Annotated in this window: 48 protein-coding genes (1 of these 48 running past the window's edge); 16 read left to right on the top strand and 32 right to left on the bottom strand. The window is 60.2% G+C overall.

Annotation, left to right across the window (positions count from 1 at the left end; genetic code table 11):
* The 5 genes from ACMVPR_RS12750 to ACMVPR_RS12730 all read left to right on the top strand — a co-directional run.
* Positions 1-515, top strand: the 3' portion of a protein-coding gene (locus tag ACMVPR_RS12750; RefSeq protein WP_416883194.1) for an FAD-binding oxidoreductase. The gene continues 1,198 nt to the left of window position 1, outside the view; 515 of the gene's 1,713 nt are visible here — the last part of the coding sequence; its start codon lies beyond the left edge, outside the window; it ends in the stop codon at positions 513-515.
* A 113-nt stretch (positions 516-628) separates the two neighbouring features.
* Positions 629-2,335, top strand: a complete 1,707-nt coding sequence (locus ACMVPR_RS12745) for a hypothetical protein (RefSeq protein WP_416883193.1) — start codon at positions 629-631, stop codon at positions 2,333-2,335.
* Positions 2,332-4,260, top strand: coding sequence for a ferritin-like domain-containing protein (locus ACMVPR_RS12740; protein WP_416883192.1), 1,929 nt, complete (start codon positions 2,332-2,334; stop codon positions 4,258-4,260). The genes ACMVPR_RS12745 and ACMVPR_RS12740 overlap by 4 nt, the downstream gene beginning before the upstream one ends.
* Positions 4,257-5,576 (top strand): radical SAM protein, encoded by a 1,320-nt coding sequence (locus tag ACMVPR_RS12735; RefSeq protein WP_416883191.1) that lies wholly within the window; start codon positions 4,257-4,259, stop codon positions 5,574-5,576. The genes ACMVPR_RS12740 and ACMVPR_RS12735 overlap by 4 nt, the downstream gene beginning before the upstream one ends.
* Complete coding sequence (locus ACMVPR_RS12730; protein WP_416883190.1) at positions 5,563-6,972, top strand: NAD(P)/FAD-dependent oxidoreductase; 1,410 nt, start codon at positions 5,563-5,565, stop codon at positions 6,970-6,972. Before ACMVPR_RS12735 ends, ACMVPR_RS12730 begins: the two co-directional genes overlap by 14 nt.
* Here the strand turns inward: ACMVPR_RS12730 and ACMVPR_RS12725 are convergent.
* The 4 genes from ACMVPR_RS12725 to ACMVPR_RS12710 form a co-directional block, all read right to left on the bottom strand.
* Positions 6,882-10,160, bottom strand: a complete 3,279-nt coding sequence (locus ACMVPR_RS12725; protein WP_416883189.1) for an AAA family ATPase — start codon at positions 10,158-10,160, stop codon at positions 6,882-6,884. The genes ACMVPR_RS12730 and ACMVPR_RS12725 overlap by 91 nt on opposite strands.
* Before the next feature lie 398 nt (positions 10,161-10,558).
* Complete coding sequence (locus tag ACMVPR_RS12720) at positions 10,559-12,676, bottom strand: SulP family inorganic anion transporter (RefSeq protein ID WP_416884655.1); 2,118 nt, start codon at positions 12,674-12,676, stop codon at positions 10,559-10,561.
* A 176-nt stretch (positions 12,677-12,852) separates the two neighbouring features.
* The gene (locus ACMVPR_RS12715) at positions 12,853-13,560 is read right to left on the bottom strand and encodes a Crp/Fnr family transcriptional regulator (protein ID WP_416883188.1); all 708 of its coding nucleotides are present in this window, start codon (positions 13,558-13,560) and stop codon (positions 12,853-12,855) included.
* Positions 13,561-13,954: 394 nt separating this feature from the next.
* Positions 13,955-15,136, bottom strand: coding sequence for an alpha/beta fold hydrolase (locus ACMVPR_RS12710; protein WP_416883187.1), 1,182 nt, complete (start codon positions 15,134-15,136; stop codon positions 13,955-13,957).
* Between the two features lie 154 nt (positions 15,137-15,290).
* Between ACMVPR_RS12710 and ACMVPR_RS12705 the strand changes: the two genes are divergently transcribed.
* On the top strand, positions 15,291-15,485 hold the full coding sequence (locus ACMVPR_RS12705; protein ID WP_416883186.1) for a hypothetical protein: 195 nt from the start codon (positions 15,291-15,293) through the stop codon (positions 15,483-15,485).
* A 362-nt stretch (positions 15,486-15,847) separates the two neighbouring features.
* Here ACMVPR_RS12705 and ACMVPR_RS12700 read toward each other — a convergent pair whose 3' ends face one another.
* Entirely contained in the window at positions 15,848-16,339 is a 492-nt protein-coding gene (locus ACMVPR_RS12700) for a VOC family protein (RefSeq protein WP_416883185.1), read from the bottom strand.
* Between the two features lie 222 nt (positions 16,340-16,561).
* Here ACMVPR_RS12700 and ACMVPR_RS12695 point away from each other — a divergent pair, with 222 nt between their 5' ends.
* Positions 16,562-17,947, top strand: coding sequence for an IS1182 family transposase (locus ACMVPR_RS12695; protein WP_416882398.1), 1,386 nt, complete (start codon positions 16,562-16,564; stop codon positions 17,945-17,947).
* 193 nt (positions 17,948-18,140) lie between these two features.
* Here the strand turns inward: ACMVPR_RS12695 and ACMVPR_RS12690 are convergent, their stop codons facing one another.
* From ACMVPR_RS12690 to ACMVPR_RS12640, 11 genes are all read right to left on the bottom strand, one after another.
* Positions 18,141-19,244: a BMP family ABC transporter substrate-binding protein gene (locus tag ACMVPR_RS12690; RefSeq protein ID WP_416883184.1), complete on the bottom strand. Its 1,104-nt coding sequence runs from the start codon at positions 19,242-19,244 to the stop codon at positions 18,141-18,143.
* Positions 19,245-19,305: 61 nt separating this feature from the next.
* Positions 19,306-20,238, bottom strand: coding sequence for an ABC transporter permease (locus ACMVPR_RS12685; protein ID WP_416883183.1), 933 nt, complete (start codon positions 20,236-20,238; stop codon positions 19,306-19,308).
* On the bottom strand, positions 20,229-20,534 hold the full coding sequence (locus ACMVPR_RS12680; protein ID WP_416883182.1) for a hypothetical protein: 306 nt from the start codon (positions 20,532-20,534) through the stop codon (positions 20,229-20,231). Before ACMVPR_RS12680 ends, ACMVPR_RS12685 begins: the two co-directional genes overlap by 10 nt.
* Positions 20,534-21,619: an ABC transporter permease gene (locus tag ACMVPR_RS12675; protein WP_416883181.1), complete on the bottom strand. Its 1,086-nt coding sequence runs from the start codon at positions 21,617-21,619 to the stop codon at positions 20,534-20,536. The genes ACMVPR_RS12680 and ACMVPR_RS12675 overlap by 1 nt, the downstream gene beginning before the upstream one ends.
* Positions 21,620-21,766: 147 nt before the next feature.
* A complete protein-coding gene (locus tag ACMVPR_RS12670; RefSeq protein WP_416883180.1) occupies positions 21,767-23,290 on the bottom strand; it encodes an ABC transporter ATP-binding protein in 1,524 nt (507 codons plus the stop codon).
* Positions 23,257-24,198, bottom strand: coding sequence for a xanthine dehydrogenase accessory protein XdhC (gene xdhC / locus ACMVPR_RS12665; RefSeq protein WP_416883179.1), 942 nt, complete (start codon positions 24,196-24,198; stop codon positions 23,257-23,259). The genes ACMVPR_RS12670 and xdhC overlap by 34 nt, the downstream gene beginning before the upstream one ends.
* On the bottom strand, positions 24,188-26,599 hold the full coding sequence (xdhB, locus tag ACMVPR_RS12660; RefSeq protein ID WP_416883178.1) for a xanthine dehydrogenase molybdopterin binding subunit: 2,412 nt from the start codon (positions 26,597-26,599) through the stop codon (positions 24,188-24,190). The genes xdhC and xdhB overlap by 11 nt, the downstream gene beginning before the upstream one ends.
* Positions 26,596-27,996, bottom strand: coding sequence for a xanthine dehydrogenase small subunit (xdhA, locus tag ACMVPR_RS12655; RefSeq protein WP_416883177.1), 1,401 nt, complete (start codon positions 27,994-27,996; stop codon positions 26,596-26,598). Before xdhA ends, xdhB begins: the two co-directional genes overlap by 4 nt.
* A 322-nt stretch (positions 27,997-28,318) precedes the next feature.
* Positions 28,319-28,780, bottom strand: a complete 462-nt coding sequence (locus tag ACMVPR_RS12650) for an SRPBCC domain-containing protein (protein ID WP_416883176.1) — start codon at positions 28,778-28,780, stop codon at positions 28,319-28,321.
* Positions 28,777-29,106 carry an ArsR/SmtB family transcription factor gene (locus tag ACMVPR_RS12645; RefSeq protein WP_416883175.1) on the bottom strand — a complete coding sequence of 110 codons (330 nt, stop codon included), beginning with the start codon at positions 29,104-29,106 and terminating at the stop codon, positions 28,777-28,779. The genes ACMVPR_RS12650 and ACMVPR_RS12645 overlap by 4 nt, the downstream gene beginning before the upstream one ends.
* Before the next feature lie 73 nt (positions 29,107-29,179).
* Positions 29,180-29,482, bottom strand: a complete 303-nt coding sequence (locus ACMVPR_RS12640; RefSeq protein WP_300585891.1) for a hypothetical protein — start codon at positions 29,480-29,482, stop codon at positions 29,180-29,182.
* 142 nt (positions 29,483-29,624) lie between these two features.
* Between ACMVPR_RS12640 and dnaE the strand changes: the two genes are divergently transcribed.
* Positions 29,625-33,125: a DNA polymerase III subunit alpha gene (gene dnaE, locus ACMVPR_RS12635; RefSeq protein WP_416883174.1), complete on the top strand. Its 3,501-nt coding sequence runs from the start codon at positions 29,625-29,627 to the stop codon at positions 33,123-33,125.
* Between the two features lie 87 nt (positions 33,126-33,212).
* The gene (locus ACMVPR_RS12630) at positions 33,213-34,211 is read left to right on the top strand and encodes a hypothetical protein (protein WP_416883173.1); all 999 of its coding nucleotides are present in this window, start codon (positions 33,213-33,215) and stop codon (positions 34,209-34,211) included.
* 6 nt (positions 34,212-34,217) lie between these two features.
* Here the strand turns inward: ACMVPR_RS12630 and ACMVPR_RS12625 are convergent, their stop codons facing one another.
* Positions 34,218-34,412, bottom strand: a complete 195-nt coding sequence (locus ACMVPR_RS12625) for a SlyX family protein (protein ID WP_292266015.1) — start codon at positions 34,410-34,412, stop codon at positions 34,218-34,220.
* A gap of 180 nt (positions 34,413-34,592) precedes the next feature.
* Here ACMVPR_RS12625 and hisS point away from each other — a divergent pair, with 180 nt between their 5' ends.
* The 3 genes from hisS to hisG are packed head-to-tail and all read left to right on the top strand — an operon-like array spanning position 34,593 to position 37,863.
* Positions 34,593-36,077 (top strand): histidine--tRNA ligase, encoded by a 1,485-nt coding sequence (gene hisS / locus ACMVPR_RS12620; protein WP_416883172.1) that lies wholly within the window; start codon positions 34,593-34,595, stop codon positions 36,075-36,077.
* The gene (locus ACMVPR_RS12615; RefSeq protein WP_416883171.1) at positions 36,077-37,174 is read left to right on the top strand and encodes an ATP phosphoribosyltransferase regulatory subunit; all 1,098 of its coding nucleotides are present in this window, start codon (positions 36,077-36,079) and stop codon (positions 37,172-37,174) included. The genes hisS and ACMVPR_RS12615 overlap by 1 nt, the downstream gene beginning before the upstream one ends.
* Positions 37,171-37,863 (top strand): ATP phosphoribosyltransferase, encoded by a 693-nt coding sequence (gene hisG, locus ACMVPR_RS12610; RefSeq protein WP_416883170.1) that lies wholly within the window; start codon positions 37,171-37,173, stop codon positions 37,861-37,863. The genes ACMVPR_RS12615 and hisG overlap by 4 nt, the downstream gene beginning before the upstream one ends.
* Before the next feature lie 53 nt (positions 37,864-37,916).
* Here the strand turns inward: hisG and ACMVPR_RS12605 are convergent, their stop codons facing one another.
* From ACMVPR_RS12605 to ACMVPR_RS12585, 5 genes are all read right to left on the bottom strand, one after another.
* Positions 37,917-39,236 carry an ABC1 kinase family protein gene (locus tag ACMVPR_RS12605; RefSeq protein WP_416883169.1) on the bottom strand — a complete coding sequence of 440 codons (1,320 nt, stop codon included), beginning with the start codon at positions 39,234-39,236 and terminating at the stop codon, positions 37,917-37,919.
* An 81-nt stretch (positions 39,237-39,317) separates the two neighbouring features.
* Positions 39,318-40,184: a glutathione-dependent disulfide-bond oxidoreductase gene (gene yghU / locus ACMVPR_RS12600; RefSeq protein ID WP_416883168.1), complete on the bottom strand. Its 867-nt coding sequence runs from the start codon at positions 40,182-40,184 to the stop codon at positions 39,318-39,320.
* 94 nt (positions 40,185-40,278) lie between these two features.
* Positions 40,279-40,710, bottom strand: coding sequence for a DUF1489 family protein (locus ACMVPR_RS12595; protein WP_300585910.1), 432 nt, complete (start codon positions 40,708-40,710; stop codon positions 40,279-40,281).
* Positions 40,711-40,779: 69 nt separating this feature from the next.
* The gene (locus ACMVPR_RS12590) at positions 40,780-40,998 is read right to left on the bottom strand and encodes a hypothetical protein (RefSeq protein ID WP_300585912.1); all 219 of its coding nucleotides are present in this window, start codon (positions 40,996-40,998) and stop codon (positions 40,780-40,782) included.
* A 104-nt stretch (positions 40,999-41,102) separates the two neighbouring features.
* Entirely contained in the window at positions 41,103-41,309 is a 207-nt protein-coding gene (locus ACMVPR_RS12585; protein WP_292265974.1) for a cold-shock protein, read from the bottom strand.
* 334 nt (positions 41,310-41,643) lie between these two features.
* Here ACMVPR_RS12585 and ACMVPR_RS12580 point away from each other — a divergent pair, with 334 nt between their 5' ends.
* Positions 41,644-43,935 (top strand): adenosylcobalamin-dependent ribonucleoside-diphosphate reductase, encoded by a 2,292-nt coding sequence (locus ACMVPR_RS12580; protein WP_416883167.1) that lies wholly within the window; start codon positions 41,644-41,646, stop codon positions 43,933-43,935.
* Between the two features lie 152 nt (positions 43,936-44,087).
* On the opposite strand, the gene ACMVPR_RS12575 is transcribed toward ACMVPR_RS12580, so the two are convergent.
* Positions 44,088-45,923, bottom strand: a complete 1,836-nt coding sequence (locus tag ACMVPR_RS12575; protein WP_416883166.1) for a TniQ family protein — start codon at positions 45,921-45,923, stop codon at positions 44,088-44,090.
* 201 nt (positions 45,924-46,124) lie between these two features.
* Here ACMVPR_RS12575 and ACMVPR_RS12570 point away from each other — a divergent pair, with 201 nt between their 5' ends.
* Positions 46,125-47,510 (top strand): IS1182 family transposase, encoded by a 1,386-nt coding sequence (locus ACMVPR_RS12570; RefSeq protein ID WP_416881569.1) that lies wholly within the window; start codon positions 46,125-46,127, stop codon positions 47,508-47,510.
* Positions 47,511-47,775: 265 nt separating this feature from the next.
* Here the strand turns inward: ACMVPR_RS12570 and ACMVPR_RS12565 are convergent, their stop codons facing one another.
* The 7 genes from ACMVPR_RS12565 to ACMVPR_RS12535 form a co-directional block, all read right to left on the bottom strand.
* Complete coding sequence (locus ACMVPR_RS12565) at positions 47,776-48,690, bottom strand: aminotransferase class IV (RefSeq protein WP_416883165.1); 915 nt, start codon at positions 48,688-48,690, stop codon at positions 47,776-47,778.
* Between the two features lie 14 nt (positions 48,691-48,704).
* On the bottom strand, positions 48,705-49,481 hold the full coding sequence (locus tag ACMVPR_RS12560) for an amino acid ABC transporter ATP-binding protein (protein ID WP_416883164.1): 777 nt from the start codon (positions 49,479-49,481) through the stop codon (positions 48,705-48,707).
* Positions 49,482-49,484: 3 nt separating this feature from the next.
* Positions 49,485-50,150 (bottom strand): amino acid ABC transporter permease, encoded by a 666-nt coding sequence (locus ACMVPR_RS12555; protein WP_416883163.1) that lies wholly within the window; start codon positions 50,148-50,150, stop codon positions 49,485-49,487.
* A gap of 1 nt (position 50,151) precedes the next feature.
* A complete protein-coding gene (locus ACMVPR_RS12550) occupies positions 50,152-50,829 on the bottom strand; it encodes an amino acid ABC transporter permease (protein WP_416883162.1) in 678 nt (225 codons plus the stop codon).
* 24 nt (positions 50,830-50,853) lie between these two features.
* Complete coding sequence (locus ACMVPR_RS12545; protein ID WP_416883161.1) at positions 50,854-51,678, bottom strand: transporter substrate-binding domain-containing protein; 825 nt, start codon at positions 51,676-51,678, stop codon at positions 50,854-50,856.
* Between the two features lie 24 nt (positions 51,679-51,702).
* Complete coding sequence (locus ACMVPR_RS12540) at positions 51,703-52,356, bottom strand: GntR family transcriptional regulator (protein WP_416883160.1); 654 nt, start codon at positions 52,354-52,356, stop codon at positions 51,703-51,705.
* A gap of 389 nt (positions 52,357-52,745) precedes the next feature.
* The gene (locus ACMVPR_RS12535) at positions 52,746-53,378 is read right to left on the bottom strand and encodes a tyrosine-type recombinase/integrase (RefSeq protein ID WP_416883159.1); all 633 of its coding nucleotides are present in this window, start codon (positions 53,376-53,378) and stop codon (positions 52,746-52,748) included.
* Between the two features lie 179 nt (positions 53,379-53,557).
* Between ACMVPR_RS12535 and ACMVPR_RS12530 the strand changes: the two genes are divergently transcribed.
* Positions 53,558-54,112: a hypothetical protein gene (locus tag ACMVPR_RS12530; RefSeq protein ID WP_416883158.1), complete on the top strand. Its 555-nt coding sequence runs from the start codon at positions 53,558-53,560 to the stop codon at positions 54,110-54,112.
* Between the two features lie 221 nt (positions 54,113-54,333).
* On the opposite strand, the gene ACMVPR_RS12525 is transcribed toward ACMVPR_RS12530, so the two are convergent.
* Positions 54,334-55,731: a pyridoxal phosphate-dependent decarboxylase family protein gene (locus ACMVPR_RS12525; RefSeq protein WP_416883157.1), complete on the bottom strand. Its 1,398-nt coding sequence runs from the start codon at positions 55,729-55,731 to the stop codon at positions 54,334-54,336.
* 677 nt (positions 55,732-56,408) lie between these two features.
* On the bottom strand, positions 56,409-56,597 hold the full coding sequence (locus ACMVPR_RS12520) for a hypothetical protein (RefSeq protein WP_416883156.1): 189 nt from the start codon (positions 56,595-56,597) through the stop codon (positions 56,409-56,411).
* Between the two features lie 276 nt (positions 56,598-56,873).
* On the opposite strand from ACMVPR_RS12520, the gene ACMVPR_RS12515 reads away from it, so the two are divergent.
* Positions 56,874-57,341: a transposase gene (locus ACMVPR_RS12515; RefSeq protein WP_416883155.1), complete on the top strand. Its 468-nt coding sequence runs from the start codon at positions 56,874-56,876 to the stop codon at positions 57,339-57,341.
* Positions 57,342-57,671: the final 330 nt, after the last annotated feature.

Genomic DNA, 57,671 nt, shown 5'->3' with positions numbered 1-57,671 from the left:
TGCCGACCGTGTCGATGAACACCAAGCCGCTGGTTGAAGGTTGGCTTATCAACGAACACCATACGGCTGACCGTTGGCGCGAGGTTGTGGAGCATTTCCTAAACGCACCGGACAAGACCTGTTTCATCGCGCTCGAATTCTACGGCGGAGCGATTGCTGATCGTGATCCCACGGAGATGGCTTTTGTTCATCGTGACCCGTCGGTCGACATGTTCAGTTGGGCGTTCTGGACCTTCGACAGCCACAAGGATGCGACCGTGAAATGGCTGGATGATCTTGGAACCATCGCCAAGGCCATGGGCAGCGGACGACGGTATCAGAATTATCCGCGGCGTGGGACCGAGGATTTCCTGACCGCCTATTTCGATGTGAACCTGACACGCCTGCAAGAGATCAAGGCCGCGTATGATCCGCATAACATGTTCTGGTTCGAGCAAAGCATCGGCCCGAAACCGGCCCCACCTGAAAAACACCCGCGCAAGCAAAGCGACATCAAAAATGGGGAGCCCTCCTGATGGACAAAGACACCCCCAACACATGCTCTCACTCCGATCATGGCAACTGTGGCCCCTGGTGCGGACGCGATCCGAAGAAAGGACGTCTGCTTGGGATCTACTTTGATCCTCCCATGGCGATCGCGCGTGTCGGAGGATCGAGGGAACCGATGCCTGCCTACCGCTGGAAGCTGGACGAGAACCCGTCGCGCGGTGTGCAGACGATGATCGAACCGGCGCCAAGCCTTATCGAGACCTCGGTCAAGGGCAATGGGCACCATCCCTATACCCTCAAGGTCGAAACCCCGAACAAGGTGGTCTTCAAGGATCGTCACGGCAGGATCAAGCCTGTTGCGCCGTTCTTCGAGCTTTGGGCGCGGGTGCAGGATTCCGATGGCAGTGTGGTCAAGGTTCCGGTCACAGCGGCCTTCCTCGAGGCACGGGGAACTTCGCTCAAACACCTGCGATTCACTGTCGTCGCCGCCAATCGCAAGGCCGAGGCGCGCACGAAACTCGCCTCTTGCGCCGCCATCGCGCGAAAGGTCTTTTCCGCCGACAATTACAAAACGCACCACCTCGACGCGATAAGCCCCCATACCGAAGGGCAGGTCCCCTTGGTGCGCGAAGATGCGCCGCTGCCTTTGGGGAAGATCCGGACCTACAAGCCCAACGGGGACAATCCCAGTTGCCAGACGCGGCTTGACCAGATCCGCCTTCGGTTCATTCCCGGCAAAGGCGACGCCTACGGCCCACCCGAAGCCTCGAAGGCACCGGCATCGCCCTTGCCACCCGGCGCTTTTGCACCCGCGGTGACGGAGTACGGGCGCATCCACAAAATGACCCGCAAGGAGAACCGCATCCTGAGTTCGGACACACCTTGGTTGGGCTACAATTTCCGCACCGACAACGCGCCGAAATGGCCGACGCCGATGGACAGCTACGACGGCGCACGGGTTGGATCGGGTAACAGCTGGGGGCTGATCGACGACACCTGCGATCTGGTCATCACGGCGGAAATGGCCGTCGATGGCGTGGCGTATAGCGCGCAAGCGCGGTCGATGGCCGGTCCGCCCGATTTCGCACCCGACAAGCGACCGATGTATTCGATCCGAGACGAGTTGGAGGATCGGGATCTGCCCCCGGCAGAACTTGACCCGGAGACCACACCGGTCGAGGTGCTCGACCTTTTCCGCCGCATCTTCGAGACCGCCAGCCTGATCAATCTGGATCAGCGCCGGTCTTGGGCGCTGGACGGAAATGCACAGCTTCTGGCGGAACCCGATGGCAATGATCCCGATTGGGACGAGGGTCTCACGCCCCGCCTTGGTCCGAAATCCATGCGTGCGGATGATGCGCCCTATGCCAGTCTCGTGCCGGAATACACACCGGGGCAGGGCGACACGATCGAGCCGCGTTCGGGCGCGCATGATCGGTTGCCCTACACTCAGGTCGTGCAGCAGGTTCACGCCCGCATGTGTGACAGCCCCATCCTGCGGGCGTTTCTGGTCCGCGATCCTGACCGCGTGCGGCGGATCATCCGGCCACCCTTTGCGCATGTCGCCGAATTGCCGAAAATTCCGGGCGTACAACCGGACCCGCAAGTGGACTTCGGCGACCGGGAAGATCTGAAAGACATCACGTTCCGCGACCCGCGCGCGACCCGGGCGCAAACCTACGATATGCGGATGCCGCCCTACATGCGTCATTCGATGGGCGTGCCGCTGTCGGTCACGCGCCGGCAATACGACCTGCTGATGAAGTATCTCGACAAGCTGGAAGGCGAATGGCGCCACACCGTTCAACCCAATCTCATAGATGATGTGACGGAGGTGTCGTCATGAAGGACGAAAAAGACGTAAGCCCGTTGCAGATGAACCTGGCGCTGACGCCCGAGAAAGTGGGCAATCCAGTCTATACCGAACCGGTGCTGGGCAATCCGGTGTCGACCCTGATGGATTCGGGGGTCGGGAATTGCTTTCCGGGACTGGAGTTCGACCTGCGCCAGCTCGACGTGCGGTTCTTCCCGGGACTGGTGTTCGAATTTCTTGGCGTCACACCTGCAGGACCTGATGGCACGCAGGGTGCACGACTGGTCTATTCTGATCCGGCGGGCGACCCGATTATCGCGGATCACTTTACCCCGGACGGCCCCGCTTGGGTCACCGACCTGAAAAAGCAATTCGCCGGACCTGCCGGGTCGGCGCTGGGCGGCGGCACGTGGTATCTGCATTTCGTCGAACAGGACGGCAAGCGGATCATGATGTACGACTACGCGCTCTATCAAAACGCGGCTGGCCTGACGCCCTACGAAGGCGAAACCGTCTGGTGGATCATTCGTCTGATCGAACCCGACAAACCCCTGACCATTGGTCTGACGCAACGCGCGGAAGACGGATCGCCTGCGGGGGTGCCGGTTGTCCTGACCGGGCAGCGGCGTCGCTTTTTGAACGACGAAGGCATGATTGACCCGGTGTATCATCCCGGCGAACTGACCTCGTCGATGTGTAGTCCGTGGACGCATGATTTCCGCGATTGCGCCTGCCACTACTGGGCCTCGAACCACCCTGACGTGGTGTTGGGAGAGGTCGATGACCCGCAGCAGATGCTGCCCAACCGCACCGACAAGGACGATGCTGCGCAGGCCGTGACGTTCATCGACTGGCTGCGTCGTCGCCATGATCCGTTGAAGGATGTCTCTGCTCAGACCACTCTGCCCAAGGCGCGGCCGGATCGGTATGACCCTTACGAGATCAACCTGCACTGGGAGCAATTGGACTTCGTTCTGCAAGGTCAGGAGGTCAAGGAGACCCCAAGTGCCGCAGAACTGTTGCGGCTCAATCAGTACGAATCCGTCGAGAAAATGGTCGAGGACCTGAGCAAGCAATTGGCTGGCATGGAGCTGACATTGGCGATGGAGTATCTTTACGCCTATTTCAGCCTGCGAACGCCGGACGAGGTGACCGCCGAACAGGAAACGGCCTGGCCCGGTCTGCGCGAGGATTTGCGGGCGGCCCGACAGTTGATCCTGTCTGTCGCGCTCAGCGAAATGACCCATTTGCGGTGGGTCAATCAGACGCTCTGGCTTGTGCATAAAGCCTTCAAAGACAAAGATCTGGGCGACTACAAGCCTTGTCTCGACGCAGCCAAAACCGTGACCTTGCCCGGAGGCAAAATTACGGAAAAGCGCTGCAAAGACAAATACAATTCTGTGGAATCGAACCTTGATGAGGCCGTCAAGGAAGCCGAAGCGAAGAGGGACGATCCCACCGAAGTGGTACGACCCCGTTCCTTGCGGCGCGCCACACAATGCGTGTTGGCCGAATTCGTGGATGTTGAACGACCGGAGGGGCATCTCGACACGGAATACAACAACCTTGTTGGTCTTCTGCGCATGTCAAAGGATCCCTACCCCGAAGGCTTGTTCCAGCTTGCCGTGCGGATCGACAGCGACGGGATGCAACACTACCAGAAGTTCCGGGATGTAAAGCGGTTCCTGGCACCCTATGCGGAACAAGAAGAGCTTTATCTGCGCCCGATCAAGGCGGGTGATCCGGAAAACCCGGAGGTGAAACCAGCGGTTGACCAGATCAAAGCGGCCTTGGCGGCCCTGCACGATGCATATCTGATCGAAGCGGAACTGGGCGACATGCCCAAGGCAAACGCCAAGATCAAAGAGGCGCGGCTGGCCATGCATAAACTGAACGACATCGCTCTTGATCTTGCGAAGAAGAACATCGGTGTGCCGTTCTTCGCGGCGTTCCCGTGACCTTGGACTTCGCTGAAACCGAAGTGCGCCCAAGCGCGCTGGCCCATGTCGCGGGTGACGTGTTGCTGATGGCAGAGACCGCCGCGATCTTCGGGCTCTCGCAGGACGACGCGCACCGCATGCAGCGGGCTTTGCTGGCTGGAGATGCGTCCACCCAAGAGGAGCTTTCGCGTCTTGGTCTTGATGCGCCGATGCAGGTTGGTCCACCAAAGGTCAATGTGCATCCGGTGCGGGCACTGGCTTTGACGGTGTCGCAAACCTGTAATCTGGCTTGCGGCTATTGCTATGCGGCGGGCGGAAGTTTCGGCGGTGCGGACACGCGTATGGGGTGGGACGTGGCAAAGCGGGCCATAGATCAGCTGATCGCGGGAACGGTTCCCGGGGGCGGGGTCAAGATCGCCTTCATGGGCGGCGAACCGATGGTGGCGCGGGATTTGATCCGCCACTCTGTGGCCTATGCTAACGAACGGGGGGCCACGCGTGCGGTCCAGGTGGGCTATTCGCTGACCACCAACGGAACGCTCATCGCGCCAGAGGATGCCGAGTTCTTCGCGCGGCACCGTTTTGCTGTCACGGTCAGCCTTGATGGCGGGCGCGAGGTCAATGACCGGCTGCGCCCCGACAAGGTGGGCAAGGGCAGCTTTGACCGGGTCGCGCAGCGGATTGCGCCCTTGCTGGAACGACGCGATCGGATCCAACTCGGCGCACGCGTCACGGTTACGCCGCTCAACCTCGATGTGCCAAAGGTGGTCGATGATATCGGCGCACTTGGGTTTGCATCGGTTGGCGTGTCTCCGATGATTTCATCCCCGACGGGCAAAGGCAGTTTGGCGGGGCAGGATTTTGCGCGGTTGCTCGATGCGATGACCTCGTGTGGCGATGCCTGGTTTGATGACGTAAGCGCAGGGCGGGATCACCCATTTGCCAATCTTGCGACGGTGCTCGGCGAATTGCATCGCGGCCAACCGCGCAGCCACGGATGTGGCGCGGCACGCGACTATCTCGCGGTTGATGCCGAGGGCGCGTATTCCGCCTGTCATCGTTTCGTCAAAGACCCGCTTGGCGCCATGGGAACCCTCGAGTCCGGAGCGGATGATGCCGCGCGTGCTGCGTTTCTGGACGAACGGACGGTGGAACGACAGACGCCCTGCCAAAGCTGTTGGGCGCGCCGCCTCTGTGGCGGTGGGTGCCACCAGGAGGTTCTGCATGCCGGACGGCCGGCCTGCGATTTCGTGAGAGGGTGGCTCGACTATGGGCTGCGGTCGTACAAGAAGATGATGGTGGCCCGACCAGATTGGTTCGATGACAAGGCATAAGGCGGACGTCGTCATACTTGGCGCAGGGCCGGCCGGTAGTATCACGGCACGGCAACTTGGCCTTGCGGGTCTGGACGTGATCCTGATCGACGCAGGGGCGGACACCAAAAGCCACCAGATCGAGAGCTTTCCCGCGTCAGGTGCGCCCTTGTTGGACGATATCGGTCTGCTGTCGTTGGTTTGCGAAGTCAGCGACGGCCCTGCTGCTGCGATGCGGCTGAACTGGCGGGATGTTCCCGAGCTGCGTGTCTTCGAAGGGGATGGCCCGCTTCTGCTGCGGCGTGAGGATTTGCACAACGCGCTGCGCGCTGAAGCAGGGCGGCACGTGCGCGTTCTGCCGACCCGGTCGCGCAAAGTTTCCGACAACGGCCAGGTCGCAGAGGTCACAACCGATGCCGGGGCGATCTCGTGCCGAATGGTGGTGGACGCCCGTGGACGGAGCGCGGTCAAGCGCCCGGCGTCGGACCTTGTGGCCCTCCCTTTCAGCGCGCGCGGCGCTGTTGCCGAACACACAATGTGGCTGGATGCTTTGCCGAATGCATGGCTATGGGCGGTCAGTCTGGCCGGTGACGAGGTGCATGGTGCGTTGTTTCAGACAGCAGCCACGCTGTCGGGATCGACGACGCAGTCGCGGTTTGCCTATGCACGCCAGCAACTTTCGGGGGCTTCGCCCTTTGCGGATGCCGCGTTGGTGTCTGTCGGACCTCCGGTCGCTGCGGGTTTGTCTTATGTGTCAGACCCGGTTGTGTCACCCCGCCATGTCCTTGTCGGGGATGCGGCGCTGGCGCGTGATCCGATCGCGTCTCACGGGTTGGTGCATGCAATCCGCAGCGGTGTTCAGGCGGCGATCGCCGTCCGCACGATCCTTGATCCCGAGGCGGACAGCAGTGCGGCATATGCGTTTCTGCGCCTCAAACACACAGAGGCCATTGCCGCAGCACAACAGGCGACCGCCAGAGCCTATGGCGATCAAATCCGCGTCTCAGGACCGTTCTGGTCAGTGGTCGAGGCCCCCGACGAACCGGCAAAAGTGCCAGACCTTGGCGGCGGTCCGCTGACTTTTGCGGCACCGCTGACGCGGGCTCCGTTGCTGGACAGCGAGCGTATTCGCTGGGCTCCGGCCATCGAGCTGCCGGCCCGGCGTGACGTCTTCATTCGGCAAGGCAGCCTGACTGCGCTGGATGTCGCGGTGGCCTGCCGTCCCCCCGCGCCATTGCAGGACATCGCAGCCCGGTTGGGGCGCGTCCATCCTGCGCGGCTGGTTCTGACTGTGCTCGATCACCTTATCGCGGGCGGTGCATTTGTTCAGGCCCCGTTGGCCCGGCCAAGCAAGGCATGGGCGCGTTTCACGTCCCATGCATCATCCAGGGATACCATTCCCGACAGCGCATCCTGAACCGCGCTCAGTGTTTCAGGGCGGAGATCGCCCTCGGCAATGTCACAGGTGATCCGCAAGGTTACCGTAGAAGCATGTGTCCGCATGGCACAATCAAGCGCCTCCTTGCGGAGTTTCTGCGCCGTTGCCCGGTCATTTCGCGCCGCCGCCACGCGGGCCTTCATCCGCAAAAGCTCGGAGGAGGTCCAGGTTTCGCCTGTCTTTGCTTCGGTTTGCGCCCCGTCGATCAAGACCGCTTCGGCCGCGTCGAGATCGCCCGCACGGACGTAGACTTCCGCCAGAACCGAAGCAAGCAAGGGTCCATAGTTAAAGGGGTTTGCGGCGCGAAATTCAACAACACGTTCGTCCAGTTCAGCCAATTCCTGTGTCGTTGGTGTCGATGCTTGAAGGCACAGCTGCGTTGCGAACGGGAACAGACGTGTGGCAGCCCGCATCACGCGGATGCCGTGTTTTTCGGCCACCGCCTGACCTTCTGCAGCAATGTCCTTCAATTCCGATCCGTGCCGCGCCATCGCGCCCCACATGACGCGGAACGACACCGCTTGCGCCAATGAATGCGCGTGGTCGATGTCGCGGGAATGGTCGATGGCAAAAGTACCGAGCTGCCGAGCGCGCTGCACATCGCCGCTGATCCAGAGCGACATCGCAAGGAGCGCCGAAGTGAGTTCGGCATGGTCATAACCATGCAAATGGCTGATAGGCAGATCAGTGTCGTGGTCATATCGATCAAGCGCCTCGGTGAGCCATTTCTGGGCAGTCACCTGATCGCCGGTGTGAAGTGCAACAGCTCCGATTGCGCGGTGTGCGATCTTTAAGAATGTATCGTTTTGGCTCAGTTCCGAGGTTTCCAGAAGCAGCTTTGCCTGATGTTTGGCCTTTGGATAATTGGCGCGCACCAACGCATGGGAATAAAAACCGTAGAGCGCCATCAATTCGGCGTTTCTGTCGCCGATGGCACGGGCGAGGTCGGCGATCTGCTGGCCCAGTTCGGCGCTTCGATCGGTGGCAATCCCGAAACGGGACCGTTCGACAGAGGCGAGCCCGGTGATTGCGCGCAATCGTTTTTCTGTAACCTCGGAACTGCCGGGCAGGCGGATCAGCGCGGCATCCGCCATTTCAAGGAAATGACCAGCCTCGACAAGAGCAGACCGCTTGAGAAAGGTCTCGCCCGCAGCCAAGGCGTGGACCGAGGTATTTTGCCAGTCCTGTGCTGCTTGGGCGTGTTTGGCAAGAATTTCGGGCCGCGCCTGGGTCAGATCCTGCAATGCATCAAATGCCGCCGCGTGCAGTTTGCGACGCACAGGCCCGTCGATCTGTTCATAGATCACATCACGATAGGTCTTGTGTCGGATACCGATCGCATCCAGCCCGTCCACACGCTGCCGTTCGATCAATCCTGCGGCTTCCAATGCGTTCAGCGTCGTGTCCCGTGTCTCGTCGACCAGCGGGAACGCGTCGTTCAGCACATTGATCGGGACATGCGTGCCGAACACCGCAAGCGCTTCGATCAGGCCGCGCCCGGCCTCGATGGAATCGAGCCGTTTGGACACGGTTTCGTAGATCGTATGGGGGACGATCACTGCATCGGTCACTTCTGGAAACTCGTGGCGCGCAAGCGCCTCTGCCAGAGTGGTCAGCATCAAGGGGTTGCCGTCGGCGTGATAGAGTATGTTCTTCCGAACAGCATCGGGAATAGGTTTTCCGGCCAGCGTGCGGAATAGCAGCGTGTTGGCGCTGGTTTTGCTCAGCGGTTGCAGTTCGAGCGTTCTGTGCGCTGGGGTGCTGTCCCAGATGTCACTTGCCTCGTCTCGGGTCACCGCAATCATCAGGATTGGAGTTCCGTTCTCGGCAGCTTTCTTCGCGGTAAAGGACAGGAGGGCGCGGGTCGTGTCGTCTGCCCATTGGGCGTTTTCGACCACCACGAGACCGGGTGTGTCTGGAGCGCCGATCAGCCAGTCGGCAAGCAGATCAAGAACAGAGTCGCGGTCTGTTGATGAAAGCGCTGCGCCATCTGTCGGATCGTCACCGAGATGCAGGAAGCTTGCTGCGCGATCCGCGAGGTCTTGGGTCGGGGCATTCAGCAGAGTCGAGACGAGCGGCCCGTCGGGCTGTGTTTCTGCAAATGCGGAAAGTGCGTCCGCAACCGGGCGCAACGGCGATTGCGCGGCCATAGCCGTGCAGCGAAGTTGCACCAAATGGGCCGGGCTGGGATTTCCCGATGCGAGGAAGCTTTGCACCAAGGTCGATTTACCAAGGCCGGCATCGCCTGAAACGGTCAACGTCACGGCTGACCCTTCTTGTGCTTGGCGCCAGGCCTCGGAGAGGATCTCAAGGTCTGCATCGCGTCCGATCATGAGCGCCGGCATGGTCGGCACGTCCTGCGAATTTCGCAGGCCGATCAGATGGTAAACGTCTACCGATTCCGACATTCCCTTGAGGGGGTGTCGTTCGGCGCTGCCATAGGCAACCGAACTTTGGGTCAGGTCACGGGTCTTGGTGTCGACCGCGCAAGACTGCGGCTGGGCGACGGTCTGAAGTCGCGCGGCGCGGTTTACCACGGGACCGACAAGGTGAATTTGCCCACCGGGCCCATCTCCGTCCTTGAGACCCACAGCGGCTTGGCCGGAGGCAATGCCGATGCGGGTCTTGATCGAGATGGGATCGTGTCCGTCTAGAAGCACCGGCGCATCCGCCAACCGCTGTTGCAGGTCTTTTGCCGCCAGCACGCAGCGTTCGGCAAAACCCTCGAGCACTTTCGGATAACCGAACAGCATCACAAGGCCATCGCCCTGCGACCCTGCAAGATATCCGTTGTGATGCTGTGCGACCTTGGATGCGATGTCGTAATAGTGCTGAAGGACGATCTGCATTTCGTCAATTTCAAGCCGTTCACCCAACTCCGTGGAGCCGACCATATCGCAAAAGAGCACGCTCAATCGGCGCAGTTGAACCGGGTTGGTTGCCTTGGCCTTCGTGGCCTCCGGTGTCGCAACTTTGTCCGCCATCGCTTTCAGACCGAGCAGCAACTTTTTGCGCTGGCCGAGGCTGAGCCCGAGTTCCTTGAGGTCTGCGTCCTCGAGCAGTGGCAGAACCGTCATGTCGATATCTTCCGAAGTCAGTTTCTCGTGCAAATCCGAGAGGTCGGTTTGCTCTAGAAACTCAGACAAGTTCATTGATATCAGAGCCATAAAGGCGTCGTCTCCGCGTCTAACTCAGGTGGCCAAGCGCGCGTCCTGACCGCGAAAATCTACACCAAAAAGGCGGGGTGTTGCAAACGCCGTAACGCCCCTTTGTAACGTTACAACCAACCCGGTCCTGTCCCCGCTCACCCGCTCGTTTACAGCGATCAATTTGAGTCAGTGTCTGTGCGGATCGACGTTTCGATTTCAAAACGACGGTCATGGGTTCCACGGACACGGCTGTGCCAATTCTGGTGGGAGGATCCGAAACACGGGGAGCATTGAGGTCATTGGTACCCTCGTAGTGCCCCGCGCGCAGCCGCAGCAACGGCAAGCCGGTGCCTCAAGTCCGTATTCAACTTACGACGTTTTGTGCGGTGGTCAGTCGACAGCACCGCTCTCAAAACTCAGGCACCAAGGTCGCGCAAAAGCTGGGTTGTTCGGCTGAGCCGCCTGGCCAAGCCACCAGCGATTGCCTTGTGAAACGCCAAGGCTGCCGCAGGATTTGTCTGTTCCAGTTTGTCAATTCTGGCCATGTTGATCCGCAGAACGACCGAAGGAACGCTTGCCACGATATCGGCAGATCTGGCCTTGCCGGAATAATAGGCCATTTCACCGATGACGGCCCTTGGCCGGACCTTGGCCACCACCCCGACCTCGCCATCGCTGTCGGGAACGAGGATCTTCAGCTCGCCTGACTGGAGGTAATAGATTTCATCTGACGTCGCACCGAGTTTGACCAGAACATCCCCTGTCGCCAGATCTATGCGATCCAGAACGCCGTCGATTGGCATTTCGGCCCCGAAGGCGTCTATCTGCGGCGATGGCTCAGCTGCAGAGGTTGTCTCCGTCTTCTGATGGTGGGTAATTACGATATCCTCGATATGCTCCAGCGCCTCGCTAAGGGTGTCGAAGAAATCGACCTCCTGTCCGATCAGGACGGACTGCATTCCGGAGAGCGTCTGCGGCGGAAGCCCTGAAAGAACGAGCTTTACCTCGTGATCCGCGCAGTCGGACGCAATGCGCGACAAAACCCGGATCGTAGAAATGTCGACACCTGATGCATGGCCAAAATCAAGAACCAGACATTCCGTTTGCGGGTCTTTCGACGCAATGACGGTCCGCATTTTTTCGCGCAAGGCGTTGGCGGATCCGAAAAAGAGAAAGCCGGAGAGTTCCGCAATTTTGACGGCGCCGCCGAAATCGGCCAAGAGCCTCAGTTCCGTGTCTGGACGCTCAACCGGCGATCTGCGAACGCGAAGGTCGCTTTCCGATCGGATGAGATCAAGCTTGGCGTAGGACACGATGAAAAGCCCGCAGGCGACCAGCAAGCCGACCGCAATGGCGGTCAGAAACCCAAAGGCGATTGCAATGACCGGGATCAGCAAGACGATCGAATAATCCAACCGACCCAGCCGCCTGCGTTCTTCCCAAACCCATGAGTAAAGCAGGTCAATGCCCAGAAAGATCAGCACCGCTGCAAAAAGCCCGACTGGAAGACCCGACACTGTGTTTGCCCCAAGCAGAAGCAGGGCAAGGCAGCCCAGACCGCTGCTGATCCCGGCCAGTCGTCCCACCAGCCCGAGCCTGTTGGCAAGGATGGTTTCCGCAACGATGTGGTAGCCGGGAATGGCCCCGGCGAACCCGCTGAGAATGTTGGCGATCCCTGCGCCTTTCACCTCGGTGCTGATGTCGAAATCCCGTTTCAGGGCCAACTCCATTCCGGAGGCGTTCAAGGTTGCGCCTAACATGCAGGTTGCAATGATCGTCACGATAACCGGCGCCTGAGCGAGGATCATTCCCCAATCCGCTTGAACAAGAAGCTGGGGTCCAAGACCGTCGAGAAGGTTACCATCGGCAAACGGTCCAAGCAGGAGGCCGATGGATCGTGCCTCGTCCAGCGAGAGGCCCAGAATCCAAAGCATGGCATAAAAGCCAACGGCCGTCAGGGTGAGGGCGATTGGCAAAGCCATCGTGGATTGTGCCATGCGGGTCAGGAGCAGGATCGCAAGTGCGGCAACAACTGCGGGCATCCATTTGAGGGCCAGATCCGGCGCCAGATAACTGGTCCATGTCGCGGCTTTCGGCGTGTCCCCCAAAGCCACGTTAAGACCGCCAATAACAAGCAGCAATCCCGTTGCAGCAAGGAAGCCTGCCAAAACGGGGTAGGGCACGAAGCGCGCCACGTAGGCGAGCCTGAGATGCCCTATCAGAACGCCGACAAGACCCGTCATGACCGAGGAAAAAGCAGCGAGACAGGCCACTGTCGCAAACAACGCCTCACCGTCCAGTTCGCCTTTTGCAACAATGGTGGCAGCAGCGCCGGCCAAAAGGATGGCCGGAACGTCTTGTGGCGCAAGAATGGTTCCCCTGTAGGACAACGTGAACGCGCCGGTGAATGCGATCACGACGGCCCCCAAAAGCACCAGACCGATCCCACGATCCAGATAGGGCGCCAGCGCACCTTGGTAGATGATCGCCGCGAATGAGATGGCGAAAACGGCGGACACCAAGGCAGTAAACACCGCCCCGAACAGACTTCTTACAAGGGGCAGCACACACTTACTTTCTACTCAGAGCGCCATCTGCTGGGCCAAGCTTGGCTTCACTCTGTCTGACGATTGGTAACGCGGGCGTCGCATTTCGACAAGAAAAAGGGCAAGCTGCTTAAAGAGCCGAGACTTCTGCTGCGTTCTCGCATTCAGGAGCGTGAGAACACTGGTGCGGCTGAGTGTGGAGACGGGTTGGACGATGTCGAGAGAACCGGCGCTCCCGCTTTGGCAACCTTTTCAGCAAGGTCGAGCGATATCATGGTGTCCATGGCCAGACCGAACCGTGGGTCGCGTTTCACGCGCTTTCTGAGCGTTTTGACATCCCATTCCAACAATTCGGCAGTGTTTGCCACAACTGTCGAAGCCGATGCAGGATTTCGCGTCAGATATCCGACTTCGCCGACGAACACGCCATTTGAAATGGCAAACCGCGCACCATCCTTTTCAACCTCAACTTTGCCGTTGATCACGTAATACAAGGTTTCGATCGGTTCGTTGGCGCGGGTCATCGGATAGCCTGCTGGCCGGGTCATGCGTTTCGCTGCCGTCACAAGCCTGGCAAAGTCGCCCGGCGGAAGCGCTTTGAAATTTTCGTACAAGTCGCGGTATTGCCGCGGAATGGCCCATGCCGATCGTCGGTAGATCAATTTGATCAGGCCGATGAGGTTCGCGCTTCCGGTTGCCAGGCTGGCCCAGATGGCTGGCCAAAGCGGCGAGCTGTCGACGATTGCGTAATACCAGATATACAGCGCGGTCCCGATCAGCAGCATGATGCGCAACAGGATCTGATCGAGGATCAGATAACCCAGCACAAACATCCCGGCGGCCGCCAGAACCAATAGGTCAGAAGGGGACAAGTTTTGCACTCAGGATGCCACGTGGGTCAGTGATCGGTTGGTTCGGGGTGTCCCCTGGCGCGAAGTTTTCCACCAACACCAGACAAGCGCAATTCAATATTTGGCGGGACGTTTTGGACGCCGTCTCACATCTAGGCGCGGGCGGAAAACCTTGCCAGGGCGAGAAACGACCTGAGTGGTTCTTGCAGATGTTCCGACGAGACCCCAAGCGCGCTTTGAGATCACGTTATGTTTTTGAAGCCGTTGAGTGGACGGCACTTCGGGTTGGCCGTTGTCCAAATGGCAGTCGATGGCGCGATAGTGGGCAGTGGGGCAGTTCTATGAAGAAGGGCGCTTTGCGGCTCTTCTTGGGTAAGCTGAATAGGGGCAGGCGGGGAGGAGGAGAAATAACACATTAGCCGGTCAGGAACTCCGCAAGCGTACGGTTGTAGCTCTCCCAGCATGGGCTGCCGTGTAGGGGCACGTGGTTGGCAGTCTCCAGCACCACCAACTCGGCCCCGGGAATGCCTGCGGCCAGCTTCTGCGCCTGCGACAAAGGATGCACGGCGTCATCGCGCGCATGCAGGATCAACACAGGGCAACGCACCTGGCCCAGGAGATTCGCCACGGACGCCGCGTTGACCGCATCGCGGTTGCGCAGCATGACCTCGGGTGAGCAGGCGGCTTGCGTCATGCGCTGGACTTCGCGCCGTTCCTCCAAAGGGCCTTCGGGAAAGTAGGCCGTCGCGAAGCCACTCGCGAAGGCGCTTTCGGGCCGCGCCCAGCCCTCGGCGATCATGGCTCTCAACGCGTCGGGCGCGGCATCCGCGTTGCGCCGCGTCCGCCCCTCGACATATCCGCCCACGATCGCCAGCCGCGTCAGCCGCTCGGGGTAGAGCGCCGCGAAGGTCAGCGCTGTGATGCATCCGCCTGAAAAGGACACCGCGGCAAAGCGGTCAAAGCCTGCCGCATCGGCGACCGCGGCCGCATCGCGCGCCTCGACCTCAAAGTCATGGTCGCGCAAGACACGTTCCGACTGGCCGCTGCCCACATTGTCAAAGCGTAGGTATCGGGTGTGGCGCGCCATCGAGGAGATCCAGGAGCGATGAAGGCCGTAGGCCCATTCCATTTCCAGGTCGTGCAGCGACAAGAGGCCGAACCGCAGCACGGGCGGCCCCTCGCCGCTGACAGCATAAGCGATTGCGCTGCCATCCTCGCTTCGGCAATAGCGGATCCGCTGGACCGCCTCGGTGGAAGCCGGCGCCGCGACCGCACGCGGGCCGGTCGCCTCGCCCGAGACCTCCGCCACCAACATCAGCCCTCGCCGCGCAACGGTTCGGATGATCGCTTGCGTCTTGCCGGTGTCGCCAACAGCCTTGCGCGCTGCCGCAATACATGCGGACATCGCGGATTCCGAGACGATCCGCCCGCCCCAGACCTCTTCCACCATCCGGTCGCGCGTCACCAAGTCCCCGGCATTGCGCACCAGCAAATGGATCAGGTCAAATACCTTGGGTTCGACGGCCACCGCGCTGCCGCCTCGCGTGAGCGTCAGGCGGGCGTCATCCAGCGTGCAGTCGGCGAAATGGTGCTCCATGTCCCTCAAGTTACGCCGCTTTTTCGGTTCTGTCCTACAAGATTAAGCAGCCCAAACGGTTTCCCAAGGCAATCCAAAGGATTTCCAAGGGTCCACCTCAAGCAGGGGCGCAAAAGATCAGACACCATCGGAGCATCAACCAAGGAGCCACGCGATGATGACCCCAATGCACACCGACCTGATGAAGTACAGCACCCCCACAGCCCCGACCGAGCATGAGCGCCAGGCACTCCGCGCCCGCGGTCAGGCCCGCCGCGCCGCGTTCTCAGGCTTCATCAAAAAGATCTTATTGCACGTCTCGCGCTTCTCGGTGGCTCTGAAGCGGCTACGCGTCAACTCGCAGTTCTAATCTCCGCTCACCGACACATTTGAGTTCAGGCTAAGCTGCGGCAAACGATTTGTGCCTACCAGTCTCGAAGACGACCATGCAACGGATCAATGCCGCGGAAGGGCTCGAAGCGGCCATGCGGCGTTACGGCGTGCTGACCGCCTAGACGGGTGGCCACCCCAACCGGCAGAGACGGCCCTTTGCGGAACTTGGTCCATCGACCATGATGCTGCGGTGCGACCCGTCGAACCTGCCGTTCGCTACGGCACAAAATCAACTACACATTGGACGACTGCACAGCGGACCAAGCGGACCTTGGTTGCCGCATTCCGGGGGTCCGTTTCTCAAAATCGCGCAATTGCTCCGAGATGAGCCGTTGTCAGCTACGAATTGAGAAAAGTCTCCAAGTCAACCTGCTCATTGAACATCGCAAGGTTGCCAGCGCTATCGTACGGCCAGGCTTCTGTTGGCCTGTCACAATACATCTCTATCAGGATATTGTCCGGATCGTGAAAATAGACGGCTTCGCTGACACCGTGGTCTCTGACTTGCGGAACTTCGTCGCTTCCAACGTCCTTCAGATGCGTGATGACGCGTTGGACCGCCGCGATCAGTGCGTCTCGATCAGGATACAGAAATGCCACGTGATGCAGGCCGGTGCAGCTTTCGGGCGGCGGAGCGCCACCTTCACTCGACAAGGTGTTCAGCCCGATATGATGATGATATCCGCCGTACCCCAAAAACGCACCGCCAGTGCCGAACCGCTGCATGAGCGTCAGGCCCATCACGTCCGTATAAAACGCTATTGCACTCTCCAGATCTGATACCTTCAGGTTCACGTGCCCGATGCGTATAGCGTGGTTTTCCTTGTTCATTGCAGCCCCCAACAAGCGCGAAAGATGAGCATCTTTTAAGCCACTAACCTTCCAAGATATAGCCATTCATGCATTGCGCAGCATCGGTCGGTCTGGGCTCACAGCCGACATTCGTCGCGCGCCCTGTGGACGTCTGCATAGCGCCTATTCTGTTGAAAAACTCGCCCTTGATCGGAGGGCCGTCGGCTGATTCAATTCCTGTAGGGGATGGGAGGATTGGCGATGATGGGACGGCGGCAGGAGGCGCAACCGGCGCTGTTCTATGAGTTCTCGCTCGAGGATCATGTCCCGCAGAACCACCTGTTGCGGTCTATCGATCGGTTCGTCGATCTGTCAGGGATCCGCAGCTACCTCGCCGATTTCTACAGCCATACCGGGCGGCCGTCGGTCGACCCTGAACTCCTTATCAGGATGCTGCTGGTGGGCTATTGCTTCGGCATCCGGTCGGAGCGCCGACTCTGCGAGGAAGTCCATCTGAACCTGGCATATCGCTGGTTTTGTCGGCTTGATCTGAGTGACCGTGTCCCTGATCATTCGACCTTTTCGAAGAACCGACATGGTCGGTTCCGTGACAGCGAACTGCTACGGCATTTGTTCGAGACGACGGTCTCCCGCTGTATCGATGAGGGCCTGGTCAGCGGCCAGCGCATGGCGGTTGATGCCAGCCTCATTGAGGCGGATGCCAACAAGCAGAACTCGACGCCGAAGGAAGAGTGGGATCCGGCGCAGGTCGATCCGGCCGACGCGCCCCGCGCTGTGCGTGAGTATCTCGCCACCCTGGATGAGGCGGCGTTCGGTGCCGCGAGCGAGGTGCAGCCCAAGTTCACGTCCCATTCCGACCCGGCCAGCCAATGGACGGCCGCCCGCAAGGGCCCGGCATTCTTCAGCTATTCCGACAACTACCTGATCGACACCGACCATGGTGTCATCGTGGACGTTGAGGCCACGCGCTCAATCCGCCAGGCCGAGGTCGGTTCGACCAAGACCATGCTGGAGCGCGTGAAGACCAAGTTCGACCTTCATCCAGAGCGGCTGATCGCGGATACCGCCTATGGTACCGCGCCGATGTTAGGATGGTTGGTTGACCGCAAAATTGCTCCGCACATCCCTGTCTTCGACAAGTCAGGGCGCAATGACGGGACATGGACCCGCGCCGACTTTGAATGGGATGCGAAGAACGACCAATACATTTGCCCTGAGGGCCACGAGCTGAAGCAGTTCCGCCGGAACTACTCCGATCCCAATCGCGGCCCGACCGGCAAGGGCGTCGCCAAATACCGGTGTTTGAAGCACACCTGCCAGGCCTGCCCATCAAAGGCGCGCTGCTGCCCGAACATGGGCTTCCGGTCTATCACCCGCGAGGAACATGAAGATGCTCGGCAGGTCGCCCGCGACATTGCAAAGACCGACCAATACGTGATCTCGATGAAGCTGCGAAAGAAGGTCGAAATGCTCTTCGCCCACCTCAAGCGGATCCTTGGCCTGAACCGACTCCGATTACGTGGACCATGCGGTGCGAATGACGAATTCCTGCTCGCCGCCACCGCCCAGAATCTCCGAAAACTGGCCAAGATCTTTCCTGCACCGCAGAAAATGCGAAAAGCCTGACCAGAAAGGCGCTCGCTCGCTGTGCAGATCACCACTTTCTGCGCCAGCAACACGTTGTTTTTCCACAGAATCGGCGGAAAGCGACACTCCGGAACCACAGGCCCAACCACAAACCTCGACAAAAAAGCGCCCAGGGAACCCCCGGGCGCTTTCTGTCTCTCGCAGGCCCGGCCATGGCCGGGAATGTCCGAACTCAGTTCGGGATGTCGCCGGTGATGCCTTCGATATAGAAGTTCATGCCGAGCAGGGTGCCGTCGTCTGCGGTCTCGCCTTCAGCCAGCCATGCGCTGCCGTCCTGCTTGTTCATCGGGCCGGTGAACGGGTGGTATTCGCCCGAGGTGATGGCGTCGATCATCGCCTGGGCTTCGGCCTTCACGTCAGCCGGGATGGCGTCGTTCATGGCGCCGATGACGACTTCGCCTTCCGGCATGCCCGCCCAGCTGTCGATCTGCTCGTAGGTGCCGTCCATAAGCTGACCGACGCGCTTGACATAGTAGGGTGACCATTCGTCGATGATCGATGCGATACGCGGCCCCGGGGTGCCGTCGTCATTGGTGGTAAAGGCCGCCATGTCGGACGCCTGACCAAAGCCCCATGCCTTGCCGCCTTCCTTGGCGATCTCGGCCAGCGGTGCTGTGGAGTTGGTGTGCGCGGTGATCACGTCGACGCCCTGATCGAGCATGGCGCGCGCCGCGTCGGCCTCTTTCGCAGGGTCGAACCATGTGTAAGCCCAGGTCACGACGAGTTCCACATCCGGGTTCGCCAGCTTGGCGTGGTGGTAGTAGCTGTTGATGCCCATGATCACTTCGGGGATCGGGAAGGAGGCGATGTATCCGATCTTGTTGGTCTGGGTCATCTTGCCCGCGATGTGGCCCACAACCGCACGGCCTTCGTAGAAGCGCGCGTTATAGGTCGACACGTTCGGATGCTCGCGCTTGTAGCCGGTGGAATGCTCGAACTTCACGTCAGGGAACTTGGCCGCGACATTGTTGGTCGGGTCCATGTAGCCAAAGGATGTGGTGAAGATGATGTTGCAGCCCGACAGCGCCATCTGGGTGATGACACGCTCGGCATCCGCACCTTCCGGCACGCTTTCCTGCCACGCGATTTCGACCTTGTCGCCATAGGCTTCCTTGACCGCCAGGGCGCCCTGATGGTGCTGGAAGGTCCAGCCACCGTCGCCGATGGGGCCGACATAGACGAAACAGGCCTTGGTCACGTCCTGCGCCATGGCAGGTGCGCTGAAGGCAAGTGTCAGGCCCGCCGCTGCGGTGGCAAGTAAGGTTCTGCGGATCATAGATAGTCTCCCGGTTGGTGGGGCGTTGTCCGCCCCGTTTGAGTGGATGCGCCCGGTTGTGTCACCGGGTCGCGTGGAAGGTCTGCCCAAGGTTCGCGGGGGCGTTGTGACTGCCCCGCGAACGGTTGGACGAGATCAAAACAAGCACAAGGATCGTTATCAGATAGGGAGACATGGACAAGTATTGCACCCCCCATGTCATCCCGGCGGCTTGCAGATTGAGTTGCAGCACGGTGATGCCGCCGAAAAGATAGGCACCGACCAGAACGCGGCCCGCGCGCCAGCTGGCAAAGACCACGATGGCCAGCGCGATCCAGCCCGCACCGGCGGTCATGCCTTCGGTCCATTGCGGCACGCGCACAAGGCTGAGATAGGCGCCGCCCAAGCCGGCACAGGCCCCGCCGAACATGATGGCGAGCATCCGCACCCGGATCACCTTGTAGCCCAAGGCATGCGCGCTCTCGTGGCTTTCGCCCACCGCGCGCAGGATCAGTCCGGCGCGGGTGTATTTGAGGAACGCCCAGACGGCGACCACCATACCGAGGCTGATATAGACCATGATGTCATGGCTGAAGACCATGCGTCCGACCATGGGCAGATCGCTCAGGATGGGGATGTCGAGTTTTGGCAGGGTGACGGTTTTCTGCCCCTCATAGGGCTTGCCCAGCAGCGAGGATAGACCTAGCCCCACCAGTGTCAGGCCCAGCCCGGTGGCGACCTGGTTGGACAGGAAGATCTGTGTCAGGACGCCGAACGCCACGGAGAGGGCGGCGCCTGCGATGGCGGCTGTGGCAAAGCCCAGAAGCGGCGATCCCGAGTTGATGGCAACGATAAAGCCGATCACCGCACCGGTGATCATCATGCCCTCGACGCCAAGGTTTAGAACGCCGGACTTTTCGACCACCATTTCCCCGATGGCTGCCAGCAGGATCGGAGTGGCCGAAATCATGATAGAGGCGACCAGAAGGATTGGGTTGATGTTGCTCAGGTCCATGCGGGGCCTCCGTGCACGAGATGCACCACCATCGCGAACAACGCAGCACTTCCCAGCATGATGGCGACATGGGACACACTTGGCCTGTGACGCGGCAGCCGTTCAAGAACGGGAAAGCGCCGATGCAGGCCTAGCGCCACAAGCAGCGCAATCAAAGCAACTGCGGCCACATGCCCCAGCACGAACAGCACCACATTGGCCGGGCCTTCTCCTATCAGCCAGCCGTGAAGCATCCAAAGCATCATCGCGCCCATCATCAGGCCTATAAGCGCGGGTTTGAGGATATGAGAGCACATCACGCCACCTCCGCCGCGCCGAACCTGACGCGATAATTGGTCAGAACATCCACGCCCAAGAGGAAGAACAGCAGCATCCCCTGAAACAGCTGGATCGATGCGCCAGGCACGCCCAGCATCAACTGCGCCAGCTCGCCGCCGATATAGGTCAGCGCCATCAGCAACCCCGCCAGAAGGATGCCCACAGGGTGCAGGCGGCCAAGGAAGGCCACGATGATCGCGGTGAAGCCATACCCCGACCCGAAGTCGATGCTGATCTGGCCTGCGGGTCCGGTGACTTCGAACAGCCCGGCCATCCCGGCCAACGCGCCCGCCAGACCAAGGCAGAACAGGATCGTGCGGGCAGGCGACACGCCCGAGAATTTCGCGGCACGCGGGGCCTCGCCGGTCAGGCGAATGTTGTAGCCTTGGATGTGCCGCGTCAGCAGAACATAGGCGAAGATCACTGCGATGAAGGCTGTCAGAACGCCCAGATGCATGCCCGTATTGGGGATCAGTTCGAGGTTCTGGGACGACGACCATTGCGACAGGTTGCGCGAACCGGGAAAGCCCATGCCTTCGGGATTGCGCAAGAGGCCGGACGAAACCGAGGCCAGCAGGTTTTCGGCCACGTAGACCAGCATCAGGGACACGAGGATTTCGTTGGTGCCAAACCTGACCTTCAGAAGCGCCGGGATCATCGCCCAGGCCCAACCGCCCAAGGCGCCAGCAACCACCATCAAGGGGAGGATCAATGCAGACTCCATCGGGTAGAGCGCCAGTCCCGCCCCAGCGCCGCAGATCGCGCCGATGATATATTGCCCCTCGGCCCCGATGTTCCAGATGCCCGCCCGGAAGCCGATGGACAGCCCGATGGCGATCAGGATCAGCGGCCCCGCTTTGACCAGCAGCTGAGGCCGCGAGAAATTGGCGAATTGCGGGTGAAACAGCGGATCCCAGAAAATCGTCCGGATTGCCTCGACTGGCGATGTGCCGATCAGGCCGAACATTATGCCGCCGAAGATCATGGTCAGGATCACGGCAAGGATCGGTGTCGCCACCGTCCACGCCTTTGAGGGCTGCGGGCGCTTTTCAAGCCGGATCATTGGTGGCCCTCCCTGTTCGCATTTTGGGCTATGCAGGACCCTGCGAACCTCGAAAATGAAGGTACAGGAAAGGGTGCACCGGGCGCAGGTATCGTCGTTTCGTGACGACCCGGTGTCGCCCTGCAGCACAGGGCTCGGTCAAAGGCGTCACTCCGCAACATGGGCCACCTCCATGTCATGCGCGCCACCCATCATCAGACCGATCTCGTCGATGCTCAGATCCGCCACCGGCCTAAGCGCCGACAACCGCCCTTCGTTCAGCGCGCCAAAGCGGTCCGCGATTTCCATCAGCTCGTCCAAATCCTGACTGACCACGAGGATCGCCGCGCCCTGCGCCGCGAGGTCCAGCAGTGCCTGCCGGATCGCCGCCGCCGCAGCGGCATCGACACCCCATGTCGGTTGGTTGACCACAAGGATGTCCGGGTTCTGCGCCACTTCGCGTCCGATGACGAATTTCTGCAGGTTCCCGCCGGACAGCGCCCGCGCGGCCACATGGGTGCCCGGAGTGCGCACGTCGAAGCGTTTGATCACGTCCTGTGCAAACCCATCGGCGCGGCTCCAGTTGATGAAGCCCCGGTTCACCAGACGTTGCCGCCGCCCCGCCGTCAGCACCGCGTTTTCCGTCAGGCTCATGTTCGGAGCCGCCGCATGGCCCAGCCGTTCCTCGGGGGCGGTCAGAAAGCCCACCGCACGGCGCTCCACCGGTCCGTCGCGGCTCACATCCGCGCCCTTGACCCAGATCGTGCCGCGCTTTGAGGTGCGTTCGCCCGACAGCGCCAGCAGCAATTCGTCCTGCCCGTTGCCCGCAACGCCGCCAAACCCAAGCACCTCACCTGCGCGCAGCTCGAAACTGATACCGCGCAGGGGCGTGCCGAAGGCTCCGGGCGCGGGCATGGTCAGGTTGTCGACCCGCAAGAGCACTTCTCCGGGCGTCTTGGCCTTGGCGGCCGGTGAGGCAAAGCTCGATCCCACCATCATTTCCGCCATCGCGCGCGCGGTGGTCTCGGACGGTGTGCAGGTCGCGACCTTCTTGCCCAGCCGCAGGATCGTCGCATGATCGCAAAGCGCGCGGATCTCTTCCAGCTTGTGGCTGATATAAAGGATCGCCGTGCCCTCGGATTTCAGCTTGCGCAGGGTCTCGAACAGGATCTCCACCTCCTGCGGCGTCAGCACCGACGTCGGCTCGTCCATGATCAGCAGCTTGGGATCCTGCAACAGGCAGCGGATGATCTCGACCCGCTGCCGTTCGCCCGCCGAAAGCGTGCCCACGGTGCGCGACGGATCGAGCGGCAGGCCATAGGTCTCGGACACCTCGCGGATTTGCCGCGCCAGATCGCGCGGCTTGGGTGGGTTCTCCATGCCCAACGCCACGTTTTCCGCCACGTCGAGCGCGTCGAAGAGCGAGAAATGCTGGAACACCATCGCCACCCCAGCCTGACGCGCGGCGCTGGGTTCGGACGGCGTGTAGGGCTTGCCGCGCAGGGTCATACTGCCGCGGTCCGGCTTCACCAGCCCATAGATCATCTTGACCAGCGTGGACTTGCCCGCGCCGTTCTCGCCCAGCAATGCGTGGATTTCGCCCTCGCGGATGTCGAAGGACACGTCGTCATTCGCGACGACACCGGGATAGGCTTTGGTCAGGCCGTCGAGGCGAAGGAGGTCGTCGGGCAAATGGCACCTGATTTGGTCGTTGCAAGGCTCAATAGCTGGGCGGAAACCCCGACGGCAATCGCCTGAGGGTGCTTTCCAAGGGATTTTTGCCCAATCGGACAGCAAATGCGAGATATTTGGGCGTCACTGTGCCCCATCTTGCGAAGGCGGGAGGTAAATCGCGCCCATTTCGTGTCGGACCCGATCAACCCGGCAAACCCGAACCCGTGGCGCAGCAGCGCATCGCACAGGCTCAGATCGAGTGCATGGGAATAGGTCAGGACCAGATGCGCGGCCTCTTGCGGTGCATGGGGGACAACACGCAGCGGGTCACTGGCGGGCAGGGCACTGACACCTTCTGGAATGGCGTCGGGAAAGCGGTTCGGCGCAGTATCGACCCATGTGATCTCGATCTCGGGGATCGGGTGCAACACGTCCACGAGCGCCCGGCCAACATGGCCCGCGCCCCAAATCCAGAGCGGTTTCGTCGGCTGTGCCACAGGTTCGACAAACCAGCCCTGCACCATACGCGGGCGAAGGTTCACGCCCTGATTGCGCGCGCATGTGGTCAGGCGTTTGACGGCCAGCGGCATATCGCCCGGCCCCCGCGCGATGACCATTTCACCGTTTAAGTCGGCAAGCCGGATGGCGTCAAAGACTTCGGTGAGCAACGTCACCGCGCCACCGCAGCACTGGCCCAGTTCCGGCCCGAGCGGATGGCGGCTGAACCCCTCTCGGGCGAAGGCCCGCTGCGCCGCCTGATATTCCAAAGCACCGCCGCCGATGGTGCCCGACTGCCCGCCGTCCCAGACCAGCATCGCTGCGCCCACCTCGCGCGGGGAGGAGCCCTGCACCTCAGCGATCACCACTCGGGCGACACGTCCGTGCTCCGCGACCGCAGCACGCAAGGGGTTGAGATCAAACGCCATCGCGCACCCTCTCGATGGCCTTGAGAACCCGTTCCGGCGTGGCGGGTGCATCCAGCGCAGGGTAGCCGTCACCGCAGGCCGACACCGCATCAGACAGGGCCAAAAACACCGACATGCCCAGCATGAAGGGCGGCTCTCCCACCGCCTTGGAGCGGTAGATCGTGTCCTCCCGGTTGCGCCCGTCCCAAAGCGCGACGTTGAACACGTCCGGCCGGTCCGAACAGGCGGGGATCTTGTAGGTTGATGGCGCATGGGTGCGAAGACGTCCCTTGTTGTCCCAGACCAGTTCCTCGGTTGTGAGCCAGCCCGCGCCCTGCACAAACGCGCCTTCCACCTGCCCGATATCCAAAGCCGGGTTCAGCGACGCGCCCGCGTCATGCAGCAGGTCGGTGCGTAGGATGCGGTACTCGCCGGTCAGCGTGTCCACCGCCACTTCGCTGAGTGCTGCGCCATAGGCGAAATAGAAGAACGGTCGTCCCTGACCCTTGATCCGGTCCCAGCTGAGCTTTGGCGTGCGGTAGAAGCCGGTCGCCGACAGACTGATCCGCGCCTCGTAGGTCATCTGCGCGACTTTGGCGAAACTGTAGGTCTCGCCTTGAACGGTGACCTGCCCACCCTCAAACACCACATCCCGCGCGTCGCATTGATGCAGGCTCGCCAGATGGTTCGCCATCCGGTCGCGGATCGTGTCGCAGGCGGCTTTGACGGCCATCCCGTTGAGGTCCGACCCCGAGGAGGCCGCCGTGGCCGAGGTGTTGGGCACTTTCCCGGTATCCGTCGCGGTGATCTTCACCATCTCCAGCGGCACGCCAAACCGGTCGGCCGCAACCTGCGCCACCTTCTGGAACAGGCCCTGTCCCATTTCGGTGCCGCCATGGTTCATGTGGATTGAGCCGTCCTGATACACATGCACCAGCGCGCCGGCCTGATTGAGATGCGTCAGCGTGAAGGAAATCCCGAACTTCACCGGCGAAAAGGCGATACCTTTCTTGATCACCGCATTGCCCGCGTTCCACTCTGCCACAGCCGCACGCCGCGCTTCGTACTCCGCGCCATCCAGCAGCCGGTCGGTCATCTCGTGCAGGATGAAATCCTCGACCACCTGCCCATAGGGCGTGGTCTGCCCCGCCTCAGCGCCCAAAGCACCCGTGTTTTCCACCAGTTCTTCCGACCCCCGAGAAGCAATATCCTGCTCCTTCATCTTGCCCGGTAAACTCCGGGGGGGCGCCGCAGGCGCGGGGGGCAGCGCCCCCTCGACCTCGGCCGCATAGTAATTCGCCTTCCGCACTGTGACCGGGTCGAGCCCCAGATCATGGGCGATGTGATCCATCACCCGCTCGACGCCCAGCATCCCCTGCGGACCGCCAAAGCCCCGGAACGCCGTGGCGCTTTGGGTGTTGGTCTTGAGCCGGTGGCTTTCGATCCGCACATTCGGCAGGTGATAAGCGTTGTCGGCATGCAGCATTGCGCGGTCGGCGACGGGCAGGGACAGGTCCTGCGCCCAGCCGCATCTTGTGTAGTGTTCGAACTCGACGCCCGAGAGGACACCCCGATCATCGAAACCCACACGGTATGCGATACGGAAATCGTGCCGCTTGCCGGTGATCATGAAATCATCGTCTCGGTCATAGCGCATCTTGGCCGGACGCCCGGTCGCCGAGGCCACCACGGCACAGGCAATCGCGAGCGCATTGCCTTGGCTCTCCTTGCCACCAAACCCACCACCCATGCGTCTTGTCTCGACCCGGACGGCATGCATCGGCAGGTGCAGGGCATGCGCCACTTTATGCTGGATCTCGGTCGGGTGCTGGGTCGAAGCGTGCACCACCATGTCGCCGCCTTCCTGTGGCAGGGCCATGGCGGATTGGCCTTCGAGGTAGAAATGCTCCTGCCCACCCATCTCGATCACGCCGCTGATCTGGCGCGGCGCGGTGTCGATGGCCTCGCCCGCATCGCCCTTTTCCCAGATACGGGGGCCTTCTTCGAACCTGCTGTCGGCGGCCATCGCCTCGTCGATGGTCAGGATCGCGTCGCGTTCGGCATAGCTGATCTGACCGAGACGCGCCGCCTTGCGGGCGGCGAGGTGGCTGGTGGCGGCGACCAGAAAGATCGGCTGGCCAAGGTAGTGGATCGTGGCGCCCGACAGCATCGGCTCGTCATGGGCCGAGGGGGAACAATCACAGTCGCTGGGCAGGTCCTTGGCTTCCCACACGCCCACTACGCCCGGCGCCGCACGAACCGCGTCGAGGTTGATCGCGGTGATGCGTCCGGCGGCGATTGTGCTCAGACCAAAGGCCAGATGCAGCGTGCCTTTCGGGGTCGGGATGTCGTCGACATAGCGCGCCTGTCCTGTGACATGCAGATGCGCCGCGTCATGGGGGAGGGGTTTGGCGATACTCATGCCGACACCTCCAGCACGTTGGAGGCGATGCCCTGATCCTCGTGCCAGTAGCGCAGCAGCATATTTTCCGCTGTGCGCAGGCGGTAACCGGCAGAGGCGCGCATGTCAGACAGGGGGGTGTAATCCTCGCCCATCTTGGTCATCGCGGCGCGGATCGTGGCCTCGGTCCACGGCTTGCCCGCCAAAGCAACTTCGGCAGCGCGGGCGCGTTTCGGGGTGCCGGCCATGCCACCGAATGCGATGCGGGCCTCTGTCACCGAGCCATCCGACACGGTGATGTTAAACGCGCCGCAGACGGCCGAGATGTCCTGATCGAAGCGTTTGGAGAGCTTGTAGACCTTCAGCCCCGGCGCGTGGCGCGGGATCGTGACGGCTTCGACAAATTCGCCCTTGGCGCGGTCCTGTTTGCCGTAGTCGATGAAGAAGTCTTCCAAAGCCATATCGCGGTGGTGGTCCCCCGCCCGCAGATGCAAAGTGGCCCCCATCGCGATCAGCGCGGGCGGGTTGTCCCCGATGGGCGAGCCATTGGCGATGTTGCCGCCGATGGTCGCCGCAGCCCGCACCTGGGCCGACCCGTAGCGGCGGATCATTTCGGCGTAGGACGGGTGCAGGTCTTTGACGGCTTTCAAGACGCGGTCCATCGTCACGCCTGCACCGATGCGCAAGTGATCGTCTGTTTCCTCGATCTGCTGCATCTCGGTGCAGCGGTTGAGGAAGATCACGTCGTCCAGATCGCGCAGGGACTTGGTTACCCAGAGCCCCACATCCGTCGCACCCGCAATCAGTGTCGCGTCAGGACGCGCGGCGTAGGCCGTGGCGAGTTCATCCAGCGTTTCCGGGGCGTTGAGGCTGGGGGGCTGTCTGCCCCCCAGACCCCCCGAAAGGTATTTTTGAACCAGAGAAGCAGGGGGCGTGTCCTTGAGCCAATCGGGCGCGGGCTTATCGGCGGCCGCTTCTGCCGCGCGGATGATCGGGGCATAGCCGGTGCAGCGGCAAAGGTTGCCCGCCAGCGCGTCGTCGTGGTTCCGGTCGCCATTCAGATGTGCGACCGCCATCGACACGACAAAGCCCGGTGTGCAGAAGCCGCATTGCGATCCGTGGTGGTCGATCATCGCCTGCTGCACCGGGTGCAGGGTGCCGTCTGGGGAGCTGATGCCTTCGACCGTGCGCACCGCGCAGCCGTCAAGCTGGGGCAAAAAGAGGATGCAGGCGTTCAGCGCACGTACGCCACGCGCATCGGTGACCATCACCGTGCAGGCGCCGCAATCGCCTTCGTTACAGCCTTCCTTGGTGCCGGTGAGGCCGCGCTCTTCGCGCAGCCAATCGAGCAGCGTTGCCGTGGGGGACACGTCTCGCAGCTCCACGCTCTCTCCGTTCAGAAGAAAGGTGATATCCATGTGAAAAACCTGCCGCCTTACCAATATGCCCCTTGGTCTGCGCGTCCTCGATGCGGCGTAGAAAACGCGCGGGGTTATCCCTGTTGTCAGCCGAGGCTAGGCAAGCAGGGCGCGGTTTGGCAAGAGATTTTGTGCCTGTTTGGTGTTCATTGCGGTGCCAGTGCCTGATTCACAGGCGTTGAACGAGAGCGGCCAACTGCTCAAACGTGGTGCCCCAGCCGTCGAAAAAGCCCATTTTTTCGTGTTCCGCGCGTTTGGCCGAATCGGAATGGATGACCTGCCGCGTGTTTTGAACCGCTTTGATTGGTAACCGATTTGAGGCTCATGCCAGGTCTCCTGAGGCAATCAGCCGTTCCAGCCGGTCGAGGCCACTGGTCCAGCCGGATTGGAAATCGGCCTGCATGTCTTCGCCGGTCATCGACGCCACGGCGACATCGACGGTGAGGGTGGTCGCAGGGCCGTCTGCATCCAGAACGTAGGTCACAAGCGACACGCCGAAACGCTGCCCGCCTGCGATGACCGTTTCGGTGAAACAGGCGCGGGTGGGGGTGTCGATGTGATACCAATGGGTGTCGACGGTAAACTCGGGATTGTCCGCAGGCCCGCAGCGGTGGCGTTCCTGTCCGCCTTCGCGCAGGTCGGTGGTGTCCAGAACCAGCACAACGTCGTCCGAGGGGCCGCCCCAGATCTCGCGTGACTTTGCGTCGGTCAGAAGGTGCCACAGGCGGTCTTGCGACGCTGCGATTTTGCGGGTCAGGCGGAACGTGGCGATGGGGGCGGTCATGTCTTGGGCCTTTCAAGAGTTTCGGCCAGCGCCTGCAAGCGGTCCAGACGACCTTCCCACAGCTTGCGCTGTCGGGAGAGCCAGTCTTCGGCGGCGGCCATGGGGGCGGCTTCGATATGCAGGGTTCGGGTGCGGCCGGTTTTCTCTGATCGGACCAGACCTGCCTGTTCGAGCTTTCCGAGATGTTTGAGGAAAGAGGGCAGCGCCATGTCATGCGGGCCGTGCAACTCGGACACGCTGGCAGGGCCGTCGAGCAGGCGTTCGATCACCGCCCGACGGGTCGGGTCGGCCATTGCTGAGAAAACGAAGTCGAGATGGTTAGCCATATGGCTAGGTAATTTAGTCGACAAGAGACTGTCAAGAAAAACCTAGCCATTTGGCTAACCAATGATGCGGGCTTCAAAAAGGCAGGAAGCCGTCGCCGAGTTCATAGTCTTTGACCGCCAGCAACGGCTGGTCGCCATCGTAGGAAAACACGAACACATGCGCGAGATCCGAAGCGAGTGTCATGCGGCAGAAATTGGCATCGGCGTCGAAATCCGCCGGACAGCCTTCGAGATCGACATGTTCAATGGTCGCTTCGAACACCGCATAGGTGAGTACGCCATTTGCGAGGTAGCTGGTTCCACCGTGATGGGTTTCGCCGGGTCCTGATGCGGCGGCGGCGCTTGCGACGGCGAGTGTTGCGAGAAGGGGTGCCACTGTCCTGTGCATAATTCTGATTCCTTTTGTCAGGTATTATGCGTCGATTGCTGACTCTTTTTATCGGGATTGTAAAGTGGATTTCATTTCAAACCTACAGCTTGGGCTTTCCCCTGGATCGCGGACTGCATATCGTAGGCGCATGGCTGATCCCCGATTCATTCATCTGCGCGTCCATTCCGAATATTCGCTGCTGGAAGGGGCGGTGCGGCTCAAGAAGCTGCCCGATCTCTGTGCAGCTAAAGGCATGCCAGCTGTTGCTTTGACCGACACCAACAACCTGTTTGCAGCGCTGGAGTTTTCGGTCGGTGCGGCGGGCGCGGGCATTCAGCCGATTATCGGCTGTCAGGTGGACCTGAGGGTCGCCGATCCCGCGCCGGGCGAACGGGCCAAGCCGCCTGCGCCCGTGGTTTTGCTGGCGCAAACCGAGACCGGGTATGAGCACCTGATGAAGCTCAATTCCTGTCTTTATCTGCGGCGGGACGGGGAGTTGCCGCATGTCACGCTCGACGAGTTGGCGCAGCATAGTGAGGGTGTTATCTGCTTGTCCGGAGGGCCGGACGGCGCGGTCGGGCGCATTCTGCAACAGGGCAATCGCGGTGCGGCCGAGGCGGTGATGCAGCGATTGGCCGAGATCTTCGGCGACAGGCTTTATGTCGAGTTGCAGCGCCATCCCGGCGACAACGGCCTGCCTGAGAATGAGCGTCTGACCGAACGACCGTTTGTCGAGATGGCCTACGCGATGAACCTGCCATTGGTGGCGACCAATGATGTATATTTCCCGAAATCCGACATGTACGAAGCGCATGACGCGCTGATCTGTATCGCCGAGGGCGCTTATGTCGACCAGCAGGAACCGCGCCGCCGTCTGACACCCCAACATTATTTCAAATCGCCGCAGGAAATGGTGACGCTGTTTGCCGACCTGCCGGAAGCGACCCAGAACACGGTGGAGATCGCCAAGCGCTGTGCGTTCATGGCCTACAGGCGCGATCCGATCCTGCCGAAATTCGCGGATGACGAGGTCGAGGAACTCAAGCGGCAGGCGCGGCAGGGGTTGAAGGACCGTCTTGCGGTGATCCCGCATGCGGCTTCGGTCGAGGAGTACGAGAAGCGGCTTGAGTTCGAGCTGGGCATCATCGAAGGCATGGGGTTTCCCGGCTACTTCCTGATCGTGGCCGACTTCATCAAATGGGCCAAGGATCACGACATTCCGGTAGGGCCTGGGCGTGGCTCGGGGGCTGGCTCGCTGGTGGCTTATGCTCTGACCATCACCGACCTTGACCCGCTGCGCTATCAGCTTCTGTTCGAACGCTTCCTCAACCCGGAACGTGTGTCGATGCCCGACTTCGACATCGACTTCTGCATGGATCGCCGCGAAGAGGTGATCCGTTACGTTCAGGACAAGTACGGTGCCGACAAGGTGGGCCAGATCATAACCTTCGGTGCGCTTCTGTCGAAGGCAGCGGTGCGCGATGTGGGACGGGTGTTGCAGATGCCCTATGGGCAGGTGGACCGTCTGTCGAAGATGATCCCGGTCGAGGGTGTGAAACCCGTCAGCATCGAAAAGGCGCTGATTGATGAACCCCGCCTGCGTGAAATGGCGCGCGAGGAAGAGGTGGTGGACCGCCTTCTGACCTATGGCCAGCAGGTTGAAGGGCTGCTCAGGAACGCGTCGACCCACGCTGCGGGTGTGGTGATTGGGGACCGGCCCTTGGATGCGCTGGTGCCGCTCTATCAGGACCCGCGCTCGGACATGCCCGCGACCCAGTTCAACATGAAATGGGTCGAACAGGCGGGTCTGGTGAAGTTCGACTTTCTTGGCCTCAAGACCCTGACGGTGATTCAGTACGCGCTGGACATGATCTTCAAATCCGGGCGGCCGTTGCACATCGCCGCGGATGGCACGGAGCTTTACCAACCCGCGCCGGGGGCCGAGAACGACATCGGGCATATCCCGCTGGATGACGAGGCGACCTACAAACTTTACGCAGCTGCGAAGACGGTTGCCGTGTTCCAGGTGGAAAGTTCGGGCATGATGGATGCGCTCAAGCGCATGAAGCCCACCTGCATCGAGGATATCGTGGCGCTTGTCGCGCTCTATCGTCCCGGCCCGATGGAGAACATCCCGACCTATTGCGAGGTCAAGAACGGGCTGCGCGAACGGGAATCCGTGCATCCGCTGATCGACCATATCCTTGAGGAAACGCAGGGCATCATCGTCTATCAGGAGCAGGTGATGCAGATCGCGCAGGTCATGGCAGGCTATAGCCTTGGCGGTGCGGACCTGCTGCGCCGCGCGATGGGTAAGAAGATCAAAGAGGCGATGGACGCCGAACGCCCGAAATTCGAGAAAGGCGCAGCAGAGAATGGCGTCGAGGCCAAGAAAGCCTCCGAGGTGTTCGACCTTCTGGAAAAGTTCGCCAATTACGGCTTCAACAAATCCCACGCCGCCGCCTATGCGGTGGTCAGTTACCAGACAGCGTGGCTGAAGGCCAACCACCCGGTCGAGTTCATGGCCGGGGTGATGAATTGCGATATTCACCTGACCGACAAGCTGGCCACCTATTTCGAAGAGGTGAAGAAGGGTCTTGGTCTGCCTTGGGTGCCGCCTTGCGTGAACCGGTCTCAGGCGATGTTCGACGTGCAGGACGGGGCGCTGGTCTATGCGCTGGGCGCGCTCAAGAATGTCGGTGTGGAGGCGATGAGGCTGATCACCGAGGCGCGGGGCGACAAGCCATTTGTCACGTTGTTCGATTTTGCCCGCCGCGTGGATCTGAAACGGGTCGGCAAACGCCCGCTGGAGATGCTGGCCCGATCCGGTGCGTTCGACCAGCTGGACCGCAATCGCCGCCGCGTGTTCGAAAGCCTTGATGCGCTGGTCGGTTATTCCGCGGCGATCCACGATCAACGTGCCTCGGCGCAGGTGTCGTTGTTTGGCGAAGCAGGCGATGACCTGCCGGAACCGCGGCTGTCGCCGGTGTCGGACTGGCTGCCTGCGGAACGTCTGTCGGAAGAGTTCAAAGCCGTCGGTTTCTACCTCTCTGGTCACCCGCTTGATGACTACATGACTGCGCTAAAACGCAAGGGCGCGATGACGCTGGATGATGTGCTTGCGAAGGCGCAGAACGGGCCTTGCGTTGTCAAGATGGCGGGCGTCGTGGCCGGTCGGCAGGAACGGAAATCCGCACGCGGCAACCGTTTTGCCTTTGCCCAGCTCAGCGATCCGACCGGGGCGTATGAGGTCACGCTGTTCTCGGATACGTTGGAGGCCGCACGCGATCATCTGGAGACCGGGTCGAAGGTGATGGTCACTTGCGAAGCGACGCTGGAATCCGATCAGCTCAAACTGCTCGGGCGATCTGTAGCTCCTGTCGATGTCGCGGTGGCCGATGCCGTGAGCATGGGGTTGCGCATTTTTGTCGATCAACCCGATGTGGTCGCGCATGTGGCCTCTGTTCTGACCCGCGCGGCGGACCAGCTGCCCAAGGCAGGCAAGGGTCCGATCCGCATCTGCTGTCTGGGTGCGCCGGGCCTGCCCGGTGAGGTCGATGTGGCGCTTGCCCGCGAATTCCCCGTGACGCCGGAAATCAAAGGCGCGATCAAGTCGCTGGGCGGCGTTCTCGACGTCGAAGAGCTTTGACCCGCCCGAAGCGGAATGTTGCCTGTGCCCTGCTGGACGGGGCGGGGCCGCCTCGCTAGGGTGCCGCATCGGAGTTTGGGGGGACTGATGATCCGACTTGTTGCGATCGTGATCGTGAGCGGCTTGCTGGCCGGATGCGCCAGTGACCCTTTGCGCGATGTGCCGCGCCTGTCCGATACCGATGTCAGTGACAGTGAAATTCAGGCCGCACTGCGCGGTGAGCCTGACATCGTGCCCGAAGAGCCTGTCGCATCTGCCGAGCCAGAACGGCGTAGTCTTTTCGGACGTCTGTTCCGGGGCACCGCCGAGGACGCGCAATCGGTGGAACTCTGGGCCGAGGACATGTCCGAAGCAGCGCCTGTAGTGTCAGAAGACGCAACCGAGCCGGAGCTCGCCGAAACGACCGAGCCTGCGAACGAACCTGCGCCAATCGCCACGGCTGCCGCGCCGCGCCGCGGGCTTCTGGGTTTTCTGAGCCGTGCAGCGCAAGAGGCGCGGACCGAGGACGGTGTTCAGCTGGCCGCTGTGCCGCCCCAAACCCAAACCGACGCGACACCCGCCGCGCCCGCGCGAGGCCCGAACCCCGGCGCACCGGATTACATGATCGTGCCGGCCGGAACCGTGCTGCCCTACGGGACGTTGGCGCGGGTCTGTGATGTCGCGACACGCGATCTGGGAACACGGGTCGAACGCTATCCGGAGTCAGGGGCGGTCTACGCGCTCTACGATTCGCAGCCGGGCACCATAACACCGCACACCTTCTACCTGACCGGGTTCGACGATGGCTGCGCGCGTCAGTTCACAGCGGCGCTTGCACTTTTCGGCAGCCCCGAAACACATGAACAGCTGCGCTATGGCTTGCCGTCCAAGGTGCAGCCCTATTCATCGACCGATGCCGCCTATGAAACCCTGAAGTCGCAGGTGTGCCGTGTCGCAAAGAACAAACCCTGCGGGTCATCCATGTCTCGCCTCGCGCGCAACACGGCCTTTGTCAGCGTTTACGAGACTTTTGGATCGAACCCGGAGTGGAAGACGATCCTACTCCATGACGGTGAAGTTGTCGAAACGGACATCCGCGGCAACTGAGCCGCGCTAGTAATGCGGCGGGCGTTCATCGCCCAACACCACGCCACCCGTACCTTCGGCTTCGCGTTCAGCCTCGCGCATCATCAGCATTTCAACCCGTGCGGTCAGGCGGTCGATCTCCTTGGCCTGTGCGGCCACGGTGTCGGACAGGTCGTCGGTGATGCGCAACAGGTGCGCAATGCGTTCTTCAAGGGTGGTGATATCCATGGGTGTGACATGCGCATGGCTTGCGACAAAGGCAAGAGGGGAGTGACGCGGATCTCGGTCGTTTTACTCATTTGTCAAAGAGGTTGGGCATACGGCACGCAGCACCTCTGCTTGCCCCCTCCGGTTCCAGCGTTTAGAGGAAGCGCGACACCCCAGCCCAGACGGGAATTGACCATGGCCAAAGAGCAAAAAGCCCCCAAGCCCAAGGCGCAGACGCCCAAGGGCTTCCGCGACTATTTCGGCACCGAGGTGACCGAACGCGCCGAGATGTTGGCGCAGATCGCCGGGGTTTACCATCGCTATGGCTTCGACGCTTTGGAAAGCTCGGCGGTCGAGACGGTCGAGGCGCTGGGCAAGTTTCTTCCCGACGTGGACCGCCCCAATGAAGGCGTGTTCGCGTGGCAGGAGGACGAGGATGGCGACAAGGGTGACTGGCTGGCGCTGCGCTATGATCTGACCGCACCTCTGGCGCGGGTCTATGCGCAGCACCGCAACGACCTGCCGCTGCCCTATCGACGCTATGCGATGGGTCCGGTCTGGCGGAATGAGAAGCCGGGGCCGGGGCGGTATCGCCAGTTTTATCAATGCGATGCGGATACGGTTGGGTCGGCGTCGGTTGCGGCGGATGCCGAGATTTGCGCTATGCTGGCGGATACGCTTGAGGTCGTTGGCATTCCGCGTGGGGACTACATTGTTCGGGTGAACAACCGGAAGGTTCTGAACGGCGTCCTGGAGGCGATGGGGCTGTCGGATGATGCCCAACGCGACGCGGTTCTTCGCACCGTCGACAAGTTCGACAAGGTGGGTGAGTCCGGTGTGCGCGAGTTGTTGGGCAAGGGCCGGCTGGATGCCTCGGGTGCCTATATCGACGGTGTGGGTCTGAGCGATACGCAGGCCGAGCCTGTTATCGCGTTCTTAACCTCCAAAGGCGAAACTGCTGCTCAGACGATTGAGAATCTGAAGGCGGCGGTTGGTGACAGCGCGATTGGGGCAGATGGTGTGGCAGAGCTTGAGCAGATCGCTGATCTGCTGGCTGCTGGCGGCTATGGGCCGGACCGGATCGTCATTGACCCGTCGGTGGTGCGCGGACTTGGATATTACACTGGCCCGGTGTTCGAGGCCGAGCTTACCTTTGAAATCCTTGATGAAAAGGGCCGCAAACGACAGTTCGGGTCGGTCGCGGGCGGCGGACGGTATGACGATCTGGTCAAGCGCTTTATCGGCCAGCCGGTCCCCGCCACGGGGGTCAGCATCGGTGTGGATCGCCTGTTGGCCGCGTTGCGCGAAAAAGGCCGGATCGGTAGCCAGAGCGTTGGACCAGTTGTGGTCACCGTCATGGATCGCGACCGGATGGGCGATTATCAGGCGATGGTGGCGGAACTGCGCAGCGCGGGTATCCGGGCCGAGGTCTATCTGGGCAATCCCAAGAATTTCGGCAACCAGCTGAAATACGCGGACAAGCGCAATTCGCCCGTGGCCGTGATCGAAGGTGGGGACGAAAAGGCCAATGGCGTGGTGCAGATCAAGGATCTGATCTTGGGTGCCAAGATAGCGGAAAGCGCGAGCCTTGAGGAATGGCAGGACCGCCCGAACCAGTTCGAAGTGCCGCGTGATCAGCTTGTGTCCAAGGTGCGCGAGATCCTCGAAAGCTATTCCTGATGGCGCAAGACATCCCCTACAAGTCTCGCGTAAGGATTGAGGCCGAGGCCATTTGCGACGACTTCGTTGCAGACGGTGCCGCGCGGTTCGAGACGGATATCCTGCTGCCCGCTGAAGTCCTGCTGGACCTTTATGGAGAGGACATCCGCGCACGGGCCTATGTGACGACCGACCCGGAACGCGGCGAGATGATGCTGCGCCCGGATTTCACCGTGCCGGTGGTCCAGTACCATATGGACGGTGACGGGTTTCCCGCGAGCTATACCTATTTCGGCGAGGTGTTCCGCAAGCAGGAAGACCACCCCGACCGGCGCAGCGAATACATGCAGGTGGGCTACGAAGAATTCGGCGGTGCCAATGCTGCTGCGGCGGATGCCAAGGTGTTCGGGAAGTTCTCAGACGCTTTGGCCCCGTTGGGCCTGCGCGCGGCGACCGGGGATATTGGCATACTGATCGCGATGGTCGAAGGTTTGGACACCACCGAAGACCGGCGCACGGCGTTGATGCGGCATATCTGGCGGCCCGCGCGGTTCACTGCTCTGGTCAAGCGCTTTGCGGGACTGACCCCGGTGCCGCCATCGCGCGCGGCCTTACTGGCAACGGATGCGGCTTTGCCCGAGGCAGAGGTCATGATCGGCCTGCGCAGCGACCGCGAGATTGCAAGCCGCATCGCTGCGCTTCGCGCGGATGCGGCAGAACCACCGATGTCAGCCGAGATCGTCGATCTTATTGCGGCCGTGCTGTCGGTGTCCGAAACCTGCCCGAACGCGTTGGAACACCTGCGCGACATCGCGGTCGACATGCCCGGATTGCTGCCCGCGCTCGACCGCTTCGAGGCACGCTGCGATGCCATGGCCAAATGCGGCATCGACGTAGATGCGCTGCCGTTCGAGGCATCTTATGGCCGTACGTCGATGGAATATTATGACGGTTTCGTCTTCGGTTTCTATTCTGAAGCGCGACCTGACCTTCCCCCTGTTGCGACCGGCGGGCGCTATGACGCGCTGACCCGAAGGCTGGGGCAGGGGCGCGAAATCCCGGCGGTGGGCGGCGTGATCCGGCCCGATCTGGTGGTCGAGCTTGGGGGGCTGCGATGACGATCAAACTGGGTGTGCCGTCCAAAGGGCGGCTTATGGAAAAGACCTTTGACTGGTTCGGCGCACGGGGCGTGACCCTGTCGCGGACCGGATCGGAGCGCGAATATGCTGGTACGGTGGGCGGGGTCGATGGTGTTGATCTGGTGCTGCTTTCGGCGGGGGAAATTCCGCGCGAACTGGCAGCGGGCCGCATTCACCTTGGGGTGACGGGGAACGATCTCATTCAGGAAAAGCTGGTGCAATGGGACCAGAAAGTCGAACCGCTGGCACCGCTGGGCTTCGGTCATGCGAACCTGATCGTGGCGGTTCCGCAATGCTGGGTCGATGTGGATACGCTCGACGATCTGGATGGCGCGGCGGCGGCGTTCCGCGCCCGACACGGATTTCGGATGCGGATCGCGACCAAGTATCACCGGTTGGTGCGCGATTACCTGCGCCGCGGCGGCGTGGCGGATTACCAGCTGGTGGACAGCCAAGGCGCGACTGAAGGCACGGTCAAGAACCTGACGGCTGAGGCGATTGCCGACATCACCACGACCGGGGAGACGTTGCGGGCGAACCACCTGAAGATCCTTGATGAACCGCCTGTTCTGGAAAGCCAGGCGACGTTGTTCCGCAGTCGTGTGGCTGAAAAAACGGATGTGGATCGGGACGTGCTTCGCGCGTTGATCGACCGATTGGGAGTGTAGCGCGGGGCAATCCGTTGACGGATTGCGCAAACGCGTCGGCGCGTTTGGGTGCTTTACGAATAGCGTTGGAAGAGGTCGCGCAAATTTACGTGTGCGCGAAGGCGGGTGGCTAGCAGGAACAGCCCCGCAGCCTTGCGCTGCAGGTAAAGCACTTCGGTTGGCGGGATGTGCTGGATCGACCGATCGCGGCCAAGCTCCATACCGCGGTCGCGCAATTCGGCCACAAGGGACGTGTCTGCAAAGTCGAACCCTTCTGGGTGCAGCATTGGGGCGTTGGCCATCTCGACCATGCTGAGGATTTCGGCGCGAGTTCTCTCGGGCAGGACGTCTGACAGCAGACCAAGGGCGCGCAAGGCATCAGCTATGCCGGACAGGTCATTCTCCAATGATGGCCGGAGAACCGCGCGAGACCGTGCCACGAGGTCTGGAGAGAGCCTCCGCGTCGCGCCGAAATCCAGCAGGACGAGCTTTCCGGTTTCGGGCTGCCAGCGGAAATTTGCGAAGTTGGGGTCGGACTGGACGAGGTGAAAGTCGAACACCTCGCGCATCATCAGGGCGATCAGCCGTTCCGCCATACGGTTGCGGGTGGCCTGATCGGCGTCTTCCAACGTGTCGATTGGGTCGGAGGGGATGAACTCCATCGCGAGGATGTCGCGGGTGGAAAGGTCATCGTGGTATGTCGGGACGATGAAATCGGGATCGTCTTTCAGCAGGTCGCCAAACTGGCGCAGGCTTCGCGCTTCAGCTTCGTAGTCGGCTTCTTCGTGCAATTGCTGGCGCGCATCCTCGAGAAAGGGCGCGAGGTCCAGACCTTTGGGCATCATACCTGACAGGCGCATCAGGCTGGCAAGGTTGCGCAGGTCGCTGTCGATGCTGTCGCGGATGCCGGGGTATTGCACCTTGATCGCCAGATCGCGCCCGTCATGGGTTTGCGCGCGATGGACCTGCCCGATGGAGGCGGCAGCGATGGGTCGGACGTCGAACTTTTTGAACCGTTTGGTAAAATCTGCGCCCCAGGCCTTGGTCAGCACCTGTTTGAGCTGAGCGGGAGGCATGAAATGGGCCTGCGCTTGCAGCGGGCGCAGCATGGCGGCCAATTCGGGGGTCAGAAGATCGCCCGCTTCGAGAGACAGGAGTTGGCCCATCTTCATCGCAGCACCGCGCATCTGCGACAGTTCCCGCGTCAGGCGCTGGGCGTTTGACGGGGTGAGGAACATGTCGCGTGGCGAGGGCTTGCGGCCCTGAAACAGCGAACGTGCCCCTGCTGCGGCGGCCGACGTCAGAAGACCCCCAGCCAACCCGCCCATGCGCGCGGCACGGGCAGCGCGTCCGGTTGGAACGGCGCGGCTGCGGGGATCGGCTTCGTCTTTCATGGGGGGGAGGTAACACCCCGGTGGTTCGGGGCAATGGGCGCCCGCGCCAAATTTGCAGTCTGGCGCGCGCGGAGCCGTCGGTTACCCGGCGGCTTCGATCTTGTCTTGCGTCTTGGTGTCGAAATCCGACGCATCATGGCGTTCGCGCAGCTGCTCGCTGGGTTCCCCGGTTGCCCGATTCACCATACGCCCGCGCTTGACGGCAGGCCGTGCGTCGATGGCTTTGGCCCAGCGGAGGACGTTCGTGTAGCTGGTGACATCCAGGAACTCGGCGGCGTTGTAGAGCCGTCCGAGAACCAGCCCGCCATACCACGGCCAGATCGCCATGTCGGCGATGGTGTAATCGGGGCCGCTGATGAAGTCGCGGTCGGCCAGTTGCCGGTCGAGCACGTCAAGCTGACGCTTGCTTTCCATCGCGAAGCGGTTGATCGGGTATTCCATCGGCTCCGGCGCGTAGGCGTAGAAATGGCCGAACCCGCCGCCCAGATAGGGCGCGCTGCCCATCTGCCAGAAGAGCCAGCTCAGCATTTCGGCGCGGTTTTCTTTTGGCCCGAGGAAGGCGTCGAATTTCTCGGCCAAGTGCATCAGGATCGCAGCTGACTCGAACACGCGCACAGGTGTGTCACCGGAGCGGTCCATAAGTGCAGGGATCTTGGAGTTGGGGTTGATGTCGACAAAGCCCGATCCGAACTGATCGCCATCACCGATCTTGATCAGCCATGCATCGTATTCGGCGTCTGCATGACCCGCGGCCAGCAGTTCTTCGAACATGATGGTGACTTTTTGGCCGTTCGGGGTTGCAAGGCTGTAGAGTTGAAACGGATGTTTGCCGACCGGCAGGTCCTTGTCATGTGTCGCGCCCGCGATGGGGCGGTTGGTGCTGGCGAATTTGCCGCCGTTTTCCTTGTCCCAAATCCAGACCTTGGGGGGCGTATAGCTGTCGGTCATGTTGGATGTCCTGATCACTGGTTGTTTGGGGCAAACCTAGGGGGTGTGCTGCGGAACTGCCAGTGCAAGTGCGCAGATCAGATGTGCACTTGGGTCAGAGCACACCGATTTCAGCTAGCGCGCCGGCGAGTTCGGGGGGCAGGGTGTCGTCGTTCAAGCGTGACTTGCCCAGATCGGGCGGCGCGTCTTCGGGTTTGAGGTAGCGCCAGCCTTGAAAGGGGCGCTTGGGGGCCGTTGCCGTGCGGATCAGTTCCGGGTCGAGGACGATGCCACAGCGGCGGATGCCGTCATCGCCGATGATCTCTTCCAGACCGATGATCCTTTGACGGGCTTGCAGCAGACCCTTGATGACCCAGTAGATCGAGCCGCCGTTGAGCAACTCGGTCTCGCGTTTGGGCCACATGCGGGTGACGTGATAATACTGGCCGTTCGCCCGCTGTTTGGAGCGGTTCTGTTGCCAATCCTCGATCTGCTCGACGCTTTCGGAGCCGACCGAGAGTTTGATGAGATGGATGGTGCCTGCCATTGTTTTCGCCCCCGTTTCACCAGATCATAGCTGCGGCGGGGGCGGGTTCAACCCGCGAGCGACACGCGGTCAGACAGGTTTTTTACGGGCGCGCGTCTTGGGCTTTGGGTCATCCGGCGTTGCCGCTTCGCGCTCAAGGCGGGTCTTGCGCAGACGCTGGGTTTTCGCCTCGCGCTGCTCGGTCTCGGTGTCCAGCATTTCGCGGACGACGCGGGTGGTCTTGTCCATCACGGTTTCCGCCCGCGTCTGTGTGGCTTTGAAGAGGGTGTCTTTGTTCAGCTTGGCCATCATTCAATCTCCTTGACGGTGGGGGCGGGGATGCGGGGTCGTCAAACGCAAAAACGGGCGCTGTCCAAGGACAACGCCCGCTTTGTAATCAATCGAACCGAGGCTTATGCCAGAGCAAGATTTGTCGCGCTTTCGCGGCCATCACGGCCACTTTCAACGTCGAAGGTCACAGCCTGACCGTCGTCAAGCTGGTGCAGACCTGCGCGCTCGAGCGCGGAGATGTGTACGAAGATGTCCTTCGAACCATGCTCGGGTGCGATAAAGCCAAAGCCTTTTTGGCCGTTGAACCATTTCACGGTGCCATTTGCCATCGTGTTGTCTCCTAGTTTTTCGTCGCCACCCGCAACATGCGGTGGCCCGGCTCAGTGTCGTCGTAGGATCGCCTGAGGCCGTTAGGAAACAGAAGGTCATCGGAAGAATCTTTGCCCGACTGATATGGGGGGCATTGGGCAAGAATACAATGTTTATTCTCGTTATTGGCGAAATGAGCCAAGTTGGGCCACCAATCGCTTAGTGATTTATCCACAGGGTTCTCCACAGTTGGCGCAGGATGTGGTAGGGTGTTGGTCCGCGCAATCTAGACGTTGTGGAATTGTCGATTTTTGCGCTATCTTGTCCGTCTGCCGCCACAGGGGAATCGCCGCCATGTCTCGCTTTACCGCACCGATTGCTGAACAGATCTGGGATATGAAGTACCGCCTGAAAGAGGCGGACGGCACGGCAATTGACGGCTCAGTCGAGGATACGTGGCGCAGGATCGCGCGGTCCTTGGCCGAGGTCGAGGCAGAGCCCGCGGTCTGGGAAGAGCGGTTCTACGGCGCGCTTGAGGATTTCAAATACCTGCCTGCAGGGCGCATCACGGCAGGCGCCGGCACCGCGCGGTCGGTGACCTTGTTCAATTGCTTTGTCATGGGCACGATCCCAGACAGCATGGGCGGCATTTTCGAGATGTTGAAAGAGGCCGCGCTGACGATGCAGCAGGGCGGCGGCATCGGGTATGATTTCAGCACGATCCGGCCCAAAGGGGCAGGGGTCAAAGGTGTGGCGGCGGATGCCTCCGGGCCATTGTCCTTCATGGATGTGTGGGACGCGATGTGCCGCACGATCATGTCCGCCGGGTCGCGTCGCGGTGCGATGATGGCGACAATGCGCTGCGACCACCCGGATATCGAGGACTTCATCGGGGCCAAGGCAGATGCGGCGCGGCTGCGCATGTTCAACCTGTCGGTGCTGGTGACGGATGACTTCATGGCGGCGGTCAAGGCCGATGGGTCGTGGGATCTGGTCTTCGACGGCAAGGTCTATCGCACGGTGCTGGCGCGGGATCTGTGGAACCGGATTATGCGCGCGACCTATGATTATGCAGAACCGGGCGTGATTTTCATCGACCGGATCAATCAGGCCAACAACCTCAGCTATGTCGAAACCATCGCAGCGACAAACCCGTGCGGCGAACAACCCCTGCCGCCTTATGGTGCCTGCCTGCTGGGGTCGATCAACATGGCGCGGCTGGTGACGGACCCGTTCGAGGATGCGGCCGCTTTGGATCTGGACGCGCTGAACGAACTGGTCGCCACAGCCGTGCGGATGATGGACAATGTGGTGGATGCCTCGCGCTTTCCATTGGAGGCACAGCGGGCCGAGGCGCAGGCCAAACGACGCATCGGGTTGGGCGTGACCGGGCTGGCAGATGCGCTGCTGATGCTTGGTCTGCGCTATGGCTCGGACGAGGCGGCGCGCCAGACCGAGCGCTGGTTGCACGCGATTGCCCGCGCCGCGTACCTGGCGTCGGTCGACTTGGCAAAGGAAAAGGGTGCGTTCCCGCTGTTTGATGCCGACAAGTACCTCGCGTCGGGAACCATGCAGATGATGGACGAGGATGTGCGCGAGGCGATCCGCGAACACGGCATCCGCAATGCGCTGCTCACGTCGATTGCGCCGACGGGGACGATCTCGCTCTATGCCGGGAACGTGTCGTCGGGGATTGAGCCGGTCTTTGCCTATGCCTACACGCGCAAGGTCTTGCAGAAGGACGGCACGCGGACCGAGGAAGAGGTGGTCGACTACGCGGTGCAAATGTGGCGCGAGAAGTTCGGCGAGCGGGAGTTGCCCGAGTATTTCGTGAACGCCCAGACGCTGGCCCCGCTGGAACATGTGAAGATGCAGGCTGCGGCGCAAAAATGGGTGGATTCGTCGATCTCGAAGACGATCAATTGCCCGGAGGACATTTCCTTCGAGGCGTTCAAGGACGTCTACATGGAGGCGTTCGAGACCGGCTGTAAGGGCTGCACGACCTACCGCCCGAACGATGTGACGGGGTCGGTTTTGTCTGTGTCGGAGGAGAAGAAGGCGGAGGCGCCGGAGGTGGTGACGTCATCGGATGAAGAACCCCGTCAACCACATGGCGACGTGATCTACATGTCCGAACCGCTTGACCGGCCCAAGGCGCTGGAGGGTGCGACCTACAAGCTGAAATGGCCGGACAGCGAACACGCGATCTACCTGACGATCAACGACATTATCGTCGGTGGGCATCGTCGCCCGTTCGAGGTGTTCATCAACTCCAAGAACATGGAGCATTTCGCCTGGACCGTTGCGCTGACACGGATGATCTCGGCGGTGTTCCGGCGTGGGGGCGATGTGTCCTTCGTGGTCGAGGAACTCAAGGCGGTGTTCGATCCGCGCGGCGGGGCGTGGGTGAACGGCAAGTACATCCCGTCGATCCTTGCCGCCATCGGCGGCGTGATCGAGCAGCACATGGTCGCCATCGGTTTCCTTGCGGGTGAAGGCATGGGGCTGAAATCCGATCCGCAAGCACAGGTCGTCAACCTGCCCGGCGGTCGTGGCAAGGCCTGCCCGAGCTGCGGGCAGTACGACATGCGGATGGTCGAGGGGTGCATGACCTGCGGGTCGTGCGGCCACAGTAAGTGCGGGTGAGGAAGTGGTGGGCCTGATTATCGTCCGACAGAGGGATTACGTCTTTTCGACATAAGACGGGTTTTTGCAGAGGGCTCTGCTGATTGCCAATCCTGAACGAAAGAGGGCGGCGCCGAATGGCACCGCCCTCTTTGTTTCGCTTCTGAGCTGGCTCACTCCGGGAGGGCCTTCTGAACATCGTTCTTCAGAAAAATATTGCCGTAATCCGTATCGCCAGGTTTGAATGGGGCAACCCCTGCATCGCGCAACTTGCTTGAGAGCGATTGCCAGCTTTCCCCTCTGATCCGAGAGAGAATGCGCAACGTGACGAAGCGATCATGGAATGCGGCTGCTTCAGCAGGACCGATATACCGCTGCAAGGCTTTTGTGCGGGGATTGCGCATCTCGATGGTGGCGACATGCCCATCTTTCACCAGCCGTGTCATGTAGGCAGGGTTTCGAAGACCCACGATCCTTGAGAACATCTCCAGCGACATTGCGGATGGCAGGTCTTGAGCCAACACCTGTGCCACTTCGACATGATAAATATGGACTGACTGGTACCCTCGGAACTGAACATTGCGTGCGACATGCTGCAATCGACCGTCCCGAATGGCCATGATGATCTCGGCCGGGCGAAGTTTGAGGCGTTGCGCCGACTTCGCAATCGTTTCCCAGCCATGTTGGGCCTGCTGAATGGAGATTGAACCAGTCAGCAACTCATTAATGAGCTCGCGCCCGTCGAGGGGGTTCCATACGTGTTTCGTGGAGACGTCTGAGATTGCTGGCCGCAGGATTCTATCTTCAACCAACAGGTCGAATTGAGAACGACAGATGTGATTTGCTGCAGCAAATTCTTTGGCTGACAAGTACGTCACCAGCGACTTCAGTATATCTGTTCCTTCACCTGCATCAAACACGGCCCAAGCATCTGGAAGGTCGGCGTCGATCATTCCAGCTGCTTCAAGCAATTTCCGCAGGCGACGGCGATCGACGCCGGTTTCTTCTGCTGCTGATTGCACCGAGTGCAGTTTTCGTTGGGTGACAGGCTCTCCAAGCAGGTCATCCCCAACAGCAAGCGGCCAAGTTTCCATCAGATGCTGTCTGAGAAGTACACGATAGGGCTCGAAGTCGGGATCATGAAGATGTTCCCGGGATAGGCGATCGTACAAGATGGGAAAGACACCCGTTGGCCCAAGCCGCGGCTCTGCAAGGCGATTCAGCTCGTGCAATACATCACGTATCGCTTCAGCACCGTCTCGCGCCACTTCGAAACCCATTTCGTAACATCCCCATTGTGAAGATGCAGGAACATGGGAAGGACTTACGCCATGCAATCTGAGCAGTGCAGTCCCAAGCAATCGACAGAAAACCGCCGCCGCGTGCAACGGATGGTCGTCCAGCCACGTGGGAGTTTGATACCTGCGAGCCAGCCGTTGATCGAACCAGATTTCGAAATCGGATGCTTCGCGCTCTTCACTTTTCAGAACACCATCCGCAACATCATTACTGATCACACGAAACTGTTCGGCAGTGTCGTATCTTTTCGCTGGTGTAACCTCTTTCCAAAGAGGCACCAATTCCAGCTCATGTTTCAGACATACTCCCATATGCTGAATCAGCCAGTGCGTGCGGTACGTCATTGCGCGATGTGGTGCGAGTTCGGAACCATTGATGTCTTCAAGAAGGCAATTTGGGCATCCCCTGACAACAGGGGTCAGCATCGGCCGTATGGGAAACAAATGACCGTTCACAGAACGCTTTGCCGTGCCAACGAGAGTTGGTGTCCACACGTGAAACGCGTCTGGCTGACATCCTGTGAGTGCGACAAGCCTTTGCAAGGCAGGGGCGCTTCCTTTCAGAACCTTGCCAAACGGAACACCGATGTCGCTACCGAAATCGACGGCTGACGTGCCTCCGATTGCTGCCAAACGGGACATCAGTGCAAATGCAGGTTCGCGATCACGCAGGTTCGTGCGCAGGGGGGAGGCGGTGCTACGCTTGGTCATTGGCATTAGGTATGAACCAAACGACGGCCTGTCAAATGAGCGTGCGTCCGACCCAAGCCAACTTTGCAGAGGGACAATCGGGTTTGCAGTTTGTTTCGAACAGCTCGATAGAACAATGGGGGCGTATTCTGTTGAAAAACTCGCCCTTGATCGGAGGGCCGTCGGCTGATTCAATTCCTGTAGGGGATGGGAGGATTGGCGATGATGGGACGGCGGCAGGAGGCGCAACCGGCGCTGTTCTATGAGTTCTCGCTCGAGGATCATGTCCCGCAGAACCACCTGTTGCGGTCTATCGATCGGTTCGTCGATCTGTCAGGGATCCGCAGCTACCTCGCCGATTTCTACAGCCATACCGGGCGGCCGTCGGTCGACCCTGAACTCCTTATCAGGATGCTGCTGGTGGGCTATTGCTTCGGCATCCGGTCGGAGCGCCAACTCTGCGAGGAAGTCCATCTGAACCTGGCATATCGCTGGTTTTGTCGGCTTGATCTGAGTGACCGTGTCCCTGATCATTCGACCTTTTCGAAGAACCGACATGGTCGGTTCCGTGACAGCGAACTGCTACGGCATTTGTTCGAGACGACGGTCTCCCGCTGTATCGATGAGGGCCTGGTCAGCGGCCAGCGCATGGCGGTTGATGCCAGCCTCATTGAGGCGGATGCCAACAAGCAGAACTCGACGCCGAAGGAAGAGTGGGATCCGGCGCAGGTCGATCCGGCCGACGCGCCCCGCGCTGTGCGTGAGTATCTCGCCACCCTGGATGAGGCGGCGTTCGGTGCCGCGAGCGAGGTGCAGCCCAAGTTCACGTCCCATTCCGACCCGGCCAGCCAATGGACGGCCGCCCGCAAGGGCCCGGCATTCTTCAGCTATTCCGACAACTACCTGATCGACACCGACCATGGTGTCATCGTGGACGTTGAGGCCACGCGCTCAATCCGCCAGGCCGAGGTCGGTTCGACCAAGACCATGCTGGAGCGCGTGAAGACCAAGTTCGACCTTCATCCAGAGCGGCTGATCGCGGATACCGCCTATGGTACCGCGCCGATGTTAGGATGGTTGGTTGACCGCAAAATTGCTCCGCACATCCCTGTCTTCGACAAGTCAGGGCGCAATGACGGGACATGGACCCGCGCCGACTTTGAATGGGATGCGAAGAACGACCAATACATTTGCCCTGAGGGCCACGAGCTGAAGCAGTTCCGCCGGAACTACTCCGATCCCAATCGCGGCCCGACCGGCAAGGGCGTCGCCAAATACCGGTGTTTGAAGCACACCTGCCAGGCCTGCCCATCAAAGGCGCGCTGCTGCCCGAACATGGGCTTCCGGTCTATCACCCGCGAGGAACATGAAGATGCTCGGCAGGTCGCCCGCGACATTGCAAAGACCGACCAATACGTGATCTCGATGAAGCTGCGAAAGAAGGTCGAAATGCTCTTCGCCCACCTCAAGCGGATCCTTGGCCTGAACCGACTCCGATTACGTGGACCATGCGGTGCGAATGACGAATTCCTGCTCGCCGCCACCGCCCAGAATCTCCGAAAACTGGCCAAGATCTTTCCTGCACCGCAGAAAATGCGAAAAGCCTGACCAGAAAGGCGCTCGCTCGCTGTGCAGATCACCACTTTCTGCGCCAGCAACACGTTGTTTTTCCACAAAATCGGCGGATTCTGTAATTTCGCCGCTCTGCAGCGAGGAATCTCTGAAGCTGCCGAAGCGGACCTTCGAAACCAACAAAAGGGGGCGCTTCATTTGCTGGACGGTTTTTCGGGCGAGTGTTCATTCGCAACATAACCTGGAAACACATTAAGCGTAAGTGATTGTAGTTCATGTGCCTTAATGGAAACGCTGCCGGTCAATCACCAACATATGCCCTATAGAGTTCCGCAATAGAGGACGTCACCGGGCCGGGATTTCCGGCTCCGACCTTGCGCCCGTCGATCATGGTTACCGGAGTGATCCCGCCCAAAGTTCCGGTTACGAAAGCCTCGTCCGCGGCATAGGACTCGGCCAGTGTGTAGTCCTTTTCGCGCACGGTCTTGCCTGTGTCCTGCCATAGCGCGATGACCTTGGCGCGGGTGATCCCGTTGAAGCAGGTGGCCCCGGTCGAGGTCCAGAGTTCCTCTCCGCGGATGATGAAGAAGTTGGTCGAGTTGCAGCTTGCGACAAAGCCGCGATCATCCAGCATCAGAGCTTCGTCCGCCCCCATGTTGATCGCCTGGATCAACGCCTGGATGAAGTTCAGTCGGGAATGCGAGTTGAGCCGCAGATCAAATACATCGGGTGTCGAGCAGCGAACGGTCGAAGTCATCAGCTTGAGCCCCCGTGCCTTGAGCACCGCGTTGGGCTGTTTGTATTCGGCCACGATTACGATGGTGGCCTTGCCGGTGATGAAGCGCGGATCCTGATTGGGCGTCGACTTGACCCCGCGCGAGATCATCAGCCGGATATGCACCCCGTCTTCCATTCCATTATGGCGCAGGGTCTTCCAGATTTCCTCGACAAGTTCTTGGCGATCCATGCCGATGTCGAGCTGAATGGAATTGGCCCCTTCGTAAAGCCGGGCCATATGTTCATCGACGGCCAGAAGGCGGCCTTTGACAAGGCGCAGCCCCTCCCATACGCCATCCCCGAGGACAAATCCGCTGTCAAAGACAGGCACCATGGCTTTGTCGCGGGGGAAGAATGCGCCGTTGACGTAAACCTCGACACAGTCATTCCGGGGATCCGGCGCGTAGCTTTGAGCGCTGGTTTGCGTGGCATCTGTCATGGCAGGGTCCTGCGTTAGAATTCGAATTGCTTGTGACGCGCGAGAAACGCCTGCGTGCTGGGGTTCTGCGGCTTTTTGAGGATCTGCTCCGGCGGTCCTTCCTCCTGAATGACGCCGTCGGCCATGAAGATCACACGATTTGCGACGTGATAGGCGAAGCCCAGTTCATGCGTCACCAAGAGCATCGTGCGCCCTTCATCCGCAATGCCGCGGATCACGTTCAGGACTTCCGCAACCAGTTCGGGGTCAAGCGCCGAAGTCGGTTCATCAAAGAGCATCACGTCCGGCGCAAGAGCAAGGGCGCGGGCGATGGCCACGCGCTGCTTTTGACCGCCGGACAGGCGCGATGGGTATTCCTGCGCCTTCTCCTCAAGGCCGACACGGGCAAGTTCATCGAGGCCCAGCTTTTCCGCGCTGGACTTGTCTTTGCCTTGAACCGTGCGCAGCCCCTCGGTCACGTTTCCCAGAACGGTCATGTGCGGGAACAGGTTGAATTGCTGGAACACCATCCCGACCTTCTGGCGAACCTTGGTCAGTTCCCCCTCAGAATAGTACCGGGGCTTGCCGGGGCGCGCCGTGCCAATGGTCTTGCCTGCATAGGTGACCTCACCCTCGCTGGGGATTTCCATGAAGTTCAGGCACCGCAGAAACGTACTTTTGCCAGACCCAGACGCGCCGAGGATCGCAATGCAATCGCCCTTGTTGACGTCAAGGTCGATGCCACGCAGCACATGGTTGCCCCCAAAGGATTTGTGCAGGCCGCGAATAGTCAGGATGGGGTCTTCAGACAAGGCTCAGTCTCCTTTCGCCATGCGCCGTTCGAGCACGTAAGTGACCCGCACGATAGGGTACAGGATGACAAAGAACGCCACCGCGACCACCGTATATGCCTCGATCGGATTGAAGTTCACCGACGCAATCAACCGCGCTTGATGCAGAAGGTCTGCGTAGGCAATGGCGGAGGCGAGGGTGGTCATCTTGAAAATCTCGATGCCGCGGTTCGTCAGGGCCGGGAGCATGCGCCTTACTGCCTGAGGCAGGATGATCCGCCGCATGGTCTCATGGTATCGCATCCCGATGGCGCGGCCCGCTTCCCATTGTCCGGGGTCGATGGATTGAATGCCGCCGCGAAAGATCTCGGCCGAAAAGGCGGCCGAATTCAAAGTGATGCCCAAAGCTGCCGCCGCAAGCGCGGAGATGTCGAACGGAGCGAGGATTGGAAAGGCGAAATAGAACCAGAAAATCTGGACAAGAACAGGCGTGTTCCGGAAGAATTCGATGAAGCATGCAGAAGGCCAGCGCAACCAACGGCGCTCGGAATATCGGGCAAGGCCGATGGCAAGTCCCAGCGATAGACCTGCAACCAAGCAGATCGAAAAAATTCGCAGGGTGTTGATCAGCCCGACATATAGAGCCGCGCGGTATTCATAGACCGATCCGAAATCCCAAACATACTCCATATCAGCGCACCGTGCTGTCGCCGCTGACGGCCAGACGGCGTTCCAGCGCTTGCACGCAGAGGCTTAAACCGAAGATGACGACGAAATAGATCAGGGCTGTCACGGTGAAGATCTCGATGGGGCGAAAGGTCTTTTGCGCCAGTTCGTTGGCCTGATAGAGCAGGTCGGCATAAGAGACGGTCGCCACGAGCGTGGTTGTCTTCATCAGTTCGATGGCGCGTTCAGTAAAGGCTGGGATCATGCGTTTCACCGCTTGCGGCAGGATGATGCGCCGCATCACCTGGGACCGCTGCATGCCGATCGCGCGTCCGGCTTCCCATTGGCCGCGCTCGATCGAGACGATTCCGGCGCGGAAGACCTCGGCAAAGAATGCCGAGGACTGGATAGAAAATGTGATGGCGGCCGCAAGGTAGGGCGTCATCTGAATGTCGATCAGGATCGGCAGGGCGAAAAAGAACCAGAACAACTGCACAAGTGGGGGCGTGGTTCGAAAGAACTCGATCACAAAGCCCGCGGGCCAAGCAAGCCAGCGATTTGGCGACAGTCGGGACAGTGCAAGGATCAAACCCAGCGGCACGCCGAAGGCAAGGGCCGTGCCCGTGATCGCCAATGTCCCGAGAAGCCCCTGCCACAGCAGATCTGCATTCGCCAGAACAGCGGTGAAGTCCCATTCGTACATCCGGTATTCGCCCTGCCGCGAGGATCAGAGGCGTTCGCGCATGATCGGCGGCACCGCTGCCGGATCGAGGCCGAAATCGCTCAGGAACTCTTCGTACCATTGCTGCGTCTGGCCGGACTGGTAATAGCCGTCGATCTGCTCGTTCACCCAATCAAGGAATGCGGTGTCATCCTCTTTACGAACCGCCACTGAAGACGGGCGAGATTCGACCGGCTTCGGTACGACGATCTGGCCGGACCCCAGCTTCTGTCTTGCTGCAATCAGGGGCGGATGGAACAGCGTCACCGCATCGACGCGACCAGCCTGAAAGGCTGCAATGGCCTCAGCATTTCCAGGGAAACGCTGAATGTCGGCATCTGGGACGTTTTCGGTGAGGAACGCATCCATGCTGGTCGCCTGCGGCACCGAAATGCTGATCTCGGCAGTATTCAGGTCGCTCCAGTCAGAGATTTCGAGATCGTCGCGGGCCAATACAGCAAGGGAATAGTACAGCAAGGGCGTTTCCGGGAAGTTCACGGCTTCCTTGCGTTCGGCTGTTGCATCAAGGACGTACATCAGATCGATCCGATCCGCCTGAAGAGCCGCAACCGCTGTGCCCCATGTAACTTCGACCGGCTCGAAGGTCACGCCAAGGGTTTCCGCCATGGCCTTGCCCATGGACACTCCCAGGCCGCCTGTCCATTCCCCGCTGACAATGTCCTTGGAATACCAGGGCGGCGCCTGAGTCACGCCGACGCGCAACACGCCGCTTTCCTTGACCTTGTCCATGGTGCCTTGAGCAAGTGCGCTAGTCCCCGCACCGATCATCGCGACCGCCAGGGTCGCTGCCAATACGTCACGTCTGTTCATCTTCCACTCCTTGTTTGACTGAGGTTATGAGTCTTCTGCCTTCGTTTGCGTTCGGGCTTCGACAAAGGCCTTGGTGGTTTCCAGCCCTCGGCGCATGTGATCGCGGAGTTCGTCCTGCATCGCCTGGAGGCTGGGACCCAAAGCATGTCGAACGTAGTCGTCGTGACTTTCACGTTTCGGGCCACGCATCCCATGAGCGCGATGATGGGAGGCCCAATACATCTGAAGGTGGCCGCGCAGGCTGATCCAGGAATTGAGCAGAATGCGATTGCCCGCCAACTCATAGGCAAGTCCATGCAGATCAAGCTCCGCCTCGATAGAGCCGACATCATCCGCTTGGTCGATCGCGGCTTTTAACGCCTCGTTCCTCAGGAGCAGCTCCGCCTTAAATGCCTCGTCGCGCTGCTCCCAGATCTGCTGGAACGCAAACTGTTCGAGACATGTACGCATGGCATAGATGTCGTTGATGTCCTGAATCGAGATATCGACCACACGGGTCCCGGTATAGGGAACGCTGACCAGCAAACCTTCGTCGACGAGCTGCCGCATTGCTTCGCGCAGCGGGCCACGGCTGGCACCAAGGCTGATCGCCAACGCACTCTCCACCAGTTGCGCCCCGGGTTCCAACTCTCCCGTCAGGATCGCGCGACGCAGCAAGGCGGCGATCTGAGCACTCATGGTTTCTCGCTTCAAGGGTGAAGAAATCACGATCCACCTGACTATGGCGTCTATTCCTGAACATCGTTGATGGCACATTGAAGATTGTCAACAATAATATATCAAGAAGATCACCGCGCTTCTGATTTCCAGATTCGGTCAGCTTCCAAAGATGCAATTGTTTTCCAGTTCATCGGTTTCCTCGCGCACGCTGATGAGAACCTAAGTTGCTTGGTAGTCAACTCCTGGCCGAAAACGGATTTGTCCGAACACCATCTTGTGCACTGCGTCGCTGGACCGACCTTGGACTTTGCACTTGCAGCGAATGACTGCTTCGACCGAAGCAGTGCAACCTTCTTGGAGCCTACCAAAGGGCAGCTCTGGGCCGTCCGTGAAGACGGCCCTATTTCTTAGATTTCAATGGCCTCTGCAATCGCAAGAGCATCCTCAAGTTCGACGCCGAGGTATCTGACCGTGCTATCCATCTTGGTGTGGCCCAATAGGAGCTGAACGGCACGCAGATTGCCTGTCTTTTTGTAGATTTGCGTCACCTTGGTCCGACGCATCGAGTGCGTGCCGTAGGCGCTTGCTTCCAATCCTATCGATGTGACCCAGTCTCGGACAATTCGTGCATATTGGCGGGTCGATATGTGTAGGCGTTCATGGAATCGGCCGGGCCAAAGGTATTCAGAACCAACCATCAGCGGTTCTTGCATCCACTTTTCCAATGAGGCCCGCGTACCTTCCGAGATTTCGAAGCGTACAGGTTTCTGCGTTTTGCTCTGCAGAACCGATGCGCGCTCCTTGATCTGGCCTGACGCCATGACATCGACGACCTTCATTTTGACCAGATCGCAGCCGCGCAGTTTGCTGTCGATGGCCAAGTTGAAGAGCGCCAAGTCTCGATAGTTCTCGGCCAGTTCAAGTCGTACCCTAATCGCCCAGACGTGTTTCGGTTTGAGGGGTCGCTTCTGACCGACGATGCGCCCCTTGTTCCAAGCGGGGCGAAGCGCGCGAATGGCAGGTAGGTTTGGTGTTTGCATGACTGGTCCTCCGATCCGCCACGCCCTCCCACAACGACAACCCGACGTTGACCAAACCAGCATATCATAAGTTTCGGCACCGCCTCCGAGGTCCGGTTTGAGCCCAGAGTGAATGATGCTGCATCCTGCGCGAATGGCCGTTAAAGCAAACGGTGTCGTTCTGGAACAGGCGCGCTGACATGCCGATGAATATATCAATACCTCAGGCCGCAGGAGTACTACGAACGGCGAAACGTGTTCTCGTCGTGGGGTGTTCGGGAGGCGGAAAGAGCACTCTTTCACTAAAGATATCGGAACAATTCGGCCTAGAATATCTCTCTTACGACCGAGACGTCCGCTGGCTGCCCGGTTGGCAGGTCCGCGACCGCGAAGAGCAGCGCCAAATTGTCACCCAGTTGGTAAGAAAAGATCGGTGGGTCATGGATGGCACGACTGTATCCACATTCGATTTGCGTCTCCCTCGCGCCGATCTTTTGATTTGGGTTCGAGTTCCTCGAAAAGTCGCATTGAGCGGCATTGCACGACGAGTTTTTGGAAACTACGGCAAGGTTCGGATCGACATGGCCGAAGGATGCCCTGAGCAGTTGCCTGACCGCGAGTTCCTGACCTTCATCTGGACATTCGAGACCCGGATGGCGCCGCGCATAATAAGTGGCATTGATCGGCATGGTCCCACTGTTCCGGTGGTGACACTCAAGTCGCATCGTGAGTTCGCGGAACTGCTTGATACCTAAGCATTACACGATCTGGCGAACCGGACGTTCGGCAAGGAACACATCGCGGCAGCTCCGTCCGCAGCTTTCCAGTTGATAGTGAACGCGGCGAAAGGCACCTGGCGCTGAATCAGCCGTTCGTAGATCACGCAGCAATGGCTCCCGAAGAGCCCACTGTGGCAATTGCTGCGCTGGTGACGAATGTCCGCAATCACTCATTCGCTCTAACACTGGCTGCACCCTCATTTTACAGCTTGCCAAACCTCTGTGACTACAGTGCGTACCATCATGACATCTTCGCGGGTGGTCTCGAACTGGCCAACTTGAACACGGATGATCTTGCGACCTTCAAACGCGCCTTGCGTCAGGTAGATGCGCCCATCATCGTTGATCGCATCCACTAGTTTTTGCTGGGCTGTGTCATCGCCGGGACAGCGGAACGAAAACAGGCTGAGCATCGGTTCCGTCACGATCTCGAACCCATCGAGCGCACGGATTTGCTCGACCAGTTCTTCGGCCCAAGTGACATGATTGCGGATACGGGCTTGCAGGCCTTCCAACCCGTAGGATCGGATCAGGAACCACAGCTTGAGCGCCCGAAAGCGTCGACCAAGCGGGATCGTCCACTCCGAATAGTTGGTCACCTCATGGCCACTGGTCTTCAGATATTCGGGTTCGATTTTCAGGGTGTTCATCTGCAACGTGTGATCGCGAAGGAACTGAACCGAACAATCGAACTGCGCACCCAACCATTTGTGTGGGTTGAAGACGATACTGTCGAACCCATCGACACCGCGCCAGAAGCGGTCCCGAAATTCCGGACAGATCATCGCGGCGCCTGCCCAAGCTGCGTCCAGGTGGGTGTAAAGATCATAAGCACGCGCAACTTCAAGGATTGGAGCGAGGTCATCAGTGCCTCCCACGCTAGTCCCACCGGTGATCGCAATAATCCCGGCAGGCGTGTGACCCGCCGCCAGGTCCTCCCTGATGGCCGCATCAAGCTGGGTTGCCTCTATACCAAACAGCGGACCGGTGCCCGGAATTTTGACAAGGTTGTCCTGACCGATCCCAGCCACCCAACAGGCGCGATCAATCGAGGTATGCACTTGATCGGAACAGTAGACACGCAGTTGTCCGCGCCCTGAAAGGCCCGTCCGGTTGCCTGTAAATCCCGTGGCCTTTTCGCGCATGGTCAGTACCGCAGAAAGCGTGGCGGATGACGCACTGTCCTGGATCACTCCGGACATGCCGTCAGGCAGGTCCAATGCTTGGCGCAACCAATCCACCATCACGGCCTCGATCTCGGTTGCCGCAGGAGATGTCTGCCAAAGCATGCATTGCGCTGCCACGGTGTTGACGAGCTGTTCTGCAAGCATCGACGGTGGCGTCGCATTAGCAGGGAAATAGGCAAAAAATCTTGGGTGCTGCCAATGCGTCATGCCTGGCATGATGATGGCGTCGAAGTCTTGTAAAATCGTCGCCATTTCCTCTGGGTGATTTGGCGGTGATTTGGGAAGCTGGACCGCGATGTCGCCCGGTTTGGTTTGCGCGCGTACAGGCCTGCTTCGTAGGGTCTTGTGATACCTCGCGCCCCAATCGGCGATTTCCTTGCTCCAGCCTGCGAACTCATCCCAGTCCATAACTCAATTCCTTTTGGATCACTTACGAGCGGGACCTTGCCGGTCGTTTGGAGGTATCGAGCTTAGATTGTCATCAATACAAGTGGCAACATAGTAAGAAATGCCGACATTCGATCCGATGCAGCGAAAGGCAGCTCCGTCCGCAGACCGACAATTAAGCCGCCAAAAATGCTGCACGATGCACCAATGGCAGCAATTCGAAAGCTGCAACGCAGCGTTGAGAACGTTGACGAAAGGCAGCAATGGGCCGTTCGCGACAAGTGTTTGCTTTGGCCTGATGAGTCCTTGAAGCAGAAACTTTTCATAGGCCCTCAAACCAAGGATACCGAGCTCCAGGCACGACCAGTTCCAGGTCATTTTGAATGTCCGCATAGAGATCGATAGTCCATTTTTTGGCTGTTTCCCACGGATGCACACCAAGCCGCCATAATGGCATCCCCCTCATGGTCGGCTTTCAGGTTGGCCGCCGCGGAGTGATAGAGTTCACGGATTGCTTTTTCGCGGGATACCTGCAGCATGAGCTTGGGGTGGCTCTCGTAGATCGGTAACCTAAGTCGCCGGGCGACGATCGCCCCAATCAAGGTCATGGAACTGTACAAGGAATTCTGAGCCACAATCGAATTGCCGCCATACATGAGCCGTAGAGCATCATCGCAGGAACGCCCGCCTTTGGTTGACTATGCCAAGAGCGTGCCTATTCCGACTGCGGCCGCCGTTCCTACATGGGCTTGAAGCCACGACATGGCCTTGGCCGAGTCGCGAACAGTTGCTGTGTCCGCAACCTTAGGCACGTTGGAAACAACCTGAATCGCCGCGACACCATTTTTTCCTTTTTCACTTGGATCGTACCCAAGAAACAGCGTCATGCCATTTGCCCTCTCGTTTCTGGAGGTCAAGCATCCTCGTTCTACTTTGGCGTCGGATGGGCTGCTGCGCCAAGCGGGAAGGCCTGATCGCCTCATGGTTCTCCTGAACCCGAGACCGATTTCGTAACGCTGGCTTTTGGTCTCTCTGTGCTTCAGAACTCGATCACGTCGAACATGACATGCTGCGACCAAGCTATCGTCGAGTTGCGTCCACCCTCACAAATACATACCAAGCCTTACCACCGTAACAGTACACTGGCGCAGGTTGACTTAAAAATGCAGTACTGGATCGATATGGAGAAGCTTCTTACGCCGGATGGAGTTGCCGCGGCTTTTCCAACGGATCTGGCATGCCGTGATCGCATGGCGTCTGTACTGTGGCCGGATGGTCCTGTCTGTGAACGCTGCGGCGAGACTTCGGTCGGATATCTCCAGTCTCGGAAAACCTACCACTGCCGGGTGTGCAGATACCAATTCACGGTCCTGACCGGGACTTTGCTGCGCTCAAGTAAATTATCTCCGCTGTTGTGGTTCCAAGTTGCCGAAGAATATGTACGCTGGCGCGCGCGGCACGGCAGCCATGATTTCGGAATTCAGGCTCTCGCGGAGTTTATGGGCGTTGCTTATCCAACGGCCTATCGAGTTCGGAAAATCCTTACCGATGATTTCTCACCCGAAGGGTCTCGTTTCCTTGCGCGGTGCATTTGCGTTGCGGATCGAAATCAGCGCTTCCCAAATGATTGAACGTACGCAGCATTCCTGAACTGGTAAGTGTCCTGCAGTCGGTTGTCCTATCCGCACAGAGCTCTACGCGACTGTTGAGTTTTCTATACAATAAATCGGTTCTCCAGCCCTATCGGGACGGATTTTTGTGCATAACCTTGAATCCGCGCACGGTGAACCATGGTGGAAGCCGGAGGCAGAAAAACGGATCTAAGGTCTGTGAAATGAGAATGTCTTGCGAAAAACGGAAAAGGAAAAATACTCGCAAGATATTGAAAAGTAATGAAAAATTGACTCCATGGGATTTTCTGACTTAGTAAGATTCGACCAAGAGTCGTCGGAGCCAGTCAC

The sequence above is a fragment of the Marivita sp. genome (genome assembly GCF_048006345.1).
Classification (GTDB): domain Bacteria; phylum Pseudomonadota; class Alphaproteobacteria; order Rhodobacterales; family Rhodobacteraceae; genus Marivita.
The sequence above is the reverse complement of the archived record's forward strand: the minus strand, read 5'-3'. Positions and strand labels throughout refer to the sequence as shown.

Coding starts and splice junctions, on each gene's coding strand:
- ACMVPR_RS12565 (WP_416883165.1), bottom strand. CDS start 48,690: ATGACAGATGCCACGCAAACCAGCGCTCAAAGCTACGCGCCGGATCCC.
- ACMVPR_RS12710 (WP_416883187.1), bottom strand. CDS start 15,136: ATGGAGCACCATTTCGCCGACTGCACGCTGGATGACGCCCGCCTGACG.
- ACMVPR_RS12595 (WP_300585910.1), bottom strand. CDS start 40,710: ATGGCAGGCACCATCCATCTCATCAAACTCTCGGTCGGCTCCGAAAGC.
- ACMVPR_RS12725 (WP_416883189.1), bottom strand. CDS start 10,160: ATGGCTCTGATATCAATGAACTTGTCTGAGTTTCTAGAGCAAACCGAC.
- ACMVPR_RS12515 (WP_416883155.1), top strand. CDS start 56,874: ATGCAGTACTGGATCGATATGGAGAAGCTTCTTACGCCGGATGGAGTT.
- ACMVPR_RS12555 (WP_416883163.1), bottom strand. CDS start 50,150: ATGGAGTATGTTTGGGATTTCGGATCGGTCTATGAATACCGCGCGGCT.
- ACMVPR_RS12575 (WP_416883166.1), bottom strand. CDS start 45,923: ATGACCAAGCGTAGCACCGCCTCCCCCCTGCGCACGAACCTGCGTGAT.
- ACMVPR_RS12650 (WP_416883176.1), bottom strand. CDS start 28,780: ATGACCGCCCCCATCGCCACGTTCCGCCTGACCCGCAAAATCGCAGCG.
- ACMVPR_RS12680 (WP_416883182.1), bottom strand. CDS start 20,534: ATGTGCTCTCATATCCTCAAACCCGCGCTTATAGGCCTGATGATGGGC.
- ACMVPR_RS12685 (WP_416883183.1), bottom strand. CDS start 20,238: ATGGACCTGAGCAACATCAACCCAATCCTTCTGGTCGCCTCTATCATG.
- ACMVPR_RS12530 (WP_416883158.1), top strand. CDS start 53,558: ATGCCGATGAATATATCAATACCTCAGGCCGCAGGAGTACTACGAACG.
- ACMVPR_RS12540 (WP_416883160.1), bottom strand. CDS start 52,356: ATGAGTGCTCAGATCGCCGCCTTGCTGCGTCGCGCGATCCTGACGGGA.
- ACMVPR_RS12570 (WP_416881569.1), top strand. CDS start 46,125: ATGATGGGACGGCGGCAGGAGGCGCAACCGGCGCTGTTCTATGAGTTC.
- hisS (WP_416883172.1), top strand. CDS start 34,593: ATGGCCAAAGAGCAAAAAGCCCCCAAGCCCAAGGCGCAGACGCCCAAG.
- ACMVPR_RS12520 (WP_416883156.1), bottom strand. CDS start 56,597: ATGACGCTGTTTCTTGGGTACGATCCAAGTGAAAAAGGAAAAAATGGT.
- ACMVPR_RS12535 (WP_416883159.1), bottom strand. CDS start 53,378: ATGCAAACACCAAACCTACCTGCCATTCGCGCGCTTCGCCCCGCTTGG.
- ACMVPR_RS12645 (WP_416883175.1), bottom strand. CDS start 29,106: ATGGCTAACCATCTCGACTTCGTTTTCTCAGCAATGGCCGACCCGACC.
- ACMVPR_RS12630 (WP_416883173.1), top strand. CDS start 33,213: ATGATCCGACTTGTTGCGATCGTGATCGTGAGCGGCTTGCTGGCCGGA.
- ACMVPR_RS12615 (WP_416883171.1), top strand. CDS start 36,077: ATGGCGCAAGACATCCCCTACAAGTCTCGCGTAAGGATTGAGGCCGAG.
- xdhA (WP_416883177.1), bottom strand. CDS start 27,996: ATGGATATCACCTTTCTTCTGAACGGAGAGAGCGTGGAGCTGCGAGAC.
- ACMVPR_RS12690 (WP_416883184.1), bottom strand. CDS start 19,244: ATGATCCGCAGAACCTTACTTGCCACCGCAGCGGCGGGCCTGACACTT.
- ACMVPR_RS12550 (WP_416883162.1), bottom strand. CDS start 50,829: ATGTACGAATGGGACTTCACCGCTGTTCTGGCGAATGCAGATCTGCTG.
- ACMVPR_RS12695 (WP_416882398.1), top strand. CDS start 16,562: ATGATGGGACGGCGGCAGGAGGCGCAACCGGCGCTGTTCTATGAGTTC.
- ACMVPR_RS12740 (WP_416883192.1), top strand. CDS start 2,332: ATGAAGGACGAAAAAGACGTAAGCCCGTTGCAGATGAACCTGGCGCTG.
- dnaE (WP_416883174.1), top strand. CDS start 29,625: ATGGCTGATCCCCGATTCATTCATCTGCGCGTCCATTCCGAATATTCG.
- ACMVPR_RS12605 (WP_416883169.1), bottom strand. CDS start 39,236: ATGAAAGACGAAGCCGATCCCCGCAGCCGCGCCGTTCCAACCGGACGC.
- ACMVPR_RS12545 (WP_416883161.1), bottom strand. CDS start 51,678: ATGAACAGACGTGACGTATTGGCAGCGACCCTGGCGGTCGCGATGATC.
- yghU (WP_416883168.1), bottom strand. CDS start 40,184: ATGACCGACAGCTATACGCCCCCCAAGGTCTGGATTTGGGACAAGGAA.
- ACMVPR_RS12730 (WP_416883190.1), top strand. CDS start 5,563: ATGACAAGGCATAAGGCGGACGTCGTCATACTTGGCGCAGGGCCGGCC.
- ACMVPR_RS12590 (WP_300585912.1), bottom strand. CDS start 40,998: ATGGCCAAGCTGAACAAAGACACCCTCTTCAAAGCCACACAGACGCGG.
- ACMVPR_RS12580 (WP_416883167.1), top strand. CDS start 41,644: ATGTCTCGCTTTACCGCACCGATTGCTGAACAGATCTGGGATATGAAG.
- xdhC (WP_416883179.1), bottom strand. CDS start 24,198: ATGGCGTTTGATCTCAACCCCTTGCGTGCTGCGGTCGCGGAGCACGGA.
- ACMVPR_RS12525 (WP_416883157.1), bottom strand. CDS start 55,731: ATGGACTGGGATGAGTTCGCAGGCTGGAGCAAGGAAATCGCCGATTGG.
- hisG (WP_416883170.1), top strand. CDS start 37,171: ATGACGATCAAACTGGGTGTGCCGTCCAAAGGGCGGCTTATGGAAAAG.
- xdhB (WP_416883178.1), bottom strand. CDS start 26,599: ATGAGTATCGCCAAACCCCTCCCCCATGACGCGGCGCATCTGCATGTC.
- ACMVPR_RS12585 (WP_292265974.1), bottom strand. CDS start 41,309: ATGGCAAATGGCACCGTGAAATGGTTCAACGGCCAAAAAGGCTTTGGC.
- ACMVPR_RS12745 (WP_416883193.1), top strand. CDS start 629: ATGGCGATCGCGCGTGTCGGAGGATCGAGGGAACCGATGCCTGCCTAC.
- ACMVPR_RS12705 (WP_416883186.1), top strand. CDS start 15,291: ATGATGACCCCAATGCACACCGACCTGATGAAGTACAGCACCCCCACA.
- ACMVPR_RS12700 (WP_416883185.1), bottom strand. CDS start 16,339: ATGAACAAGGAAAACCACGCTATACGCATCGGGCACGTGAACCTGAAG.
- ACMVPR_RS12675 (WP_416883181.1), bottom strand. CDS start 21,619: ATGATCCGGCTTGAAAAGCGCCCGCAGCCCTCAAAGGCGTGGACGGTG.